The sequence below is a fragment of the Microbacterium sp. K27 genome, assembly GCF_004794435.1.
Classification (GTDB): domain Bacteria; phylum Actinomycetota; class Actinomycetes; order Actinomycetales; family Microbacteriaceae; genus Microbacterium; species Microbacterium maritypicum_A.
In genome coordinates this window covers 1-56,177 of record NZ_SSDK01000042.1, presented here as the reverse complement: position 1 = coordinate 56,177, position 56,177 = coordinate 1, and the positions used below count along the sequence as shown (strand labels likewise).

General features: G+C 68.4%; 54 protein-coding genes and 2 tRNA genes (1 of these 56 running past the window's edge). 11 read left to right on the top strand and 45 right to left on the bottom strand.

Translation table 11 applies throughout. The features are described from left to right. Both mpaB (DW307_RS13295) and mpaB (DW307_RS13290) read right to left on the bottom strand, forming a co-directional pair. A protein-coding gene (mpaB, locus tag DW307_RS13295) for a daptide biosynthesis RiPP recognition protein (RefSeq protein WP_136024949.1) crosses the window boundary here: on the bottom strand, positions 1 to 972 show its 5' portion. 78 nt of this gene lie to the left of the window's left edge; the window shows 972 of its 1,050 coding nt (coding positions 1-972); its start codon is at positions 970 to 972; the stop codon falls past the left edge of the window. Continuing rightward, the gene (gene mpaB, locus DW307_RS13290) at positions 972 to 2,048 is read right to left on the bottom strand and encodes a daptide biosynthesis RiPP recognition protein (RefSeq protein ID WP_136024948.1); all 1,077 of its coding nucleotides are present in this window, start codon (positions 2,046 to 2,048) and stop codon (positions 972 to 974) included. Before mpaB (DW307_RS13290) ends, mpaB (DW307_RS13295) begins: the two co-directional genes overlap by 1 nt. A 171-nt stretch (positions 2,049 to 2,219) precedes the next feature. On the opposite strand from mpaB (DW307_RS13290), the gene DW307_RS13285 reads away from it, so the two are divergent. Further along, a tRNA-Ser gene (locus DW307_RS13285) sits at positions 2,220 to 2,307 on the top strand. A gap of 172 nt (positions 2,308 to 2,479) precedes the next feature. Here DW307_RS13285 and DW307_RS13280 read toward each other — a convergent pair. From DW307_RS13280 to DW307_RS13245, 8 genes are all read right to left on the bottom strand, one after another. Continuing rightward, positions 2,480 to 3,082 carry a GNAT family N-acetyltransferase gene (locus tag DW307_RS13280; protein WP_136024947.1) on the bottom strand — a complete coding sequence of 201 codons (603 nt, stop codon included), beginning with the start codon at positions 3,080 to 3,082 and terminating at the stop codon, positions 2,480 to 2,482. 26 nt (positions 3,083 to 3,108) lie between these two features. Further along, positions 3,109 to 3,738, bottom strand: coding sequence for a phosphatase PAP2 family protein (locus DW307_RS13275; RefSeq protein ID WP_029258737.1), 630 nt, complete (start codon positions 3,736 to 3,738; stop codon positions 3,109 to 3,111). A 31-nt stretch (positions 3,739 to 3,769) separates the two neighbouring features. Beyond that, complete coding sequence (locus tag DW307_RS13270) at positions 3,770 to 5,170, bottom strand: multidrug effflux MFS transporter (RefSeq protein WP_205810497.1); 1,401 nt, start codon at positions 5,168 to 5,170, stop codon at positions 3,770 to 3,772. Positions 5,171 to 5,328: 158 nt separating this feature from the next. Further along, on the bottom strand, positions 5,329 to 6,483 hold the full coding sequence (locus DW307_RS13265; protein WP_029267308.1) for a cystathionine gamma-synthase: 1,155 nt from the start codon (positions 6,481 to 6,483) through the stop codon (positions 5,329 to 5,331). Positions 6,484 to 6,559: 76 nt separating this feature from the next. Beyond that, positions 6,560 to 7,936 (bottom strand): cystathionine beta-synthase, encoded by a 1,377-nt coding sequence (locus DW307_RS13260; RefSeq protein WP_029267310.1) that lies wholly within the window; start codon positions 7,934 to 7,936, stop codon positions 6,560 to 6,562. 97 nt (positions 7,937 to 8,033) lie between these two features. Beyond that, positions 8,034 to 8,996 carry a carbohydrate ABC transporter permease gene (locus DW307_RS13255; protein WP_021199170.1) on the bottom strand — a complete coding sequence of 321 codons (963 nt, stop codon included), beginning with the start codon at positions 8,994 to 8,996 and terminating at the stop codon, positions 8,034 to 8,036. Continuing rightward, positions 8,993 to 10,132 (bottom strand): carbohydrate ABC transporter permease, encoded by a 1,140-nt coding sequence (locus DW307_RS13250; RefSeq protein ID WP_029267312.1) that lies wholly within the window; start codon positions 10,130 to 10,132, stop codon positions 8,993 to 8,995. The genes DW307_RS13255 and DW307_RS13250 overlap by 4 nt, the downstream gene beginning before the upstream one ends. 103 nt (positions 10,133 to 10,235) lie before the next feature. Continuing rightward, positions 10,236 to 11,552, bottom strand: a complete 1,317-nt coding sequence (locus tag DW307_RS13245) for an ABC transporter substrate-binding protein (protein ID WP_021199172.1) — start codon at positions 11,550 to 11,552, stop codon at positions 10,236 to 10,238. 287 nt (positions 11,553 to 11,839) lie between these two features. On the opposite strand from DW307_RS13245, the gene DW307_RS13240 reads away from it, so the two are divergent. Beyond that, positions 11,840 to 12,844 carry a LacI family DNA-binding transcriptional regulator gene (locus tag DW307_RS13240; RefSeq protein WP_021199173.1) on the top strand — a complete coding sequence of 335 codons (1,005 nt, stop codon included), beginning with the start codon at positions 11,840 to 11,842 and terminating at the stop codon, positions 12,842 to 12,844. Between the two features lie 178 nt (positions 12,845 to 13,022). On the opposite strand, the gene rplL is transcribed toward DW307_RS13240, so the two are convergent. The 3 genes from rplL to DW307_RS13225 form a co-directional block, all read right to left on the bottom strand. Further along, complete coding sequence (gene rplL, locus DW307_RS13235) at positions 13,023 to 13,406, bottom strand: 50S ribosomal protein L7/L12 (RefSeq protein ID WP_017829128.1); 384 nt, start codon at positions 13,404 to 13,406, stop codon at positions 13,023 to 13,025. 48 nt (positions 13,407 to 13,454) lie between these two features. Further along, on the bottom strand, positions 13,455 to 13,943 hold the full coding sequence (gene rplJ / locus DW307_RS13230) for a 50S ribosomal protein L10 (RefSeq protein WP_017829129.1): 489 nt from the start codon (positions 13,941 to 13,943) through the stop codon (positions 13,455 to 13,457). 436 nt (positions 13,944 to 14,379) lie between these two features. Continuing rightward, complete coding sequence (locus DW307_RS13225) at positions 14,380 to 15,219, bottom strand: hypothetical protein (protein ID WP_051670949.1); 840 nt, start codon at positions 15,217 to 15,219, stop codon at positions 14,380 to 14,382. Between the two features lie 445 nt (positions 15,220 to 15,664). On the opposite strand from DW307_RS13225, the gene DW307_RS13220 reads away from it, so the two are divergent. Continuing rightward, the gene (locus DW307_RS13220; protein ID WP_029267314.1) at positions 15,665 to 16,345 is read left to right on the top strand and encodes a YqaJ viral recombinase family protein; all 681 of its coding nucleotides are present in this window, start codon (positions 15,665 to 15,667) and stop codon (positions 16,343 to 16,345) included. Between the two features lie 28 nt (positions 16,346 to 16,373). Here the strand turns inward: DW307_RS13220 and DW307_RS13215 are convergent, their stop codons facing one another. Genes DW307_RS13215 through DW307_RS13195 form a run of 5 tightly spaced genes read right to left on the bottom strand, consistent with a single transcriptional unit; the run spans position 16,374 to position 19,404 of the window. Then, positions 16,374 to 16,871, bottom strand: a complete 498-nt coding sequence (locus DW307_RS13215; protein ID WP_029267316.1) for a hypothetical protein — start codon at positions 16,869 to 16,871, stop codon at positions 16,374 to 16,376. Further along, a complete protein-coding gene (locus tag DW307_RS13210; protein ID WP_029267318.1) occupies positions 16,868 to 17,518 on the bottom strand; it encodes an LPXTG cell wall anchor domain-containing protein in 651 nt (216 codons plus the stop codon). Before DW307_RS13210 ends, DW307_RS13215 begins: the two co-directional genes overlap by 4 nt. Further along, on the bottom strand, positions 17,515 to 18,132 hold the full coding sequence (locus tag DW307_RS13205) for a signal peptidase I (RefSeq protein ID WP_029267320.1): 618 nt from the start codon (positions 18,130 to 18,132) through the stop codon (positions 17,515 to 17,517). Before DW307_RS13205 ends, DW307_RS13210 begins: the two co-directional genes overlap by 4 nt. Before the next feature lie 26 nt (positions 18,133 to 18,158). Then, on the bottom strand, positions 18,159 to 18,776 hold the full coding sequence (locus DW307_RS13200) for a SipW-dependent-type signal peptide-containing protein (RefSeq protein ID WP_029267322.1): 618 nt from the start codon (positions 18,774 to 18,776) through the stop codon (positions 18,159 to 18,161). Between the two features lie 7 nt (positions 18,777 to 18,783). After that, positions 18,784 to 19,404 carry a SipW-dependent-type signal peptide-containing protein gene (locus tag DW307_RS13195; RefSeq protein WP_029258901.1) on the bottom strand — a complete coding sequence of 207 codons (621 nt, stop codon included), beginning with the start codon at positions 19,402 to 19,404 and terminating at the stop codon, positions 18,784 to 18,786. A 279-nt stretch (positions 19,405 to 19,683) separates the two neighbouring features. Here DW307_RS13195 and DW307_RS13190 point away from each other — a divergent pair, with 279 nt between their 5' ends. Both DW307_RS13190 and DW307_RS13185 read left to right on the top strand, forming a co-directional pair. Then, on the top strand, positions 19,684 to 21,405 hold the full coding sequence (locus tag DW307_RS13190) for an MDR family MFS transporter (RefSeq protein ID WP_029267324.1): 1,722 nt from the start codon (positions 19,684 to 19,686) through the stop codon (positions 21,403 to 21,405). Further along, positions 21,392 to 21,880 (top strand): MarR family winged helix-turn-helix transcriptional regulator, encoded by a 489-nt coding sequence (locus DW307_RS13185; protein WP_029258903.1) that lies wholly within the window; start codon positions 21,392 to 21,394, stop codon positions 21,878 to 21,880. The genes DW307_RS13190 and DW307_RS13185 overlap by 14 nt, the downstream gene beginning before the upstream one ends. On the opposite strand, the gene DW307_RS13180 is transcribed toward DW307_RS13185, so the two are convergent. Then, entirely contained in the window at positions 21,819 to 22,763 is a 945-nt protein-coding gene (locus DW307_RS13180) for a LysR family transcriptional regulator ArgP (protein ID WP_029267326.1), read from the bottom strand. The genes DW307_RS13185 and DW307_RS13180 overlap by 62 nt on opposite strands. A 70-nt stretch (positions 22,764 to 22,833) precedes the next feature. Here DW307_RS13180 and DW307_RS13175 point away from each other — a divergent pair, with 70 nt between their 5' ends. Continuing rightward, on the top strand, positions 22,834 to 23,496 hold the full coding sequence (locus DW307_RS13175) for a LysE/ArgO family amino acid transporter (protein ID WP_029267329.1): 663 nt from the start codon (positions 22,834 to 22,836) through the stop codon (positions 23,494 to 23,496). 6 nt (positions 23,497 to 23,502) lie between these two features. On the opposite strand, the gene DW307_RS13170 is transcribed toward DW307_RS13175, so the two are convergent. The 9 genes from DW307_RS13170 to DW307_RS13130 all read right to left on the bottom strand — a co-directional run bounded on the left by DW307_RS13170 (position 23,503) and on the right by DW307_RS13130 (position 29,246). Next, entirely contained in the window at positions 23,503 to 23,859 is a 357-nt protein-coding gene (locus DW307_RS13170; RefSeq protein ID WP_029267331.1) for an iron chaperone, read from the bottom strand. A gap of 48 nt (positions 23,860 to 23,907) precedes the next feature. Further along, entirely contained in the window at positions 23,908 to 24,711 is an 804-nt protein-coding gene (locus DW307_RS13165) for an amino acid ABC transporter ATP-binding protein (protein ID WP_029258907.1), read from the bottom strand. Further along, a complete protein-coding gene (locus DW307_RS13160; RefSeq protein ID WP_029258908.1) occupies positions 24,698 to 25,363 on the bottom strand; it encodes an amino acid ABC transporter permease in 666 nt (221 codons plus the stop codon). The genes DW307_RS13165 and DW307_RS13160 overlap by 14 nt, the downstream gene beginning before the upstream one ends. A gap of 3 nt (positions 25,364 to 25,366) precedes the next feature. Beyond that, positions 25,367 to 26,188, bottom strand: coding sequence for an amino acid ABC transporter substrate-binding protein (locus DW307_RS13155; RefSeq protein ID WP_029258909.1), 822 nt, complete (start codon positions 26,186 to 26,188; stop codon positions 25,367 to 25,369). Between the two features lie 207 nt (positions 26,189 to 26,395). Next, entirely contained in the window at positions 26,396 to 27,085 is a 690-nt protein-coding gene (gene rplA / locus DW307_RS13150) for a 50S ribosomal protein L1 (RefSeq protein ID WP_021201063.1), read from the bottom strand. 11 nt (positions 27,086 to 27,096) lie between these two features. Beyond that, entirely contained in the window at positions 27,097 to 27,528 is a 432-nt protein-coding gene (rplK, locus tag DW307_RS13145) for a 50S ribosomal protein L11 (RefSeq protein ID WP_017829145.1), read from the bottom strand. A 248-nt stretch (positions 27,529 to 27,776) separates the two neighbouring features. Next, positions 27,777 to 28,820: a transcription termination/antitermination protein NusG gene (nusG, locus tag DW307_RS13140; protein WP_029267332.1), complete on the bottom strand. Its 1,044-nt coding sequence runs from the start codon at positions 28,818 to 28,820 to the stop codon at positions 27,777 to 27,779. 40 nt (positions 28,821 to 28,860) lie between these two features. Next, positions 28,861 to 29,133 carry a preprotein translocase subunit SecE gene (gene secE, locus DW307_RS13135; protein ID WP_021201065.1) on the bottom strand — a complete coding sequence of 91 codons (273 nt, stop codon included), beginning with the start codon at positions 29,131 to 29,133 and terminating at the stop codon, positions 28,861 to 28,863. Positions 29,134 to 29,173: 40 nt separating this feature from the next. Beyond that, positions 29,174 to 29,246: transfer RNA gene (locus DW307_RS13130), tRNA-Trp, on the bottom strand. 195 nt (positions 29,247 to 29,441) lie between these two features. Between DW307_RS13130 and DW307_RS13125 the strand changes: the two genes are divergently transcribed. Next, positions 29,442 to 31,265 (top strand): HSP90 family protein, encoded by a 1,824-nt coding sequence (locus DW307_RS13125; protein WP_168441036.1) that lies wholly within the window; start codon positions 29,442 to 29,444, stop codon positions 31,263 to 31,265. A gap of 23 nt (positions 31,266 to 31,288) precedes the next feature. Continuing rightward, positions 31,289 to 34,087: a hypothetical protein gene (locus DW307_RS13120; RefSeq protein WP_136024945.1), complete on the top strand. Its 2,799-nt coding sequence runs from the start codon at positions 31,289 to 31,291 to the stop codon at positions 34,085 to 34,087. 42 nt (positions 34,088 to 34,129) lie between these two features. Here the strand turns inward: DW307_RS13120 and poxB are convergent, their stop codons facing one another. Next, entirely contained in the window at positions 34,130 to 35,854 is a 1,725-nt protein-coding gene (gene poxB / locus DW307_RS13115) for a ubiquinone-dependent pyruvate dehydrogenase (protein WP_021201068.1), read from the bottom strand. A gap of 160 nt (positions 35,855 to 36,014) precedes the next feature. Between poxB and DW307_RS18140 the strand changes: the two genes are divergently transcribed. Continuing rightward, complete coding sequence (locus tag DW307_RS18140) at positions 36,015 to 36,185, top strand: hypothetical protein (protein WP_021201069.1); 171 nt, start codon at positions 36,015 to 36,017, stop codon at positions 36,183 to 36,185. A gap of 16 nt (positions 36,186 to 36,201) precedes the next feature. Here the strand turns inward: DW307_RS18140 and DW307_RS13110 are convergent, their stop codons facing one another. The 7 genes from DW307_RS13110 to gabT form a co-directional block, all read right to left on the bottom strand. Further along, positions 36,202 to 36,639, bottom strand: coding sequence for a pyridoxamine 5'-phosphate oxidase family protein (locus DW307_RS13110; RefSeq protein WP_136024944.1), 438 nt, complete (start codon positions 36,637 to 36,639; stop codon positions 36,202 to 36,204). A gap of 111 nt (positions 36,640 to 36,750) precedes the next feature. Then, positions 36,751 to 38,115, bottom strand: coding sequence for an NAD-dependent succinate-semialdehyde dehydrogenase (locus DW307_RS13105; RefSeq protein WP_029267339.1), 1,365 nt, complete (start codon positions 38,113 to 38,115; stop codon positions 36,751 to 36,753). 56 nt (positions 38,116 to 38,171) lie between these two features. After that, positions 38,172 to 39,638, bottom strand: coding sequence for an NAD-dependent succinate-semialdehyde dehydrogenase (locus DW307_RS13100; RefSeq protein ID WP_021201072.1), 1,467 nt, complete (start codon positions 39,636 to 39,638; stop codon positions 38,172 to 38,174). Between the two features lie 22 nt (positions 39,639 to 39,660). Continuing rightward, positions 39,661 to 41,208, bottom strand: a complete 1,548-nt coding sequence (locus DW307_RS13095; protein WP_029258915.1) for an APC family permease — start codon at positions 41,206 to 41,208, stop codon at positions 39,661 to 39,663. Continuing rightward, positions 41,208 to 42,092 carry a universal stress protein gene (locus DW307_RS13090; RefSeq protein WP_136024943.1) on the bottom strand — a complete coding sequence of 295 codons (885 nt, stop codon included), beginning with the start codon at positions 42,090 to 42,092 and terminating at the stop codon, positions 41,208 to 41,210. Before DW307_RS13090 ends, DW307_RS13095 begins: the two co-directional genes overlap by 1 nt. After that, positions 42,092 to 43,474 (bottom strand): flavin monoamine oxidase family protein, encoded by a 1,383-nt coding sequence (locus tag DW307_RS13085; protein ID WP_021201075.1) that lies wholly within the window; start codon positions 43,472 to 43,474, stop codon positions 42,092 to 42,094. Before DW307_RS13085 ends, DW307_RS13090 begins: the two co-directional genes overlap by 1 nt. A 107-nt stretch (positions 43,475 to 43,581) precedes the next feature. Further along, positions 43,582 to 44,946, bottom strand: coding sequence for a 4-aminobutyrate--2-oxoglutarate transaminase (gene gabT, locus DW307_RS13080; protein WP_136024942.1), 1,365 nt, complete (start codon positions 44,944 to 44,946; stop codon positions 43,582 to 43,584). 99 nt (positions 44,947 to 45,045) lie between these two features. Between gabT and DW307_RS13075 the strand changes: the two genes are divergently transcribed. Then, entirely contained in the window at positions 45,046 to 46,554 is a 1,509-nt protein-coding gene (locus DW307_RS13075; protein WP_136024941.1) for a PucR family transcriptional regulator, read from the top strand. A gap of 154 nt (positions 46,555 to 46,708) precedes the next feature. Here DW307_RS13075 and DW307_RS13070 read toward each other — a convergent pair whose 3' ends face one another. Together DW307_RS13070 and DW307_RS13065 are read right to left on the bottom strand one after the other, a co-directional pair. Then, positions 46,709 to 47,116, bottom strand: a complete 408-nt coding sequence (locus DW307_RS13070) for a riboflavin kinase (RefSeq protein ID WP_021201078.1) — start codon at positions 47,114 to 47,116, stop codon at positions 46,709 to 46,711. Then, the gene (locus tag DW307_RS13065; protein ID WP_021201079.1) at positions 47,113 to 47,637 is read right to left on the bottom strand and encodes a flavin reductase family protein; all 525 of its coding nucleotides are present in this window, start codon (positions 47,635 to 47,637) and stop codon (positions 47,113 to 47,115) included. The genes DW307_RS13070 and DW307_RS13065 overlap by 4 nt, the downstream gene beginning before the upstream one ends. Positions 47,638 to 47,740: 103 nt before the next feature. On the opposite strand from DW307_RS13065, the gene DW307_RS13060 reads away from it, so the two are divergent. Beyond that, entirely contained in the window at positions 47,741 to 48,346 is a 606-nt protein-coding gene (locus DW307_RS13060) for a PadR family transcriptional regulator (RefSeq protein ID WP_136024940.1), read from the top strand. Positions 48,347 to 48,348: 2 nt separating this feature from the next. Here the strand turns inward: DW307_RS13060 and DW307_RS13055 are convergent, their stop codons facing one another. From DW307_RS13055 to DW307_RS13025, 7 genes are all read right to left on the bottom strand, one after another. Further along, complete coding sequence (locus DW307_RS13055; RefSeq protein ID WP_136024939.1) at positions 48,349 to 49,233, bottom strand: ribokinase; 885 nt, start codon at positions 49,231 to 49,233, stop codon at positions 48,349 to 48,351. Next, positions 49,226 to 50,605, bottom strand: coding sequence for an NtaA/DmoA family FMN-dependent monooxygenase (locus tag DW307_RS13050; protein ID WP_021201082.1), 1,380 nt, complete (start codon positions 50,603 to 50,605; stop codon positions 49,226 to 49,228). Before DW307_RS13050 ends, DW307_RS13055 begins: the two co-directional genes overlap by 8 nt. Before the next feature lie 168 nt (positions 50,606 to 50,773). Beyond that, on the bottom strand, positions 50,774 to 51,622 hold the full coding sequence (locus tag DW307_RS13045) for an ABC transporter permease (protein ID WP_021201083.1): 849 nt from the start codon (positions 51,620 to 51,622) through the stop codon (positions 50,774 to 50,776). Further along, positions 51,615 to 52,412 carry an ABC transporter ATP-binding protein gene (locus DW307_RS13040; RefSeq protein WP_136024938.1) on the bottom strand — a complete coding sequence of 266 codons (798 nt, stop codon included), beginning with the start codon at positions 52,410 to 52,412 and terminating at the stop codon, positions 51,615 to 51,617. The genes DW307_RS13045 and DW307_RS13040 overlap by 8 nt, the downstream gene beginning before the upstream one ends. Beyond that, the gene (locus tag DW307_RS13035) at positions 52,412 to 53,515 is read right to left on the bottom strand and encodes an ABC transporter substrate-binding protein (RefSeq protein ID WP_029258922.1); all 1,104 of its coding nucleotides are present in this window, start codon (positions 53,513 to 53,515) and stop codon (positions 52,412 to 52,414) included. Before DW307_RS13035 ends, DW307_RS13040 begins: the two co-directional genes overlap by 1 nt. Positions 53,516 to 53,754: 239 nt before the next feature. Next, positions 53,755 to 54,381: a TetR/AcrR family transcriptional regulator gene (locus tag DW307_RS13030; RefSeq protein ID WP_136024937.1), complete on the bottom strand. Its 627-nt coding sequence runs from the start codon at positions 54,379 to 54,381 to the stop codon at positions 53,755 to 53,757. Between the two features lie 36 nt (positions 54,382 to 54,417). Further along, entirely contained in the window at positions 54,418 to 55,962 is a 1,545-nt protein-coding gene (locus DW307_RS13025; protein WP_446723838.1) for a glucoamylase family protein, read from the bottom strand. Positions 55,963 to 56,177 lie beyond the last annotated feature (215 nt).

Below are 56,177 nucleotides of genomic sequence, written 5' to 3'. Positions count from 1 at the left end.
CAGGCACAGGTCACGCGCGTCCGGTGACGATGTGCCCCGCAGCCGAGCCACGCGCTCGGTGGCGATCTCGATCGTGCTCGACGTCTGTATCACCGCGATGACCCGGGCCGTCGATGGCGTGAGCAGCTGGCGGCGCAGGGTCCCGGTGTCTGCGAGCATGAAACCGGCGGCGGTCTCGAGCAGGAACGGATCCGCAGTCAACGGTTCGGCATCCGAGAGGTCGTCGTCGATCGGGAACCAGCCGAATCCCGAGACCCGGGCGGCGCCGTTCTCTGCGCGGAGCATCTTCATGAGGTCCGTCGCCTTGAGGTAGCGTCCGATCCACTCCCGGCTCGCGAGGTCGGCCGCGAACCCATCGCCCGCCGCGACCTCTCCCAGTGCCGCGGCCCGGGGCAGCGGGATGGCGAGAACGGACGGCAGGTCGTCGACGGTGCCGATGATCCGCCCCTGCACGCCGATGCCGACGCTGCCGTCCGCACCCACCCGCAGCGCCTTCGGAGTCTTCATCTCCCTCGGGCAGTCCAGGGCGTCGCGGTCCGCGAGCAGCACCCGTGGGTCGATCATCGCCGAGGGAAAGACCCCGGTTCGGCGAGCGAGCTCGGCATCCTCGAGGAAGGCCTGCCCGCTGGATGCGTCGAAGAAGCGCACCACGGTGGGGCCGACGATCTGGACGAACGCAGCAGCGACATAGTCCTGGAGTTCGACGCCGTGTTCGCCGAGGAACAGCTCGTCACCCGCTTCTCGCAGTGCGCCTCGGTAGCGCACCACGCTGCCGAGACCGTCGTACATCCCACTCTCCACCGGCAGGAGGACCACGTCGTCGCCGCGCGCCACCTTCGCGACATCGGCTGCCGGAGCCCCGCTCTCGAGGAGGAACACTCGCGAGTGCCCCTCCCCCTGCCCGGTGATCCATGCGCGGAGTGCCCGCGCTCCGCTGACTTCCCCTGTTTCCACCCGCTCACCGTCGTGCATCACAGTCCCGCCTGCCCGCCCGCGGCGGGATCGAGGCCGACCACCGCCAATCGGCATCGGACCTCCTGCACCAGGGAGGCGACGCTGCTCGTCCCCCTGCCGAGCTCGGCCGCCAGCAATCCGACCGCCGCGGACTCGTCCGCCGTCGCGATCAGGCATTCCGCCGCGCGTGCGCTGTCGATGCCGAGCCGGATCCCGCGCCGGCTCACGGGATCGATCAGCATCCACTCCTCGCCGTCGCCCGTCAGCAGGTACGGGACGCGTGGTGAGACGACTCCCGGAAGCGCGGCGAGTTCGTCGAGAGCCCGCACGAGGTGTCCGCCGAAGCCGGAGATGGCGGGGCGACTCGGAACTCCCTCCCATCGACGCAGCAGGTCGATCGCGCCGATGTACCGTGCGAACCACGGCCGGTCGTCGAGATCGGCCTCCAGCATCCCGCGGTCGACGACGCGCGCGAACGCCCGCCCTCGGCCGGCGCCTTCTCCTGCGCGGGCCTCGATGTCTGCCCGCCCGTCGCCCACCTCGCCGAGCAGGAGCCCGTCTGGCCCGTCCCTGTACTCGCCTTCCGCGGTGACGTGCACGCGGGGCAGGGCCTCTCCCTCGCGGCCGGAGCCGAGGAATGACGGCAGGGAGTCGAGCAGAACCGTGCTGCTGAGCAGCGGATCGATGAAGATCCCGGAGTCCTTCGCCGTATCGGCATCGCTCAGGAACGCGGCCACGCCCGCGGCGTTGCACTGCCGGAAGAGAGTGGGCCCGACGATCGGAAGGAAGGGAGCCGCCACGTACTCCCGGAGTTCGAACGTCTGCCCGCCGTCGAACATGATCCGATCGCCGGGCTCGCGCAGAGCACCGTCGTAGGGGATCACCCGGGAGCCGCTGCTCATGACGACACCGCCCGCGGGAGCGAACACGATGTCGTCGAGGCGGGTCTGGCTCAGCACCGCACCGACGTGGTCACCCGCCTCGACGAAGAACACGGCGCCCGTGACGAGGTTCCGTCTTCCGCTGACGCACTGTTCGAAAGCCGTCGTGGTGCGGTGGCGGTCTCTCGCCGTCATGATCGAGCTCGCGTCCATGCTCCCCCTCTGGACGCCGCACCCCCAGCGAATGCGATACGTCCTCACATGAGGCTATACAGGTGACGTGTGACGTGCAATATTTCACATCGGTGGACGTTCAGGTCGCGGACCCCAGAGGCCTGTCACGTCGTCGTCCTCGCATCGGATAGGATGGACAGGTTGTTCCCTGGTGACGTGTCCGAGCGGCCGAAGGAGCACGCTTGGAAAGCGTGTGTTGTGCAAGCAACCGCGGGTTCGAATCCCGCCGTCACCGCCAAAAGTGAAAGAGCCTCCGCGCCAGCGGGGGCTCTTTCACTTTTTATCGAGCACCGGGGATTCGGGGAGGAGCGAGCGCAGCGAGCACCGGAGTCCCGCCGTCACCGCCAAAAGTGAAAGAGCCTCCGCGTCAGCGGGGGCTCTTTCGCTTCGCCCACGCGATCGTTCGGCGTTCAGTCGTCGAAGCGCACGCCGTAGATCTGTCCGCCGGGCTCGGCCGGGAGACGCGTCATCCCGAGCCGTTCGTAGAAGGCGGCGGCTCCGGTGTTGTTCGGATCGATGCCCAGGTGCAGCCCGCGCACTCCGCGTCGGGTCAGCTCGGCGAACAGCGTTTCGATGAGCTGGCGACCGAGCCCCTGACCCTGGGTCTCGGGAAGCAGGTCGATGTGCAGATGGGCCGGGTGATCCGCGACGTTCGGCTCGATGCCGGCGGCGCGGCTGTAGCCGTAGTCGATCATCCGATCCTCCCGCGTGACCACCTCCGCCGGCCGGGGGTGGCGACCCTCGCGCGTCGGCCACCACTCCTCGCGGAACCAGGTGTAGAAGGCGTCGGTGTCGTCGGTCGCGACGATGTAGCCGATCGTGCGCTCGTCATCGCTCTCGACCACCCAGGCGAGGTCGGGATGACGCTCGGCATAGGGGACGGCGAAGAGGTCGCCCCACAGCGAGTCGTCGGAGAGGACGCCGGTCGCATCCGCCCCGGCGTCGGCCGTCTTCACGCAGATCTCATACAGTGCGGCACGATCGGTGGGGCGGTACGGACGGATGCGAGACACGACGACTCCTCTGGGGACGGGTCTTCTCAGCCTATCGGCGCCTCGACCGCCGACTTCTTCTGCTGCACCCACGGGAGCAACCAGGCGGCGAGCACCAGCACCACGCCGGCGCCGACCAGGGCGCCGCCGAGGGTGTCGCTGGCCCAGTGCACCGAGAGGAAGGTGCGCGAGAGCGCCATCGCGAGCACCCACGCCGCGCCGACGATCGCGACCCAGACGCGCGGGAACAGCACCCAGAGCACGAGGGCGATCGTCGCGGCGTTCGCCGTGTGCCCGGAGGGGAACGAGCCGTAGTCGCTCACCACGAGCATGTCGTCGGGCCGCGCCCGCCCGAAGAGCTGCTTGAGCAGTTGCACGCCGGCGGCACTGGCGGCGAAGCAGAGTGCCGCGAACAGCGCGCCACGCCAGCGCCGTGCGAGCACGAGCGCCAGGATCGCCAGCAGCGGCACCCCGAGGATCGCGACCCAGCCGCCGCCGATCCAGTTCAGAACGAGGGCGAAGTCGACCATCCAGTCCGCGCGGACCCCGGCGATCGTCTCGTTCCACCAGTGGTCGAAGCCCGGAGTCTGCGGGTAGGCGAACACGACCACGGCGCCCAGGACCGTTGCGAGCGCGAGGAGGCCCACTCCCCACCACAGCAGCATGCGCCTGTTCATCGTCCTATTCTGTCGGACGACACCTGAAGACTCAGGGAGCGAGCATCCCGACGGTGCGCGGGCGCACGACGAACCACAGCGACAGGATGCCGATCGCGGCACAGCCGACCATGACGGACGCCATGGTGGTCGCGGTGATCCCGGCGTCGTGCGAGAGCCAGCCGACGACGGGCGAGATGAGCCCGGCGACGCCGAAGTTCGTCGCGCCGATGATGGATGCCGCGGTTCCCGCGGCCTTCCCGTGGCGGTCGAGCGCCAGCACCTGCACGTTCGGGAACGTGAAGCCACAAGCAGTCATGAAGACGAACAGCGGGATCACCGTGCCCCACAGGCCGAGGCCGAGCTGGTCGGTGACGATGATCGCGACGCCGGCGAGCAGCAACACTGCGGTCGAGTAGGCCATGACCCACTGCGGTCCGAAGCGTGCGGCCAAGCGGGAGGCGGTCTGCACGCCGACGACCACGCCGAGCGAGTTCACGGCGAAGAGCAGACCGTACTGCTGTGCATCGAGCCCGTGAGTCACCTGGAACAGGAAGGGCGACGCCGACAAGTAGGAGAACAGTCCGGAGAACGTCATGCCGCCGATGACGAGCACGCCGAGGAACACCCGGTCCGAGAGCACCGAGCGGTAGCGCTGCAGCATGGTCGCACCGCCGCGACCCTGGCGCCGGGCGACGGGCAGCGTCTCCGGGATGAACAGGATCGTCGACAGCAGCATGACCACGCCGTAGGCCGCGAGCACGCCGAAGATCCCGCGCCACGGCATGAGCGTGAGCAGCCACGAGCCGATAAGGGGCGCGATGACCGGTGCCACGCCCGAGACCAGAGCGAGGCGGGAGAGCATGACGACCAGTCGACGCCCGCCGAACAGGTCGCGCACGATCGCCATGGCCACCACGCCGCCGGCCGCGGCACCCACTCCCATCAGCACGCGGGCGACGCTGAGCAGCCCGAGGTCCGGTGCGAAGGCCGCCCCGACGCTCGCGAGCACGTGCAGCGCGGTGACGGCGATCAGCGGCACGCGACGACCGACCTTGTCACTGAGCGGTCCGACCACGAGCTGGCCGAGCGCGAACCCGATCATGGTTCCGGTCAGGGTCAGCTGGATCGCGGCGGCCGTGGTCTGGAAGTCCTGCTCCAGCACCGGGAACGCCGGGAGGTAAAGGTCGATCGTGAAGGGGCCGAGGGCGGTGAGCGCGCCGAGCAGGATGATGTACAGCGTGCGGCGGCCCAGGGAGATGGCATCGCCCGGGTGCAGCATGATCGGCGCGGTGGCGGGGTTCGCGCCGAGGGTGCGAATCGCGCCGGTCGCGGTGGGGATGCGGATGCTCCCCGTCGCGGTGCGCTCGGGCTGCGGGATCCGCGATTCGTCGGCGGCAGAATCCCCCGCCTTCACGACGGGGAGGGAATCAGTGCGGGGAGCGTCGGACACGACGTCCTTCCAGAGTTCAGGGGGTGCAAGGGTCGAATCGATTCGACCGGGGAAGCCCCCATGTTACCGCCGCCACGGCCTCGTCCGCCCGCCCACGCGCAGAGCAGAGATGCACCCCCGCGGATGCGAAGGTGCGTCTCTCACGGCCCGGTGCGACGTCAGCGCGAGATGCGGTCGAGTCCCTGCTCGAGGTCGGCGATCAGGTCGCCCGCGTCTTCGATCCCGACGGAGAGGCGCACGATGTTCTCCGGGACCGCGAGCTCGGTGCCGCGCACGGAGGCGTGCGTCATGTCCGGCGGGTATCCGATGAGCGACTCGACGCCACCGAGCGACTCGGCGAGCTGGAACACCGAGGTGCTCTCGACGAAGGCCCGTGCCGCGTCGGCGCCGGCGGCGAGACCGAGCGACAGCATCCCGCCGAAACCGCTCATCTGCTTCGCGGCGATCTCGTGGCCGGGATGCGAGGCCAGTCCCGGGAAGTAGACCTGCGCGAACTCCGGCCGATCCTGCGCCCACTCGGCGATGGCCTGCGCGTTCTCGGAGTGCTGCCGCATCCGCAGCGCCAGGGTCTTGATGCCGCGGGTCGTCAGCCAGGCGTCCAGCGGGGCGGAGACCGCTCCGACCGCGAACTGCTGGAACTTGACCTGATCGAAGAACCGATCATCGCCGAACACGACCGCGCCGCCGAGCACATCCGAGTGCCCGCCCAGGTACTTGGTCGTGGAGTGCACCACCAGGTCGGCGCCGAGCGCGAGCGGCTGCTGCAGCGCCGGCGAGGCGAAGGTGTTGTCCACGACCACGATCAGGCCGGCCGCGTGCGCGATCTCGGCGATCAGAGCGATGTCGACGATCTTCAGGAGCGGATTGCTGGGCGTCTCCAGCCACACGATCTTCGTCTCGGGACGGATCGCCGCGCGGAGCGCATCCACGTCGGAGAGCTCGACCGTCGTGGTCTCGATCCCCCACGGTGCGAGGACCCGGGTGAGCAGCCGGTAGGTGCCGCCGTACACGTCGTTGCCGAGCAGGATGTGGTCGCCGGGCTTGAGGATGCCACGCAGCAGCGCATCCTCCGCGGCGAGTCCCGACGCGAACGAGAGCGCGCTCGCGCCCCCTTCGAGGGCCGCGAGCTGGGTCTCGAGCGAGGACCGCGTGGGGTTGCCCGCACGGTTGTACTCGTAGCCCGCACGCAGGCCGCCGACGCTGTCCTGCACATGCGTCGAGGACTGGTAGATCGGCGGGATGATCGCTCCCGTGACGGGGTCGGGCGCTTGTCCTGCGTGGATGGCTCGGGTGGCGAAAGCGTGATCGGACATGTGTCTCAGCCTACGTCCGCGCCTGCGGGGAGGGCCTCCTGGTTACGCCCCGGGTCGGCCGAGCTCTCGGTGTCTCTCAGCGCGACAGATACGCCAGCAGGTCCTGACGGGTGAGCACGGTGTGCGGCTTGCCGTCTTCGGTCACCAGCAGCGCGTCGGCATCGGCGAGCGCGGCCTTGGCCTGTGCGACGGAGGTGTGGATGCCGACGAGCGGGAGCCTCTCCCCCACGTGCGCGCCCACGGCATCGGTCGCGTTCGCCTCACCGCGGAACAGCAGGTCGAGCAGCCCCTTCTCGTCGACCGTGCCGACCACCTCGCCCATCATGACCGGCGGCTCGGCGCTGAGCACGACCAGCTGCGAGACGTCGTACTCGGTCATCATGCCGATGGCCTCGAGCACGGTGTCGGTCGGGTGGGCGTGCACCAGGTCGGGGATGCCGGCGCCCTGCCGCGACGGACGAGCCGCGAGCACGTCGGCGACGGTCTCCCCGTCCTCCAGCTCGCTGAACCCGTAGGAGCGCATCCATCCGTCGTTGAAGATCTTGCCCAGGTAGCCGCGTCCGCCGTCGGGCAGCAGCACGACCATCACGGCGTCCGCCGGCAGGTCACGCGCGACGCGCAGCGCACCGACGACGGCCATGCCACTCGATCCCCCGACGAGGATGCCCTCCTCGCGGGCGAGGCGCCGGGTCATCGCGAACGCCTCGGCATCGCCGACAGCGACGATCTCGTGCGGCACCGTGGGATCGTACGCACCGGGCCAGATGTCCTCGCCCACACCCTCAACGAGATACGGACGACCGGTGCCGCCGCTGTACACGCTGCCCTCGGGGTCGACCCCGACGATCCGCACCCGCCCTTCCGAGACCTCGCGCAGATACCGCCCCGTCCCCGTGATCGTTCCGCCCGTGCCCACGCCGGCCACGAAATGCGTGACCTCGCCGTCGGTGTCGCGCCAGATCTCGGGCCCCGTGGTCTCGTAGTGGCTGCGCGGACCGTTCGGGTTCTCGTACTGGTTCGGCTTGAAGGCTCCGGGGATCTCGCGGGTCAACCGGTCGCTCACGCTGTAGTACGACTCCGGGCTGTCGGGGGCGACCGATGTGGGGGTCACCACGACCTCGGCACCGTAGGCCCGCAGCACGTCGATCTTGTCTTCGCCGACCTTGTCCGGCAGCACGAACACGCACTTGTAGCCCCGCTGCTGGGCGACCAGGGCCAGGCCGACTCCGGTGTTGCCGCTGGTGGGTTCGACGATCGTCCCCCCGGGCTTCAGATCGCCGGATGCCTCCGCGGCGTCGATGATCCGCGCGGCGATGCGATCCTTCGAGGAACCGCCGGGGTTCAGGTACTCGAGCTTCACGAGCACCGTGCACGCGACGCCCTCGGTGACGTGCTGCAGCTTCACGAGGGGCGTGTCGCCGACGAGGTCGACGATCGAGTCTGCGTACTTCATGCCTTCAGGGTAGACGCGCGGATGCCGCAGACGGGGATGTGTTTCACCCGACCGCGGCATCCGTTCGTCCGAAATGCCCCCTGTGTCTTCCGAAGCGTCAGCCCTTCGTCGATCCCGCCAGCAGGCCGCGGACGAAGTAGCGCTGCAGTGCGAAGAAGACGATCAGCGGCACGATGATCGACACGAAGGCGCCCGCCGTGAGCAGGTACCAGTCGTTTCCTCTCGTGCCCGTGATCTCGGCCAACAGCTTCGTGATCGGCGCCGCGGCGCCGTCGGCGAACACCAGCGCCACGAGCAGATCGTTCCACACCCACAAGAACTGGAAGATCGCGACAGAAGCGATCGCCGGCATCGTGAGAGGCAGCACCACGCGGAAGAAGATCTGCCCACGGGACGCACCGTCGACGCGCGCGGCCTCGATGATCTCTCCGGGGATCTCCGACATGAAGTTGTGCAGCAGGTAGATCGCCAGGGGGAGAGCGAACATCGAGTGAGCGATCCACACCTGGGCGTAGCCCGAGGAGGCACCGAGCGGGGTCGTGACCTGCAGCCCGAAGAGGTTGATCCCTCGGGAGAACGAGCTCAGCAGTGGCACCAGCGCCATCTGGATCGGCACGATCTGCAGCGCGAACACGAAGATGAACAGCGCGTTGCGCCCCTTGAAGTCGATCCACGCGAACGCATAGGCCGCCATGGACGCGATCATCAGCGGCACGATGGTGGCGGGGATCGTGATCGCGATCGAGTTGACGAACGACTCCAGGATCGTGAGCTGCGTCGTGCCGGACTGGAGCACGTCGACGTAGTTCTCGAGCGTCACCTGCGGGTCGGCGAAGAAGGTCCACCAGCCGGTCGTCTGGATCTGGTCCCTCGGCCGGAACGACGAGATGAACAGCCCGAGCGTCGGAATCGTCCACAAAAACGCGATGACGATGGACGCCACCGACGCCCACGGACGGGACAGGCGCTTGCGGGTGCGACCGGCGGCGCCGTCGAACCCGCCGCCGGTGGTGATCGCGCGCGTGCTGACGGCGGCGTCTGACTTCACGGTGTCGGTCATCGGATCTCCCGCTGCTTCTTGATCTGGCGCGCGTTGTAGATCACGATCGGCAACACCAGGATGAACAGGATGACGGAGAGCGCGGCACTGCGTCCCGCCTCGAACTTCGAGAACTGCGTGTACATCTCGTTCGCGAGGGTCGACGTGCCGTAGTTGCCGGCGGTCATCGTGCGCACGATGTCGAACACCTTCAGCGAGGCGATCGAGATGGTCGTGAGCACCACGATGAGCGCCGGGCGGATCGCAGGGACCGTCACCGAGATGAACCGCTGCCACGCGTTCGCGCCGTCCAGCTCGGCCGCTTCCAGCAGCTCCGCCGGTACGCCCTTGATCGATGCGGACAGCACCACCATCGCGAAACCGGTCTGCACCCAGATCAGCACGACGATCAGGAACAGGTTGTTCCACGGCTCATTGAGCAGCCACTGCTGCGGCGTGCCACCGAACCACACGAGGAGCTGGTTGAGCAGACCGATCTGCTCGTACTGCGGGCCACGGTACTCGTAGATGAATCGCCAGATGATGCTCGCCCCGACGAAGGAGATGGCCATCGGCATGAAGACCAGCACCTTGTAGATCTTCTCGCCCCGGGTGCGATCGATGAACACGGCGTACGCGAGGCCGACGATCGTGGAGACCGTCGGAACCAGGAGCACCCAGATGATCGTGTTGATGACGGCGGTGATGCCGTCGGATTGCGTGAAGATCCAGAGGTAGTTCGACAGGCCGACGAACTCCTTCCCCGAGGAGTTCATGAACGACGAGAACATCGTCTGGATCGACGGCAGGACGAGACCGATGATCAGCAACAGCAGCGCCGGAGCCATGAAGGCCACGAGCTGGATCAGATATCCCGCGCCATCGCGGGAACGGTAGTCGAGCCAGAAGAACAAGGCGCCGACGGCGACGGCGACTCCCATCGCCCAGTAATAGGAGTTGAAGAAGAACATCACCGCGAGCGGGATGAGCAGGCACATCGCCAATCGGACGAACGTGTAGACCTTCCCCCTACGGGGAGCGATGTCCACCAGGAGCAGGATGATCGCCACGACCACCGCGAAGGCGATGACCACGGCGACGGCCTGCAGGACCGGCGGGAGCGAGCCGATCCATTTGAAGAAATTAGTCGCGTTCACGGATTCCCCTTCATCACGCGGACCGGATCATCGACGCACACGTCGGAGTGCGCGCCGTGGGGTCAGAGGGGCCGCCCCGGTGCGGGGCGGCCCCTCTGCTGGATCAGCTGCTCGGCCAGCCGGTCTCGATCTGCGTGAGCACCTCATCGGTCGAGGTGCCGTTGACCCATGCGACCATGCCCTTCCAGAACGTTCCGGCACCGACGGCACCGGGCATCAGGTCGGACGCGTCGAATCGGAAGGTGGTGTCCGGGTCCTGCAGGATCTTGATGGTCTCCTGGAGGATCGGGTCCTTCGCGTTCGCGGGGTCGAGGCCGTTGTTCGCGGAGGTCACGCCGCCGAGGCTGACGCGGCTGTTCGCCCACTCAGGGCTGGACAGGTACGCGAGCACCTTCTGCGTCGCCTCGGAGTCGCTGAACCCGCCGACGATCTCACCGGCACCCGTCACGGCCGTGTCGCCCTCGGTCTCGCCCGGCAGCATGAATGCCCAGACGTCGCCGTCCTCCGCGACCTTCGTGCCGTCGGGGAAGAAGCCCGACAGGAACGAGGCCTGGTGGGTCAGCGCGCACTCGCCGCCGGCGAGCTTCGGAGCGACATCTCCGAACGCGGTGGAGTTGATGGAGCGCACGTCACCGAAGCCGGCGTTGACGTTGGCCGGGTTGAGCAGGATGCCGCCGACCGAGTCGAACGCCTGCTTGATCTGCGGGTCGGTGAACTTGACCTCGTTCGTGACCCACTGGTCGTAGACGTCCGGTCCGGACTGACGCAGCACGTAGTCCTCGATCCAGTCCGTTCCCGGCCAGCCGGTCGCGGTGCCCGATTCGAAGCCGGCGCACCATGCGGGGGTTCCGGTGGTCGCCTGGATCTTCTCGGTGAGGGCGGTCATCTCGTCGAGCGTCTTGGGAACCTCGACGCCCCACTCCTTGAACTTCGCCGGCGAGTACCAGATCCAGCCCTTGACGTTCGCCATCAGCGGGGCGCCGTAGAAGGTGCCGTCGACGGTGCCGTAGTTCACCCAGTCTTCGGTCCAGTACTCGTTGGCGTTCTTCTCGACCTCTTCGGGTGCGGGCTTCAGGTAGTCGCGGTCCGCGAAGTCCTTGAACAGTCCCGGCTGCGGGAAGATCGCGATGTCCGGCGGGTTGCCGCCCTGGGCGCGCGTGCCGAGCTGGGTCTCGAAGTCCTGGCTGCCCTCGTACTTGATCGTGATGCCGTTCTCGTCGGCCCAGTCCTTCCAGGACTCCTGGAGGAGCTTCGCCTCGTCATCGACGATCGTTCCGTAGATGGTGACGGTGGCATCGCCCCCATCGCCGCCGTCGGTGCCCGGTGCCCCTCCGGGAGCCCCGCATCCGGCGAGCGCGATGCCCGCGACCCCCAGCAGGGCGAGCGGCGCGTAACGCCGGGAACGCTGTGACAGAGCCATGTGAATTCTCCTCTTCGAGTACAGGTTCCCGACTGGTGCGACGCCACCCCGGGGCATCGTTAGGGAACCGATTCCAGGCCAACCTACTGGCCATGCGCACCCCCGCACAACACGCTAGGGTCACAAGCTCGCAACCATTCGACGTGCTCGCGCCCCCGACGTGGGAGCGCTCCCTCGCTTCCGCTCTGGAACCGGTTTCTTTTTCGTATGCCGGCGACTACGATTTGACGCGGCGCGCACCCCCGCGTCGGGGCCACGCAGCTGCGTGATCAGGTCGAGGAGGACCGATGAGCACGATCGCGGACGTCGCGTCGCGTGCCGGCGTATCGAAGGCCACCGCCAGTCGCGCCCTGAGCGGCCGCGGGTACGTGTCGGAGACCACCCGGCAGCGCGTCGAGGACGCCGCTCGCGATCTCTCCTATGTCGCCCACTCCTCCGCGACGAGCCTGGCCACCGGGCGCACGCAGACAGTGGGCGTCGTGATGCCGCCCGTGGACCGATGGTTCTTCGCCGAGCTGCTCGCCGGCGTTCAGGAATCGCTGTTCGCCCTCGACTACGACCTGTCGCTCTACGGCGTGCCGGAAGGGTCGCAGACCAGGGAGCGGTTGTTCGAGAGCGTGCTTCCCGGCCGGCGGTTCGACGGGATCATCGCGGTCGGCATCCAGCCGAGCGCCCGGGAGCTCGAGCGCCTGCAGCAGACCGGGCGGCCGCTCGTGAGCGTCGGCCCGTACAGCGAGGGTTCCAGCGCGGTGTCGATCGACGACACGGCCGCCGCGCGCATCGCGACCGAGCACCTCATCGAGCTCGGGCACACCGACATCGCCTTCGTCGGCGGATCGACGGACGCGGCCACGCTGAGCTACGGTGACGCGCAGCGGCTGGAGGGTTATCGCGGCGCATTGCAGGCGGCCGGAATCGCGGCTCATGCGCGCGTCGCCGGCGGGGCTCCGACGATGCCCGGCGGGTACACCGCGGCAGCGGGACTGCTGGGAGACCGACGGCGGAGGCCGACGGCGATCGTGGGAGTGTGCGATGAAGCCGCGATCGGGGCGATCATCGCCGCGCGGCGACTCGGAATCGCCGTGCCGACCGAGCTCAGCGTCGTCGGCATCGATGATCACGAACACGCCGACATGTTCGCGCTGACCACGATCGGACAGTCACCGCGCGACCAGGGCCATGAGGCGGTGCGCCTCCTGACGCAGCGGATGGAGCACCCCGACGCACCGCTGGAGCGCATCTACGCGGCGTCGGCCCTCGTCGTGCGCAGCTCGACGGCTCCTCCGCGCTGACTTCGCAGCATGCCGGGATGCAGGCCGGGCTCGTGGTGCCACGCGACCCCGGCCCGGGCTCCTGGTGCACCGGGAGGACAGCCCCGGGAAGCGTCGGCAACGGCGGAAACCACCCGGAACGCACGAAGGCCCCGGGGCGAACCCGGGGCCTTCGACGAGAAACGCGTGAGCGTCGCGATTACTTGAGGGTAACCGTGGCGCCTGCCTCTTCGAGAGCAGCCTTGGCCTTCTCGGCGGTCTCCTTGTTGGCGCCCTCAAGGACGGCCTTCGGGGCACCGTCGACGACAGCCTTGGCCTCGCCGAGACCCAGCGAGGTGAGCTCGCGGACGGTCTTGATGACCTGGATCTTCTTGTCGCCAGCAGCCTCGAGGATGACGTCGAAGGAGTCCTTCTCTTCCTCAGCCTCAGCAGCGCCTGCGCCACCCGCGGCACCGGCGACGGCGACGGGAGCAGCAGCGGTGACCTCGAACTTCTCCTCGAACGCCTTCACGAACTCGTTGAGCTCGATGAGGGTCAGGCCGGCGAACTGCTCGAGCAGTTCCTCGGTGGAAAGCTTCGCCATGATGTATCTCCTAGATAGATGGGGTTTGTAGACGAGATCGCAGGTCGCTTACGCGGCCTCTGCGGTCTCCAGCTTTTCGCGAAGAGCATCGATGGTGGCGGCAGCCTTGCCCATCGTCGCCTTCATCATGCCCGCAGCCTTCGCCAGCAGAACCTCACGGCTCTCGAGCGCGGCGTACTTGTTGACCTCGTCCGCGGTGAGGGCGTTGCCCTCGAAGATGCCGGACTTGATCACGAGAAGCGGGTTGGCCTTGGCGAAGTCACGCAGAGCCTTGGCGGTGGCGACGAAGTCACCGTGCACGAACGCGACAGCCGACGGACCCTTGAGGTCGTCGTCCAGCGCGGAGATGCCAGCCTTGTTGGCGGCGATCTTGGTCAGCGTGTTCTTCACCACGGCGTACTCAGCGTCCTGACGGATGCTGTTGCGCAGCTCCTTGAGCTGGGCAACCGTCAGACCGCGGTACTCGGTCAGCAGAACGGCAGTCGAGTTCTCGAATGACTTCGTGAGCTCGGCGACCGATGCATCCTTCTGCGCCATGGTCACTCCTTGGTGTGTACGAGGCGCCGCACGGTGGTGAGGCGCCGACCTGGACCACCTGCAAGAAAAAAAGCTCCGGCGCAAGCGCACGGAGCTTTGAGAGTTCGTGGCCTGCGCGGGCCCCTGCTATGCAGAGCTTCGATCGCTGCGTGCTTGCGCACACGACGATGACCAGCGGTCTTCGGTTCGAGATAACTGTACCCCACCCGCCCCGCTCCCCCAAATCCCCACCCCTCCGCCACCGTCCGTCCTCCGTCCTCCCTCCTCCGCCTCTCCGCCCCTCCGCCCTCCCTCCACCCTCCGCCCTCCGCCCTCCGCCCTCCGCCCTCCGCCGAGCGCACCGGATCTCAACGAGTGCACGGGTTCCCAGCACGAAGTTGCCGTGCGCTCGGCGAGATCCCGTGCACTCGACGCGACAGCCTGGCAGCGGGGCGACTCAGGGTGGGGTGATGTGGAAGGAAGAGAGGCGTGTAGCCAAGGCGGCGGGGGTTGCGATGTGCTCAGACCCCCACCGCGCGAAGCCCCAACGGGTTCGACCCCGGATCCAGTCCTCTCGCTGCTTCTCTGCCAACAGCACCTGCTCGAGCGTGCGCTCCGAGCGCAGCGCTTCATCGAGGTATTTGGTCTTTCCATCGAACTCGCCGAAGCTGCGGACATCGGTAAGCCCGAAGTCGACGAAGTACTGCGTGCCGTCCGGTCCGTCGACCGGAACCTGCAGCTCGGGATCGGCGAAGCCGAGTCTGCGCAGTTGCAGTCGGCTCACGCTCTCGCCGGGAAGCTGCGCCCGCCCATCGGCGAACTCCGCCACCCACCGTGCCTGACGGATCCCCCGGGCACCTCCGGCCTCGCTCAGCCTCTCGCCGAGTCCACGACGCCACGCGACGACAGCATCCAGGTCCCACTCCCATTGCCGCTCGGCAATCTGCCGCTCCGCCGCATCAGCCGCTGCGACGGCCGCGGCCACCGGCAGCGAGCGGATGAGATCGAAGACCGTTCGCGACAACGACGTGCATCGGATCCCGCCGCGCACTGTGACGTCGGCGGCCGGCAGAGGAGCGACATGACGGAACACATCCGGTGCACTCGAGATGCGCCTCGGCGTCGCCGTCGTCATGTGCACCCGGGCGGGCCGCATCGCGTAGAGCGGCAAACCCCAGAGCACGGCGGCGGACGCGTGCGACATCACGGCTGGCCCCCGTGCGTCGCGCGCCACCGCGATGACATGGGCGTGGTGCCTCTGCTCCGGCCACAGATTCTCCCGAGCAGTCGAAGACATGAACCATCCACGGCGGAAGGCGAAAAGCTCTCCTTCCCGCACCGCAGCGGTGATCCTCCGATCCGTCCATCCGTGTTGGAGGAGGTCTGTGCGCGAGCGGACGAGCTGAGTAAGAGCGGGTGATACGTGCGGCATGCCCCATGGTTGCCTCTCGCCACCCCTCACTTTCCCTCTTTCCCCACCCTCCCCCGCCGTCCCTCCGTTTCCTCGTCCGTTCTGCGAATGTGCAGGAGCACTGGCACGCTCGTCGCGTGCACGGGATGTCGCCGAATGGACGGCGTACTCACGTACAGGTCCCGTGCGCTCGACGAGATGCCGTGCACTCGACGGCGAAACGAGGCAGGGAGCGGCAGGGAGCGGGAGGGGCGGGGCGGGGCGAGGGCGGGGGGGCGGGAGGGCGGCGTGTACGGGAGGGAGGGTCGGCGCGCGGGGTTAGGGTCGAAGGGTGACCCCGGAACTCTCTGCACGCATCGTCGCGGACTCCCGCGACCGCGTGGCATGGTTGCGAGCCCGCTCGCGGGGCATCACGGCCACCGACGTGGCAGGTCTCACCTCGGAGAAGTCGATCGCCCGCGCGGCCGACTCCAAGCTCGGCGGCGGACCCCGCTTCGGCGGCAACGCCTACACCGATCATGGTCGACGACGCGAGCCCGAGATCGCGGCATGGGTCGCGGCCACCCATGGCATCCTTCCCTCCTCCGCACTGTTCCGCGCCGAGGTCGAGCACCGGCACCTGGCCACCCCCGACGGCATCGCGGTCGACGCCGACGGACGCGTGAAGCTCGCCGAGATCAAGACCACGAACAAGGCGTTCCGGGGTATCCCGCGCACCTACCTCCGTCAGGTGTGGTGGCAGCAGCACGTGCTCGGTGCCGAGCGGACCCTGTTCGTCTGGGAAGAGCACGTCGACTTCGCCCCGATCCACGATGAGCCGCGCTGCGTGTGGATCGACCGCGATGACCGCGAGATCGCGAAGCTCGTCGGCCTCGCCACGGATCTCATCGATGAGCTCTACCGACGCACCACCGGCCAGCAGGTTCCGAGCCGGGTGATGGATGCCGCCGCGAGCCGGCGCGAACAGCTCCGTGAACGCGACGCGTTCCGCGCGCTGGCCCTCGCCGACTGATCCGACCCCGCCGAGGCCGAGCCCGGCCTCACGTGCAGGTGTTGTTGCCACCGAGACCGAGCAGACCTCCGACCGAGAGCGTGCGTGTCGCGGCCGGTGAGACCCACGACGTTCCCGCGTAGATCGTCTCGACCTTCACCGCGTTGGACGATCCAAGAAGACTCCCCAGCAGCGTGTTCAGCAATCCGGAGCTGATCGTGGACGAGTAGGTGTAGGGGCCGGATCCGCTCTGCGTGACGTTGCTGTTGTCGACGACGACGTTGTTGATCGACAGCCGCTGCTGCACGGTCAGGTAGGGCGATGTCCACGTGATCGTGAAGCCGGTGAACGTGCCGAGGAAGCTCGTCACCGTGCACGAGGTGACCACGGGGGCGGCCAGGGTCGCCGCGGTGAACGTGCGCGTCGCATACTCGCTGTCGGTGAATGCGGCGTCGGTGACCTGCACAGCGGGCGTCGAGGCGACGCCGACGAGCACGACGAGGCCGAGGGCTCCTGCCAGGATGCGTGCGCGCGTCGGCCGCCTCATCGTCGACTCCGCGTCTCTGACGTCGCGCGTCGACGCCGACCCGCGAGTGCGATGCCCGACGCCACCAGCGCCGAGCCGGCCATGACCGCCCACGGCATGCCCTGTGGCAGCCCCGTCGTCGCGAGGCCGCCGTCCGACCCCACGATCACCGTCTCGCCCGCCCCCTGCGCGTGCACGCGCACATCGGTGCTGCCCGCACCCGCACCCCCGGAGGGATCCAGGAAGATCGCGAGGCGAAGATGCGCCGTCTCGGTGTCGGCGACCTGTGCGAGCGGGATCTCGACCCCGTCGCGCGGGATGCTCCACGCCGTACGAAGCGTGGCGGCACCATGGGGACATCCGGCGTCGGTCCATTCCTGCAGGCACAGGGAGACGTCGAGGAGCAGCTGCGCATCACCCGTCGCGCTGACCGCGATCCGCACGACCCCCGGATCCGGGGCATCGGCACTCACCGCGATGTCCCATTCCACCGGCTGTCCCGGCAGCAGACTGCTGGCTGCCGTCCAGTCCGCGACGGAGACGAGGCGCAGGACCGACCCCTGGATGATCTGCGTCGTCGGCGCACCCCATGCGGCCGTCGGCATCGTGACCACCGGCATCGTGACCGCGAGGACGGAGAGCAGGACGACGGCGAGCGCGCGCCTCATGGCCCGTTCCCGTCGGGATCGCGCCCGGACCGGCGCTGCCCGCGCGGCCAGAACGCCCAGACGACCAGCGACGTCGCCGCAACTGTCAGGGCTCCCAGCACGATCGGGTTCCCCATACCCGCGACGACGAGCGCGATACCGGGAACGGAGAACAGCACCTTCCGCACCGATGTCACCGAGTAGGGGAAGGGATCGTCTGCGGCGTTCGCGTCGCCACGCATCGTGATCACCCGTTCATCCGCGCTCGCACCCCGGACGATCGTGGTGACGCGGTGGGTCACCGGCAGCTCCCCTTCGCGGTCGACGGTCACGACGTCGCCGACCTCGATCTCGGTCGCCGGGACGCGCTGCACCACCGCGACGGAGCCCGCGGGGATCGTTGGGGACATCGACCCTGTGCGGAACATGATGAGCGTGATCTGCGCCGTGAAAGCGAGCACGACGAGCAGGATGCAGATCGCCCCGGCGACCGCGGCCATCCAGAGCAGCGCGTCGCCGATCACACGCCCCGGCCGCATGCCGGTATGTACCCTCGCCGCGGTCGCGTGGGGTTCGACCGCGGCGAGGGACGTCTCTTTCTCGCGCAGGCTCCTTCGCGTCATGGGGGTCGTCATCTCGTCCTCCTCCCTGCCATCCGCGCCTACGACGACGTTCCGAGGAACTGCCAGGTCTGCGTCATCGAGAGTCCCTGCGCGGCGTTCGGGGCCGTCGTCGGGAGGGTGACCGCGAAGCAGTAGTTGACCTGAGCCGCACCGTTCGCCGTCACCGCCTGCGTCCCCGACCCCCCGGCGGTGAGCGCCGACCCGTCCGCGACGACGGCCGTCCCCGCCGCGTACGTGGTCGCGTTGCAGGTGGTGCCCGCGATCGTGCGCACACCGTAGGTGAGATACGTCGCGAGCCCCGTGCCGCCGGGTGTTCCCGCGGTCAGCTGGAGGGTTCCCGCCACCGAGGGGTTCGCCGTCTTCACGCTGAACAGCGCATACGTCGCGTTCCCCGGCGCCATCGCGGTGGGTGCGAGCTGGAAGTTCAGGGTCGCCGCCGCGCCCGTGGTGGCGTGACTCGAGAACGTGGAACCGTCGACCGCTCCGACGATGTCGAATCTCCCGGCCGTGAAGCTGGCGGATCCGTACTCGGAGTCATTCCAGGCGGCGAGGGTGGCGGCGACGCCGATGCCGAGCACGAGCCCGCCCGCGAGGACGGCTCTCAGCCGACGGGAGCGCAGCCGCCGCCTCTCCCGCACATCTCTGCGGGTGACCATCACATGCTCAGTTCGTCGACGTGGCCGTGAACTTCCAGGTGGCGTTGGTCACCAGGCTCGGCGTGAGCGACGCATCCGCCGTCACCTTGAAACACAACTGCACCGCCGTGCCGGGCACGGCCGATGTGCCGCCGGCCGTGAGCGGAACCTGCGTCACGCCGGTCTGCACATCGAGCGTCGCTCCGGTCGCGATGGGCGTGCCCGTGGCACTCGCCGCGTTGCACGTGGCGCCCGGCGCGAGCTGGTAGATCGAGTACGACAGATGACCGGTGTTCGAACTCGCGGCGGGGTCGGCCGTCGTGCCGTCGGCGACGAGGTTCGCTCCGCTCGTGGTGCCGGCTGCGAGGCGCACCCAGAATCCGGCGTAGACCGAACTCGTCGGCGACATGTTGCCCACGAGCCCCGCCGGCAGGGTGAAGGCGAGAGTCGCCGCGGTGCCGGCGGAGTTGTGGTCGGCGTACGCGGTGCCGTCGGTGGACCCCTGCAGATTGAATGCGCCCGCGGTGAACGTGCCGTTCGCGAACTCGGAGTCGTTCCAGACCGCGAGCGTCACTGCGGTGCCGATGCCGAGCACGAGTCCACCGGCCAGTACCGCCAGGACCTTGCGCTGGGTTGCCTTGGTTGCCATGTCGCTTCCCCCTCAGGAATTCGTGAACCACGCGAATGCCTGTCGTCCGGTCGCCCCTCAACGACCCCGCATCCGCGCGTTTGCGCCATCCTCTCCCCGCCTCATCCGCAGAACAAGGCGATTTCGCGCACGACATTCGCTCATCCCGCGCAGATCCGAATCCCTCTCGAAGATCGTTGACGTATATCAACGATCGGCGTATAGTTGACGCAGTTCAACCATCTCGTGCGCGCCAGAGCTGTCGCAGCATCTCCACCACCCTTCTGCGAAAGGTCACGCATGACCACGGATTCCCCCGTCAAGATGACGCATCGCCAGGTGCTCGAAGCCCTCACCGGCCTCCTCCTCGGCATGTTCGTCTCGATGATCGCGACCACGGTGGTCTCCACCTCGATGCCGGTCATCGTGCACGACCTCGGCGGCGACCAGGCCGCCTACACCTGGGTCATCACGGCGACGCTCCTCACCACCGCGATCTCGACCCCGATCTGGGGCAAGCTCGCCGACCTGTTCAATCGCAAGCTGTTGATCCAGATCGCGATCATCGTCTTCGTCGGAGCGACCGCTGCGGCCGGATTCGCGCAGGACACCAACACCCTCATCGCCTTCCGCGCCATCCAGGGCATCGGCGGCGGTGGGCTCGCCGCCCTCAGCCAGGTCATCATGGCCGACATCATCAGCCCGCGCGAGCGCGGCCGCTACATGGGTCTGTTCGGTGCCGTGATGGCTGTCGCCACCGTGGGCGGCCCGCTGCTCGGCGGATGGATCACCGACGTCGCCAACTGGCGCTGGAACTTCTTCGTCGCCCTCCCCTTCGCCGTGGCCGCACTGATCATCCTGCAGAAGACTCTGCACATCAGCACCGAGCGCACCCGCAAGGTGTCGATCGACTACGTCGGCATCGTGCTGCTGTCGGCCGCCGTCTCGCTGATCCTCATCTGGATCACCAACGCCGGCTCGACGTTCGACTGGTGGAGCACAGAGACCGTGCTCATGGTCGGCGGCGCCATCGTCTCGGCCATCGCCTTCATCATCGTCGAGCTCAAGGTGCGCGAGCCGCTCATCCCGCTCACGCTGTTCCGCGGCCGCACCTTCACCCTCTCGGTGCTCGCGTCGATCTCGATCGGCGTCGCGATGTTCGGCACCTCGGTGTACCTCGCGCAGTACATGCAGCTCTCCCGCGGTGCGACGCCGACCGAGGCCGGGCTCATGACCCTGCCGATGATGGCCGGCCTCCTGATCTCGTCGATGGTCATCGGCCAGCTCGTCACCCGTTTCGGCAAGTGGAAGGGCTACCTGATCCTCGGGTCCGTGCTGCTGATCGCGGGCTCCGTGATGCTGTCCACGTTGCACTACGACACGAACTTCGTCCTCGTCTCGATCTACATGTTCGTGATGGGCGCGGGCGTCGGCATGACCATGCAGAATCTCGTGCTCATCGTGCAGAACGTCGCGAAGCCCAGCGAGATGGGCGTCGCGAGCTCGGGCGTGACCTTCTTCCGCAGCCTCGGCGGCACGATCGGCGTCTCCGTCATGGGCGCCGTGCTCGCGAACAGCCTCACCGGTCTGTTCAGCGACGGCAAGGAGCGCATCGGGGCAGCGATCGCCCAGCTCGGCGACAAGGGCGCCGAAGTCGCCGCACAGCTCTCCAGCGGAACACTGCCGGAGGTCCGACTCCTCCCGGAACCGGTGCGCTCGATCATCGAGGACTTCTACGCCCAGGCCATCTCGCACGCGTTCCTGATCGGCATCCCGCTCGCGGTGATCAGCCTCATCGCGATCCTGTTCCTGCCGAACCGACCGCTGACGACGATGACCACGACGGAGCGCGCCCAGGCGGACGCCGCGAAGAAGAAGCCCGTCGACGGCAGCGTCGACGGCGCGGTCGACGTGGCGATCGCCGACGCGACTGCGCTCTCCGGTGCCCCGACGACCGGTACCGTGACGGTCGTCGACCGCGCAGGTGACCGTGGGGACGGCGCCTCCGATGCCCGACGCTGAGAAAGACATCGACACCCCGGAGGCGCGGGCCGAAGCGGTCCGCGCCCTCGAGGCGGAGTTCAGTGAGCTGATCACGCACTTCCGCCGCGTCATCACCGAGAACGCCCATCGGGTGAGCCCCGGTCTGCTGCCCGGCGCCTACAAGATCTTCACGACGATCGCCCGATGCGAACGGGTGACCGTGTCGACGCTGTCCGAGCGGATGCTCATGGACAAGGGACAGGTCAGCCGCACGGTGCGCGAGCTGGAGGAACTCGGTCTGATCGAGCGCACCGCCGACCCCGCCGACGGCCGTTCGTCCCTCCTGGAGCTCACGCCCCTCGGCACGGAGCGGTTGTCAGCGGCTCGACTGCCGCAGGAGGGCCTGCTGCTGCGCACGCTCGAGCAGTGGAGCCTCACCGACATCGGCAACCTCACCCGGCTGCTGCACGCCCTCGGTTCGGGCGTGACGCCGGGTTCGTCCGCCGCCGAGTGATCGGGGCGCCGCCGAGCACGCGCCGGGCCTCGGTGGCGACCTCCGCGGCGATCGTGTCGAGCAACTCCGAGCGCAGGTTCCACTGCTGCCAATAGAGCTGCACGCGCAGGGTCGGTCCCCCCAACGGCACGAGCCCAGCCGACTCCTGCAACAACGGCACCATCCCCCAACCGAGCCCCAGGGTGACGGCGAGGGCGTAGTCATGGGATGCCGGGACGTAGTGCCGCGGCACGCCCTCCTGCGCGACCGACATCGCCCTGAGCCATTCGTGCTGCAGCGTATCTCGACGGTCGAAGTCGACGAACGGCGCGGCCGTCAACGCGGTCGATGTCACTCCCTTCGGGAACCATCGGGCGGCGAACCCCGGCTCTGCCATCGCCCGATACTCGAGCACTCCGAGCGGCGACACCGAGCAGCCGGAGACCGGAGTCTCCTCGCTCGTGACGGCCGCCATCACCGTCCCCGATTCCAGCAGACGGGCGGTGAAGTTCTGGTCGTCTCGATGCAGGTCGAAGTCGATGTCGTGCGCGGCGGACAGGCGCGCGAGCGGAGCGAGGAACCACGTCGCCATCGAGTCGGCGTTGACCGCGAGGGGGATGCTGATCCTGCGCGCCCCGCCGGCCTCGTCGATACCCACGCCGGCCAGCGCATCATGCTCCAGCAGAGCGACCTGCCGCGCCAGACGGACGACCGCCTCCCCCGCCTGCGTCAGCCGTGCGGGCTTGGTGCGCACGACCAGGATGCGCCCCAGCTGCTGCTCGAGAGTCTTCAACCGCTGACTCACCGCGGAAGGAGTGATCTGCAGTCGCCTCGAGGCGGCATCCAGTGTCCCTTCGTCGACGATGGCGGCGAGGGTGGCCGCGAGTTCGGGATCGATTCGCACATCAGTGATGCTAATGGTTCGGTAGAAATCTTCGCTTCTCTTGATGTCCTGCCGTTCCTAGGCTGTATCCATGCTCACGGTTCTCGCCGGCCTCGGCCTCGGTCTCTCCCTCATCGTCGCCATCGGCGCGCAGAACGTCTTCGTGCTGCGTCAGGGGATCCGCCGCGAGCACGTCCTCGCCGTTGTGGCCATCTGCGCGCTCTCCGACGCAGCGCTGATCGCGGCGGGCGTCGCCGGGCTCGGCTTCGTGATCTCTGCCGCGCCGTGGCTGGTGGTCGTCGCACGATGGGCGGGGGCGCTGTTCCTGCTGACCTATGGCATCCTGGCCGCACGCCGGGCCTGGCGTGGAGGTGAGGAGCTGGTCGTCGAGACCTCCGACTCCTCGCCCTCCGCATCGCTCGCATCGAGCGGCGTGACGGCGACGCTCACTCGCACGCGGTTGACACCCGTGATCCTGACGACGCTCGCCCTCACGTGGCTCAACCCGCACGTGTACCTCGACACCGTGCTGATGCTCGGATCGATCGCCGCCACCCACGGCGACGAGCGCTGGCTGTTCGCGGGCGGGGCGATCGCCGCCAGCATCCTGTGGTTCACGGTGCTGGGGTTCGGCGCCCGCTATCTGGGGCGCTGGTTGCGCACCCCGCGGTCGTGGCGCATCCTCGACGCCGTGATCGCGGTGGTCATGATCGCGATCGCGATCAGCCTCGTGCTGCCGGTGCTAGGAATCTGAGCGGAGTCAGACGCTGTCGATCTGCGCGAGCCGGGCGCGGACGAGCGTCTCGAGCACCTCGCCCGGGATCGGATGCTCGGGCTGGAACCGGATGGTGCCCTTGTCGACGCTGACTCCCGGATGCCCGTCGAGCATGTCGGCGACGGCGGCGACGGCATCCGGGCTGAACGGGTAGATGCCGATGTGCTTCTTGGCGCGCATCACCGAGAGCAGCGGCTTGCCGCCGTGCACGAGCGCGGGCATGCCGTAGCCCTTGCCCTGCTCGGACTCCGGCGCCTCCTGACGCGCGACCGCGTAGACCCGATCGATCGCCTCACGATCCGCCGTGGTGAGCTCTGCCAGGTAGTCGTCGATGGTTCCCACGAGGGCATCCTGCCACCGATCGACGCGCAGGGCGAGGACCGTGCGCGATCAGACGCCGTCGAGCGGACGCATGATGCGGGTGAGGAAACGCTTCGTGCGCTCGTGCTTCGGCGCGCTGAAGATCTCGGCCGGCGGCCCCTGCTCCACGACGACGCCGCCGTCCATGAACAGCACGTGATCGGCGGCTTCGCGCGCGAAGCTCAGCTCGTGGGTGACGACCGCCATGGTCCAGTTCTCGTCCGCGAGCTCCTTGATCACGAGCAGCACTTCGCCGACGAGCTCCGGATCGAGCGCACTGGTCGGCTCGTCGAACAGCAGCAGGTCGGGCTTGAGCGCGAGCGCGCGCACGATTCCCACGCGCTGCTGCTGCCCTCCGGAGAGTTGGTGCGGGCGGGCATCCGCCTTGTCGGCCAAGCCGACCCGGTCGAGCAGCGCGAGCGCCTCGGCCACCACCTCGGCCTTCGGACGCCCCTGCACCCGCCACGGCCCCTCGATGACGTTCTCGAGAACCGTCAGGTGCGGGAAGAGGTTGTGGTGCTGGAACACCATCGCGGAACGGTCGCGCAGCGCGAGTCGCTTCTGCTTCTGCACGCGGGGCTTCGGCTGCACGGCGGGCGCGAAGTCGATCTCCGGCCCGCCCGCGACCACGATCGTGCCGGCGTCCGGTGTCTCGAGCCCGTTGAGCGCACGGAGCACGGTCGTCTTACCCGAGCCGCTGGGGCCGATGAGCACGACGACCTCGCCACGGTGCAGAGTCAGATCGATGCCGCGGAGCACCTCGTTGTCACCGAAGCTCTTGTGCAGGCCACGGGCGGTGAGCAGAGCCTCTGAAGTGTTGTCAGTGCGCGACACGACTGTCGAGCCTCCTCTCGAGGGCGCTCTGTCCGAATGACAGCACCAGGCAGAACACCCAGTAGACCAGCGCCGCGGCGAGGTAGAGCACCATGAACTCGTAGGTCGTCGACGCGATCTGCTGGGCCACCTTGAACAGCTCGGTCACGAGGATCAGCGACGCGAGCGAGGTGTCCTTCACGAGGGAGATGAACGTGTTCGACAGCGGCGGCACCGACACCCGCGCCGCCTGCGGCAGGATGATGCGCGTGAGCGTGCGCGTGCGGTTCATCCCCACGGTGTACGCGGCCTCCCACTGCCCCTGCGGGACGGAGAGGATGGCCGCACGCACCACCTCGGCGCCGTAGCCGCCGACATTGAGCGACAGCGCGATGATCGCGCTCGGCCATGGATCGATCGTGATCCCGATCGACGGCATGCCGTAGAAGATCACGAACAGCTGCACCAGCAGCGGCGTCCCCCGGATCACCGAGATGTAGAACCGCGCGACGCCAGAGAGGATCGGGTTCACGGAGATCCGCATCAGCGCGATGCCGATGGCGATGACGAGTCCCAGCGTGAACGATGCCAGTGCGAGCGGCACCGTCGCCGTCAGCCCCGCCCAGGCGATCGGCCCGAGCGAGTCGAGGAACAGCTGCCAGGGGTTCTCCATCGATTACTGCGAGACGTCTTCGCCGAAGTACTTCTTGCTGATCTCGGCCAGAGTTCCGTCCGCACGCAGCTCGTCGAGCGCCCCGTCGACCGCCGTGACGAGCGCTTCCTTGTCCTTGGTGAACGCGAAGGCCTGCTCGCCGGCATCTTCGGTCTCGGCGGCGATCTTCAGACCGGTCGGGCTGTTGGTCGTCTCGTAGTCGAGGAACGTCAGCTTGTCGTTGATGGTCGCATCGACGCGGCCCTGACGCAGGAGCTCGACGGCCTGCGCCCAGCCCTCGACGCCCTCGACCTTGGCACCCGATTCGGTGGCGAGGTCGTTCCAGTTGCTCGTGAGCGACTGTGCGGTGGTCTTGCCCTCGAGGTCGGCGAACGACGAGATCGAGTCGTCGTCCTCGTTCACGACGATCACGCCGGGCGAGACCGTGTAGGGCGTGCTGAAGAGGTATTTCGCCTCGCGCTCGTCATTGATCGTGACCTGGTTGGCGATCACGTCGAAGCGTCCGGCGTCGAGGCCCGCGAAGATCGCATCCCACTGGGTCTCTTCGAACTTCACCTCGAGGCCGAGCTTGTCGGCGACGGCTTCGATGATCTCCACGTCGTATCCGGTCAGGTCGCCGGCGCCGTTGTCGCCGTGGAAGCTGAACGGGCGATACGTGCCCTCAGTTCCGACGGTGAGCGTGCCGTCCTTCGCGAGACCGTACTCCGAACTCGCGGAGCTCTCGCCACTGCCCGAGGTGCTCGCGGGCGTGCTCGACCCGCTGCAGGCGGTCAGGGCTGCAGCGGCGACGACGAGTGCGGTGACGGCGATGAGACGACGGGACATGAACCCTCCTGGGGTGTGAAGCGCGGTGCGAGTTTACGCGACCGACGCGGGAACTCCCCTACAGTACGTGGCGCTCGGCGGTTCGCCGCATCCGATGACGTTGCGTTTCGCGGGCTGGCCGGCCCTCTCGGGGCCCTGCCCCGTTCGAGCGCCAGCAGGACGCAGAAACGCCCCGGGCGAACCCGGGGGCGTTTCAGAGAGTCAGACTCAGATGGAGTTGACGTCCAGCGGGATGCCGGGGCCGAACGTGGTCGACACCGCACCCTTCTGGATGTAACGGCCCTTCGAGCTCGACGGCTTGAGGCGGACGATCTCCTCGAGCGCTGCGCCGATGTTCTCGTTCAGCTGCTCTGCGGTGAAGGATGCCTTGCCGACGACGAAGTGCACGTTGGCGTGCTTGTCGACGCGGAACTCGATCTTTCCGCCCTTGATCTCCTCGACGGCCTTGGCCGGGTTCGGAGTCACGGTACCGGTCTTCGGGTTCGGCATCAGACCACGCGGTCCGAGCACCTTTCCGAGACGACCGACCTGGCCCATGAGCTCCGGGGTGGAGACAGCGGCGTCGAAGTTGGTCCAGCCATCGGCGACCTTCTGGATGAGCTCGGCGCCGCCGACCTCATCGGCACCTGCGGCGATCGCAGCCTCGGCCGCGGGGCCGGTGGCGAAGACGATGACGCGGGCGGTCTTACCGGTGCCGTGGGGCAGGATGACGGTGCCGCGCACCATCTGGTCTGCCTTGCGGGGGTCGACGGCGAGCTTCAGCGCGACCTCGACGGTCGAGTCGAACTTCGTCGAGCCGGTCTCCTTCGCGAGGGCGACAGCCTCGGTGGGGGTGTAGAAACGGTCTGCCTCGATCTTCTCGGCGGCAGCCTTGTAAGCCTTGGACTTGGTAGCCATGATTATTCTCCTCAGCCCTCGACCGTGATGCCCATGGAACGGGCGGTCCCGGCGATGATCGAGATCGCGGCCTCGATGTCGTTCGCGTTCAGGTCGGCCTGCTTGGTCTCGGCGATCTGACGGACCTGGTCCTTGGTGATCTTCGCGACCTTGACGGTGTGCGGGGTCGCGGAGCCCTTGGGGACGCCGGCGGCCTTCTTGATGAGCTCCGCAGCAGGCGGGGTCTTCAGGACGAAGGTGAAGCTGCGGTCCTCGTAGACGGTGATCTCGACGGGGATGACGTTGCCGCGCTGCGACTCGGTCGCGGCGTTGTACGCCTTGCAGAACTCCATGATGTTGACGCCATGCTGACCGAGCGCGGGGCCGATCGGCGGCGCCGGGTTGGCTGCACCGGCGTTGATCTGAAGCTTGATCAGGCCGGTCACCTTCTTCTTCGGTGCCATTCTCTTTCCTTTCATCGAATCGGATGCCGGAGCATCCGCTTCTCCCACAGATCCGGCGGTTCCGGAACGTGGTCGTCTCCGCGCACGCCGAAGCGTCGCACAAACCACACAAGTCTACCCGATCAGAAGGAGTCCTGCGGGCCACGGCCGCTCAGCGGCGCAACGGACGCCTGCCCGACGCAAGAGGCGCCTGCACGACGCGAGAACGGCCGCCCCGAGAGGGACGGCCGTTCTCGTGTGAATGTGTGTCAGACCATCTTGGTGACCTGGTCGAACGACAGCTCCACCGGCGTCTCGCGCTCGAAGAGGGAGACGAGGACCGTGAGCTTGCCGCTCTCGGGCTTGATCTCGCTGATCGAACCGGGAAGACCCGCGAACGAGCCCTCCTTGATCGTGATGGTCTCGCCGACCTCGAAGTCGACCTCGGCCGGCAGGGGACGAGCGACGGCGACGCCGCCCTTCGACGCGATGTTCTTGGCCGTGGGGACGTCCTTGACCTCGACGAGCGACTTCAGCATGTTGAAGGCCTCTTCGAAGCGCAGCGGCGTCGGGTTATGGGCGTTGCCCACGAAGCCGGTGACACCCGGGGTGTGCCGCACGACCGACCAGGTGTCTTCCGTGAGCTCCATGCGCACCAGCACGTAGCCGGGGATGCGCACGCGGGTGACCATCTTGCGCTGGCCGTTCTTGATCTCGACCACGTCTTCCATCGGGACCTCGACCTGGTAGATCTCGTCCTCGACCTCGAGCGTCGACTTGCGCTGCTCGATGTTGGCCTTCACCTTGCGCTCGAAACCGGCGTAGGAGTGGATGACGTACCACTTGCCCGGGAGCATGCGGAGGTCCATGCGGAAGGCCTCGTACGGGTCTTCCTCGGCGTCCTCGTCGTCGTCGTCCGTCGAGGAGTCCTCGTCGGCCTGCGCGTCGTCGGCGCCGAGCTCGGGACCGTCGTAGGGAGTGACCTCGTCGGCCGCCTCCGCCTCCTGCTCGGCGACCTCTTCGGCCACTGATTCGTTGAGGACCTCAGCGGCAGCCTCAGACTCAGCCGCTTCGTCCAGGTTGAGAGCGTCGTTCACGATCGCGTCCGCCTCCGGGTCGTCGATGTCGATGTCGATGTCAGCCGTGTCATCCTCTTCGCCGTCCTCATCTTCGACGTGGACCGCGACGTGTTCGGCCGAGGTGACCGAGAGCTCTTCCTCAGCGAGGACGTTGCCCTCCTGGGCCTCGTCTTCCTCGCTGGACTGCTCTGCGGCGGTCGCCCAGTCGGCGTCGTCGGAATATCGTTCAGACACGTTGTTTTCTCCATAGCTGCGGCGCGAGCCGCGGGGGTCATCAGCCAGGGATTCCGAACACCCAGTGCGCCAAGAGCCCGAAGGCGAAGTCCAAGCCGTAGACGATGCCCATGACGATGATCACGAAGACGAGCACCACCCCGGTGAACTTGAACAGCTCCTTGCGAGTCGGGGTGACGACCTTGCGGAGCTCGGCGATGACCTGGCGGATGAACAGGGCGATGCTCCCGAAGAACCGGGAGAAGGGGTTGCCCTTCTTCTCGCGGGTGGCGCCGGCCGCGACGACCTCGCCGCGCGGTTCGTCCTGATCCATCCTGAATGTACCTTTCGTGTGTCAGCGTTGCGCTGACGCGCAGGGCGGACAGGAATCGAACCTGCAACCTGCGGTTTTGGAGACCGCTGCTCTGCCAATTGAGCTACCGCCCTAGAGACCGGGAGGTCTCGGGGTGTTCTCCCCACTCTGCCACCGTAGCCGCGATCGGAAGACCCCAGGCATGGCGAAAGAATGCAGACAACAACTGCCCCACAAGCATACGGCATCGATCCGGTCGCGCCGAACCGGGATCGCGATGGCGTGTTCTTGTTAGGCTCAGCGAGCGTATGCAGGAGGAGGGAGCGCCGGTGAGCGCTGAAGTGCAGCAGTTCCAGGTGGATCTGCGCGGAGTCGTCGATCTGCTCAGCCGGCACATCTACTCCAGTCCTCGCGTGTACCTGCGAGAGCTCTTGCAGAACGCCCGCGACGCGATCACCGCCCGCCGCGAGGTCGACGGTGGCGGCGGCCGCATCCGGATCACTCCGCTGACCGCCGAGACCGGCGAGTTCGTGCTGCGCGACGACGGCGTGGGGCTGACCGCCACGGAGGTCGCCGATCTGCTGGCGACGGTCGGCCGCAGCTCCAAGCGGGACATCTTCGACCTCCCCCGCAGCGACTACCTCGGGCAGTTCGGCATCGGTCTGCTCAGCTGCTTCATGGTCGCCGACACGATCGTCATCCGCTCGCGCAGCGCCCGCGGCGGCGCCTCGGTCGAGTGGACCGGTAGTGCCGACGGCACGTTCCAGGTGGCCGAGATCGACGAGGAGCTGCCGATCGGCACCAGTGTGCACCTCGTCCCGCGCTTCGACGCCGACGAGCTGCTGCGCCCCGCCGCAGTGCACGAGCTGGCGACGACGTTCGGGGAGTTCCTGCCGGTGCGCGTCACGATCGACGCCGCCGCCGGCGACATCGACATCACCCGAGACGCTCCGTTCCTCGACGCCGCGCAGGACCCCGAAGCGGCGGTCGGCTACGGTCGGGATCTCCTCGGCGCGAGTCCGCTCGACGTCATCGAGCTGAGCGAGCCCGCGACGGGCACGCGCGGCCTCGCGTACGTGCTGCCGTTCGCCCCTCCTCCCGGTGCACGCCAGGCCACGCGCATGTACCTGGGACGGATGCTGCTCTCCGAGCGCGTCGACGACGTGCTCCCCGACTGGGCCTTCTTCGTGCGCGCCGTGATCGATTCCACCGGCCTCGCTCCCACCGCGAGCAGGGAATCGCTCGTCGAGGACGCGGCGCTCGAACGCGTGCGCGAGCAGCTGGGCGCCGGCATCCGCCGCTGGGTGCTCGAGCTGGGGCTGCGCGAACCCCATCGTCTCGCGCAGTTCGTCGCCGTGCACGAGGTCGGCCTCAAATCCCTGGTGCGCCACGACGAGGAGCTCGCCCACTTCATCTCCCGCTGGTTGACGGTCGAGACGACGCACGGCACGGTGCGGATCGGCGACCTCGTCGAGAGATACCCGCACATCCGCTACGCGCAGAGCGTGGACGAATTCCGCCAGGTGGCCGGCATCTCCCCCTCCGATGAGGTGCTCGTCAACGGCGGCTACCTCTACGACGCCGATCTGATCCGGATGCTGCCCGACCTCTACCCGCACGTCTCCGTCGAAAAGGTGGATGTCACGGGCGAACTCGATCGTCTCGATCCGCCACCCCTCGACGACCGCGATGCGGCCGTCGCCCTCGAAGCGCGCGCCGGTGCCGTGCTCGCCGCATCCGACTGCTCCGTGGTCGTCCGGTCGATCGACCGCCCCGATCTGGCCGCGCTCTACGTGGCCGACCCCGAGGTGCTGCGGGCGATCGACCGCGGACGCACCAAGGGCGTCACCGGGGCCCTCTGGGGCGGTGTGCTGGATCGCATCGACCAGACCCTGTCATCCGCCCGCGACGACGATCTGCGCGCGCGCCTGTGCCTGAACTGGTCCAATCGGGTCGTGCGCGCCCTGGTGCGCGTGCAGGACGACGCCGTCTTCGCGCGCACCGTGCAGCTCCTCTACATCCAGGCGCTTCTCGCCGGGCACCATCCGCTCGCGGACGCCGACCGGACGCTGATGACCAGCGCCCTCGCCGACCTCGTCTCGCTCTCGGCCGGTCTGGAGGGCGACACCATCCCCTTCGGCGACGCCCGCTGACTCTCCACCGAAAGGTCCCCTCCATGGCACGTCCGAAGAAGCGCTTCCAGCAGCTGATCGAGGAGATCGATCGCACCCCCTGGGGGCCCGCAGAGCAGGCGCTGGTCTCCGAGGCCGTCGCCCTGGCGATCGAGATCGGCGACGAGCGGCTCGAGTACGAGGCTCGGATGCGTCAGACCGCGTCGGCGAACATGAACGGCGCCACCGACGTGATGCTCAACTCGTTCGCGTGGTGCCTCGCCCATCATGATGCCGACCCGCAGCGCTTCCCGGCCGATCTCGACAACGGCGGCGCCGATCTGATGTGGCAGTTCAAGTGGATGGCCTCGTCGCTGCGGTCCTCCCCCGCGTTCTCGCAGGAGCAGATCGCCGCCGTGCTCGACGACATGGAGTCGCACTACCGCGCCGCGGGGCTCGGCGTCAGCGGCGTGCTCACCGCGCGCTTCGAGGACGCCTGGGACGCCGGTCGCATGGACGAGGCCGAGGCGCTGCGCGTGCAGCTGGAGGCGACGCCGCGCGACGACCACAGCCACTGCGACGCCTGCGGACGCAGTCAGATCGCGGGTTTCTTCGCCGACACCGACCGCGACGCCGAGGCGATCGTGCTCGTCGAGGAGATGATCGAGGGCGGATTCTCCTGTGGAGAGGAGCCCGAGCACGCCCTCTCGCGCGTGCTCCTGCCCTACCTGCGTGCCGGACACCTCGACGAGGCGAAGACCGCGCATCTGCGCAGCTACCGACTGGCTAAGGACAACCCCGACAACCTGCGCATCGTCGCCAACAACATCGTGTTCGCAGCCCTCACCGGCAACGAGGCGCGCGCGCTCGCACTGGTCGAGAAGCACATCTCCTGGCTCGCGCACGACGGTCTGAACGTCGACGCCCATTTCGCGGCGCTCGCGGCCCTCGCCGTGGCACTGGACCGGGTGACGGCCGTCGGACACGGCGACACTCCCGTGCGCGGCGCGGAGTCGGCCGCCCTCGTCCCGTTCTTCGGCGAGCACGACGGCACCTGGAGCGCCGCCGAGCTCGCGGCAGCCGCGTGGACCGCTGCGGAGCGGATCGGAGCGGGCTTCGACGAGCGTGACGGGACGGACGGGCACGCCCGCAGCCTGGAACGGATGCGGGCGCTGGCGGACGAGCGGTACGACGTTCCGATCCGCTCCGACGCGTTCGTCGCCGCGGCCCCCACCACCACACCGGTCGACGCGGACGGATGGTTCGAACGGGCGATGCAGCTCGCCCAGTTCGGCGCCGAGCACGAGACGCTCGAGGCCCTGCCCCGTGCCCTCGAGGTCGAGGACCCCGCCAAGCGCGCCCAGCTGCTCTCGATGCGCCTGGGCATCCTGATCGCCCTCGATCGCGCCGACGAGGCCCTGCAGCTTCTGCCGGAACGCATCGCTGCGCTGCGGGGGGCCGGCCGCGACGTGCAGGCCGACCTCGAGGAGCGCATCGGCCTCGCGACGTTCGGCCTGAACACCCCGGAGACGACCGCCGCGCTCGAAGAGGAGATCGGCGCATCGGACGACCTGCCCGCCTGGACGCGCGGTGACCTCGCGATCAGCCGCGCCGCCCTGCACCTGCAGTCCGGCGAACCCGACGCCGCGCTCGATCACGCCGAGGTGGCGGCGCGGTCGTTCGCCGAGGCCGAGGACACCCGTCTGACGAACACCACGACGCTGCTGGCCATCTCGGCCGTGCTGAGCAAGGGCGACCTCGAAGCGGGGAACGCGCTGCTCGACCGCTTCCTCGCTCAGGACGACCTCAGCGCGGGCCACCGGGCCCAGGCGCTGCAGACCCGCGCACGCGTGCGCGGCGGCGGGAACACATACCTGGAGGGCGCGGCCGATGCCGACGAGGCCTGCCGCCTGCTCGCCGAACTGGGAGCGACCCGCGCGCTCGGTGACGCGCACCTGCTCGCCGGAGCCCTCTGGGAGGACGCGGACGAGCCGGAGAAAGCCGTCTCGCGCTACCGCCTCGCCGCGCGCCTGGGAGGCGAAGCCGGAGCGGACACGACCGGACTCGACTTCCGTCTCGCGCGCGCGATGCTGCGTGTCGGCGATGCAGAAGAAGCCGCAGAGCTGTTCGGCGACGTGCTGCAGCGCGAGGAGGAGGCCGACGTCCCCGCCGGCTCGCGCGCCATGACCGTGTCGATGCTCGCGCGCGCCCTGAGCGCCGCGGGCGAGTTCGGTCAGTCGGTCGGTGCGCACGGCTATGCCTCCGAACTGTTCGGGCAGGCCGAGGAGCACGCGGACCAGGCGATGTCGATGACGGAGCAGGCCAAGATCCTCGCGCGCTTCGACGAGCACGACGATGCGATCGCCCTGCTCGAGTCCGCCGCCGAGATCGTGCGGCGCGCGCCCGAAGCCGTCGGCGCGCTCACCGAGGTTCTGCACAGTCTCGGCCAGGCCTACGGCGGACGCGGCGATGAGCGGGCGTTCGGGCTCTTCGACGAGGTCGCCGCCCTCGCGCAGCAGCACGAGGCCGAGTGGCTGCTCGCGGATGTGACCGACTCGCGCGCACGGGCGCTGGCCGAGCTCGGCCGTGTCGATGAAGCCGTCTCGGCTGCTCTCACCGCGGCCGACGGCTTCGCAGCGCTCGGAGACCTGGGCTCGGCCGGAGGCTCGGAGCTGTTCGCGGCACGGGTGCTCGCCGGCAACGAGCGCTCAGCCGACGCGGTCCCGGTCTACCGCAGCGCCATCGAGCACGCGGCCGGACACCCGCCGCTGTTGCAGGTGTCGGCCCTCGAGCTCGGCAACGTGCTCGAGGCACTCGGCCGTCACGGCGAAGCCGCCGAGATCCGCGCGCACCTGGAGAGCTGAGCGCAGGGCCGGCGAGACGGCGCCGTCGCTGGGGGCGCCGTCTCAGAAGAGCTGGCGCCAGTTGGCCTTCGCGAGATCGAGGAGTTCGTCGCCGCGCCCGGACATGACCGTGCGGATCGCGTAGAGCGCGAAGCCCTTGACCTGCGCCGCCTCGATCGCGGGCGGCATGGAGAGCTCCTGCCGTTCGGTGACCACGTCGAGCAGAGCGGGACCGTCATGGGCCAGCACTTCGCGGACGGCGTCGGGGAGGTCCTCGCTCCGCTCCACCCGGCGTGCGAAGATCCCCATCGCCTCGGCGATCGCAGCGAAGCTGGGGTTGTCCAGCCCCGTCCCGTACGTCACGAAACCGGCGGCCTTCATCTCGAGCTCGACGAAGTTCAGCGACGAGTTGTTGACCACGACGGTCTTCACGGGCAGCTTGTTCTGCGTCAGGGTCAGCAGCTCGCCGAGCATCATCGAGAGGCCGCCGTCACCCGCGAGCGCCACGACCTGACGGTCGGGGTGTGCGACCTGGGCCCCGATGCCGTGCATCAGCGCATTGGCCATGGAGCCGTGCGTGAACGAGCCGATCAGTCGCCGGTTCTCGGTCATCGAGAGGTATCGGGCCGCCCACACGGTCGGCGACCCCACGTCGGCCGTGAAGATCGCATCGTCGGCCGCGTATTCGTCCAGGAGACGAGCGAGGTACTGCGGGTGGATGGGACGCTTGCCCTTGGCCGGCACCGCCAGCTCGTCGAGCTTCTTGCGAGTCTTGCGGTAGTGCGCGGTGGCATCGTCGAGGTGCGTGCGGTCGTCCTTGCGCGCCAGTCGAGGCAGCAGTGCGTCCGCCGTGGCACGCACATCGCCGACCAGCCCCAGATCGAGCGGATGCCGCTTGCCGAGCTGGGCGCCACGGATGTCGACCTGGATCGTCGTCGCGTTGTCGGGGTAGAACTGCTCGTACGGGAAGTCGCTGCCCAGCACCAGCAGCGCGTCGGCGGCCTCCATGGCCCGGAAGCCCGAAGCGAAGCCGAGAAGCCCCGTCATCCCCACGTCGAAGGGGTTGTCGTACTCGATGAACTCCTTGCCGCGGAGCGCATGCACGATGGGAGCACCCAGTGTGTCGGCGAGGGCGATGACCTCGTCGTGCGCGCCCTCGACGCCGGCTCCGGCGAGGATCGTGACCTTCTTCGCGGCGTTCAACAGCGTCGCCGCCTTCTCGAGCTCCGCCGGATTGGGCACGACCACCGGGCGGGTGCGCTCGATCACGACGGCACGGTCGTCGGCGATGTCTGCCAGGGCGACGTCACCGGGGATCACGAGCACCGCGACCCCGCGCTCTTCGATGGCAGCACGCATGGCGATCTCCATCAGGCGCGGCATCTGCTTCGGATCGGCGACGTACTCGACGTAGACGCTGCACTCGCGGAAGAGCTCCTGCGGATGTGTCTCCTGGAAGTATCCGGTTCCGATCTCGGTGGTGGGGATGTGGGCGGCGATCGCGAGCACGGGAACACGTGAGCGGTTGGCGTCGTAGAGGCCGTTGATCAGATGCAGGTTCCCGGGCCCGCAGGATCCGGCGACGACGGCGAGCTCGCCGGTGGTTGCGGCATCGGCGGCGGCGGCGAACGCGGCGGATTCCTCGTGCCGCACATGCACCCATCGGATCGTGCCGTCTTTGCGCAGCGCATCCGTGAAGCCGTTCAGCGAGTCCCCGGGAATGCCGTAGACACGGTCGATCCCGTTGGCGTGCAGAGTCTTGACGATGTTCTCAGCGACGTTTGCCATGCTTCGACCCTACGCCCGAGGCAGGGGGCTGAGGCTCGTCGGACGACCGTGACAGATGTCACTCTCGCCGCTTCGACGCGCGATCTAGCCTCGAAGCATCAGAAGAAGCCGAGACGCTCGCCGGCGCATCCGGGGTCACGGCACGACGAGAGGATGCAGAATGAGCGACTTCGCCATCGGAGACACCGTGCAGATCACCGGACCGACGATGACCGGCAATGTCGGAACCGTCGTCTCGATCGACGGGAAGCGGGGAAAGTACCTCGTGCGCATCACGGACGTGACCCAGAACTACTTCACTTCCGAGGAGTTGAAGCTCTTCTCCGCCTGAGGGCGACGAGCGGCGCTCAGTACTCCTGAGCACCATCCCGGTCCGGCTCTGCACTGCGACGGAACGCCCGCCCGGAGACCGACGTCGGGTCGATGCGCACGTAGACGCGCTTGAGGGTGGGGATCCAGGGGCGAAGGCCCGCGGCATCCGCGCGGTGCACGTCCGCATCCGCCTCCAGAGCGGTCGCGTGCCCGCGAACGATGACGCTCCAGGCGTCCGTGTGGGTATGATCGTCGACCTCGAACAGCACGTCGGTGTTCACCGTCAGCTCGAACAGCTTGCTGCCCGGCGCCGTGCGGAACAGGATGCCGTCGCCGTCGACCACGTAGTTCACCGGGAAGATGTCGATCGTGTCCCCGACGTGGGTGACGAGTCTTCCCAGTTCCTGCGTGCCGAGCAGCTCCCGGCTCCGGTCGGTGGTCAGCATCTCGATGGGGTCGGTGTGCGCGCTCATGCCGCCATTGTCTCGCACTCGATGTCCCCACCGACAGGGCATCCGTCCCGCATTCGGTGGTGGATGCGACAACGGCCCCCCGCGTTCTGCGAGGGGCCGTTCATCGTGCGCTCAGCCGATGCGGATGAGCTTCTTGTTGACGAACTCGTCCGCGGCCAGGTGACCCAGTTCGCGGGCCGTGCCGCTGCGCTTGACGCCGCCGAACGGCAGCTCGGGGCTGTCGGCGAGCACGAGGTTGACGTAGACCATGCCCGCCTCGATCTTGTCGGCGACGCGCTCGGCCTGCGCGGCATCCGTCGTGAAGACGTAGGAGCCGAGACCGAAGGTGGTGTCGTTCGCGAGCTCGACCGCCGCGTCCTCATCCGCCACGCGGTAGACGACGGCGGCGGGGCCGAAGAGCTCCTCGCGGTAGACGTTCATCTCGGGCGTGACGTCAGCCAGCACGGTCGGAGCGAAGAACGCGCCGTCACGGGTGCCGCCGGTGAGGAGCGTCGCTCCCTGCTCGACCGCCTGGTCGATCTGCTTCTGCAGGTTGACCGCAGCCGTCTCGGACGACACCGGACCGAGGACCGTGTCGTCGAGCATGGGATCGGTCGCCTCGATGGCCGCCATCGCCGCCGTGAACTTCTCGACGAAGGCGTCGTACAGGCTGTCGACGATGATGAAGCGCTTCGCGCCGTTGCAGGCCTGCCCGTTGTTGTCGAGGCGCGCATCGACGCCGGCCTGCACCGTGGCGTCGAGGTCGTCGGTGGAGAGCACGATGAACGGGTCGGAGCCGCCGAGCTCGAGTGCGACCTTCTTGAGGTTGCGTCCGGCGATCTCGGCGACCGCGGCACCGGCGCGCTCGGATCCGGTGAGCGAGACGCCCTGCACGCGCGGGTCGGCGATCATCGTCGCGATCTGCTCGTTCGTCGCGAGGACGTTCTGGTAGGCGCCCTTCGGGAATCCGGCATCGTGATAGATCTTCTCGATCGCGGTCGACGACTCCGGGCACTGCGGGGCGGGCTTGAGCAGGATCGTGTTGCCCACGATCAGGTTGGGAGCGGCGAAGCGCACGATCTGGTACGCCGGGAAGTTCCACGGCATGATGCCGACGAGCGGGCCGAGCGAGGAACGGCGGATGATGGCCGACCCCTCCCCCAGGATCGCGATCGGCTGGTCGGCCATGATCGACTCCGCCTGGTCGGCGTAGTACTCGGCGATGTCGGCGGCGAAGTCGACCTCGCCGAGGGCGGCCTCGCGGGGCTTGCCCATCTCACGCACGAAGATGTCGGCGAGCTCTTCGCGGCGTTCGCGGTGCAGCTCGGCGGCACGCCGGACGAGGGCCGCGCGCTCGGCGACCGTCGACGAGCGCGACCACTCGCGGTGGGCCTCGTCGGCGGCGGCGACCGCCTCATCGATCTGGGCATCCGTGAACGTGTCGAAGGACGCCAGCGTCTCTCCGGTGGCGGGGTTGGTGACGGCGTAGTCGGTCATGACATGTCCTCTCGTGTGGTGGTGCGGGGCCCGACGCGCGGGCCCCGCATCGGAAATCAGGAGACCGGGATCAGCGTGTACTTGGTGGACAGGTACTCGTGGATGCCCTCGAAGCCGCCCTCGCGGCCGACGCCGGACTGCTTGACGCCGCCGAAGGGTGCGGCCGCGTTCGAGACAACGCCCACGTTGAGACCCATCATGCCGGTCTCGAGCCCGTCGATCATCCGCTGGCCGCGCTGCAGGTTCTCGGTGAAGACGTACGACACGAGTCCGTACTCGGTGTCGTTCGCCAGGCGCACGGCCTCTTCCTCGGTCTCGAAGGTCGCGATCGCGAGCACCGGTCCGAAGATCTCCTCGCGCAGGATCGCGCTTCCCGCGACGACATCGGTCAGCACGGTCGGCTCGTAGAACGTGCCCGTGCCCTCCACAGCCTTGCCACCTGCGAGCAGCGTCGCACCGCGACCGACCGCATCGTCGACGAGTTCGCCGGCCTTCGCGACGGCATCCGCGTCGATGAGCGGTCCGATCGCCACGCCCTCTTCGGTGCCACGGCCGATCTTCATGCCGTTGACGCGCTCGGTGACACGCTTGGCGAACTCGCCCGCGACGTCCTTGTGCACGATGAAACGGTTCGCCGCCGTGCAGGCCTGTCCGATGTTGCGGAACTTCGCGGCCAGCGCACCGTCCACGGCCTTGTCGAGGTCGGCGTCGTCGAACACCACGAACGGGGCGTTGCCGCCGAGTTCCATCGACACGCGCAGCACGCCCTCCGCCGCCTGGGCGATGAGCTTGCGTCCGACCTCGGTCGAGCCCGTGAAGGAGAGCTTGCGCAGACGCGGGTCGGCGATGATCGGCGCCGACAGCGCGCTCGACTTCGAGGTCTGCACGACGTTGACGACACCGGCGGGAAGGCCGGCCTCTTCGAGCAGCTTCGTGAAGTAGATCGTCGTCAGCGGCGTGAGTGCCGGGGGCTTGATCACCACGGTGCAGCCGGCCGCGAGTGCCGGAGCGATCTTGCGCGTCGCCATCGCGAACGGGAAGTTCCACGGCGTCACGAAGAACGACGGTCCGACCGGGCGCTGCGACACGACCATGTGACCGGTGCCCTCGGGGTTGATGCCGTAGCGGCCGCTGATGCGCACGGCCTCCTCGCTGAACCAGCGCAGGAACTCGCCGCCGTAGCCGACCTCGCCACGCGCTTCGGCGAGCGGCTTGCCCATCTCGAGCGTCATGAGCAGCGCCAGGTCCTCCTTGTGCTCCTGCACGAGGTCGAATGCCCGGCGGAGGATCTCACTGCGCACGCGCGGAGCCGTCGCGGCCCACGCGTCCTGCGCGGCGACGGCCGCATCGAGGGCGCGGATGCCGTCTGCGGGCGTCGCGTCGGCGATCGTGCGGATCACGGCACCGGTCGCGGGATCCTGCACGTCGAACGTGCCGCCGGTCTCGCCGTCGATCCACTCACCGCCGATGAAGAGGCCGGTGGGGATGCTGTCCAGGAGCGCCTGTTCGGTCTGAGTGCTCATGATTCTCTTTCTGTGAGGAGGGCTAGGAGCGCGTGCGTCGGCTGGGAGGTGCGTCGATGCTCAGCGTCTGACCGCGGAAGAACGCCGGCCGTCTGATGGCGTTCCAGACCATGACGACGATGCCGACGCCGATGATCAGCATTCCAAGGATGAAGACGATGCCGACGCCGCCGATCTGAGAACCCGAGCCGTAGGCCGGGTCCATCGAGTCGATCAGCGTCGTGAAGAACAGCACCGCGAGGATCGCACCGCCGACGAGCGGGAAGAGGAACGTGAAGAAGAAGTTCCTCGTCGAGTCGAACCACTGCTTGCGGAAGTACCAGACGCACGCGAAGGCGGTGATCCCGTAGTAGAAGCAGATCATCATGCCGAGCGTGAGGATGGTGTCCCACAGCGTGTCCTCGCTCACGACGCGCATCACGGCGTAGAAGGCCGACGCGACGATGGCGGAGATGATGGTCGCGTACCCCGGGGTGAAGAAGCGGGGGCTGACCTTCGCGAACGACTTGGGCAGGGCGCCGTAGTGCCCCATCGCCAGCAGCGTGCGCGCCGGTCCCACGAACGTGGACTGCAGCGACGACGCCGAGCTGGTCAGCACCGCGAGCGACACCAGGAAGGCGAGCGGGCCGAGGATCGGGCCGGAGAGGTGGAAGAACACGTTCTCCTGGATGTCCTCGTTGCCGAGACCCAGCGCACCGGTGCCGACACCGGCGAACATGATCATCGCCACCGCGAGCAGCAGGTAGAGCGAGACGATCATCAGCACCGTGACGGTGGCCGCGCGACCCGGGGTCTTCTCCGGGTCCTTGGTCTCCTCGTTCATGGTGAGGGTCACGTCCCAGCCCCAGAAGATGAAGATCGACAGCGAGAGTCCGGCGGCGACGGCGCTGAACGACGAGATCGCGAACGGGTTGAACCAGTTCAGATCGAAGGGCTGGTAGTCGAAGCCGTTGCCGTTGACGGCCTGCACGATCGCCGCACCGGCGAAGAAGAGCAGGACGAGGATCTGGAAGCTGACGAGCCAGTACTGCAGCTTCTGGGTCGTCTGCATGTCGCGGTACGAGATCCAGGTCGCCCCGAGCATGAACAGCAGGCACACGCCGATGTTGATCCAGGTGACGCTCGCGAGGGAGGCGATGTCGGGGTTGCCCGTGATCTGCGAGATCAGCAGGAAGAGGAAGTCGACGGCGATGCCCGCGAGGTTGGACAGCACGAGGATCGTGGCGACGACCAGGCCCCAGCCCGCCATCCAGCCCACCCACGGACCGAAAGCGCGGGCCGCCCAGGTGAACGAGGTGCCGGAGTCGGGCATCCGGTTGTTGAGCTCGCGGTACCCGAAGGCGACCAGGAGCATCGGGATGAAGCCGACCAGGATGATCGCGGGGATCTGCGACCCCACCGTGGAGGCCACAGGGCCGACGGCGGCGGTGAAGGTGTAGGCGGGTGCGATGCACGAGATGCCGATCACGACCGCGCCGATCAGGCCGACCGTTCCGGCGCTCAGGCCCTTGGTGGAGATCCCGGTCGTGACACCGGATTCGGGCTCCGTCGCCCGGTTGGTGCTGCTCATCAGCGTTCTCCTGCTTCGTTGCGGGTGCGCGGGACGACGATCATGGGGACGGGCAGTTCGTGCAGCATCTTCGCCGCCGTGGAGCCCAGGAAGAGGCGACGGGGCTGCGCCAGCCGGCTGGAGCCGACCAGCACGACCTCGCCGGGAAGCCAGGTGAGATTCGCGACCGCATCTTCGACGGTGTCGCCCGGAGCCTTCTCGACGGCGGCGGTGCGCCCGTCGGGGAGCAGCTCGGTCGCCATCGCGAGGACTTCCTGTCCGTGGGTGTCGCCGACCGTGCGGATCGCACCGGTGTCGAGCCCCGGCGGCACGTCGAACGGCACGAGGGACACGAGGCGCAGGTCGACGCCGCTGTCGCCGGCGAGGGCGACAGCCTCGTCGAGCAGCGCATCGGCGCCCGGCCTCGATCCGACGGCGACCGTGACGCGCGGGATGACGTGGTCGTCCTGCTGGGCGGTGCCCACCGGAGCCAGTGCGACCGGGATGGTCGACGAGTGCAACAGCTCCGAGGCGACGCTCCCGAGCCGGTGGCGTCCGAAGATGCCCCCGCCCGCCGCACCGATCACGATCAGGCGGGCACCGAACTCCTCACCGGCGGCGATGAGCCCCTCGGCGAACGATTCGGAGAAGCGGACGTGACCGCTGCGGGTCAGCTCCTGCGGCAGCCGGACGACGGCGTCGGCGAGCCACTTCCTGGCCTGCGACCGGATGTGCTCCTCATAGGCGCGCTCCGGCGGCACCGCGGCGTTGCGTGTTCCTTCGTTCGGCAGGACGATCACCAGGTGCAGGGTCGCGCCCAGGCTGCGGGCGATGCGCGCGCCCAGCGCCGCAGCATCCGCTCCCGCATCCGTCGCCGTGTACCCCACGACGACCGAGCCGGTCATCAGCTGCTGCTCTCGACAGCGCCGGACTCGCGGCTCGCATCGACGATGTTGGATGCGACGAGGTGTCCCATCCGGATCGCTCCGTCGACGTGCTGGTACCCGGCCCCGGCCATGTCGCTGCAGGCGAAGTGGATCGGGCCGACCGCCGTGCGCAGGTCCGCGCCGTAACGGTGCAGGCCACCCATGTCGAAGCTCGCGGCATAGGCACCACGCGTCCACTCCTCGCTGCCCCAGTCGCTCTCGTAGTAGACGACCGGGTTCTTGGCCTCGGGGCCGTAATAGTGCGAGAGCGACTCGAGGATGCGCTCCTTGCGCTCCTCGGCAGAGAGCTCGAACACGCCGTCGGCGTTGGCGTCGGAGACGAAGCCCACCAGGGTGCCGCGCTCGTCGCCGTGGTTCGTGTTGTCGTACGCCTCGTGCGACAGCTCGTACGGGCTGAACGCGGTGCCGCTGAGACCCTGCTCGCGCCAGAACGGACGATCGTAGACCGCGTGCACCTTGATGACGAAGCCCATGGAGAGATGCTGATGCAGCTGGTGCTGACGACGCGGCAGCGGCGGATCGAAGGAGATACGGCTGTACAGCACCGGCGCGTGCGCGAGGATCGCGTGGCGGGCGCGGACCGTGAGCTCGTCGGTGGTGGCGACGACCCCCGCGTCCGACCACTCGAGGCTGCGGACCGGCTGGTTCAGCAGCACGTCGTCGCCCAGGCGCTCGGCGAGACGCAGCGGCACCTGCTGCAGACCGCCGACCACGCGCTTGTCGAGGATGAAGTCGGCGTCGACGAGGTTCGAGTACGAACCGGCGGATGCGGCCATCAGCAGCGACTGCAGCAGCGAGAACGAGTGCGTGGGCTTGGTGAGCATCGCCGATCCCGTGGCGAAGGCCAGGTTGCGCACGGCCTCGTCGTCATCGGTCTGCGAGCGCAGCCAGGCGTCCCAGGTGATCGAATCCCACTCCTCGGCGTTCGGGTGCGCCCACGGCTGATCGGGGTCGATCTCGGCGACCAGGGCGTCGAGGATGCCCGTGATCCGGGCGATCACGGCCTCGGTCTCCGGCGACACGGGGAACATCTCCCCCGTGAAACGGTGCGTCTTCCCGTCGGGGCCGACGTAGACGCTGTCGCCTTCGCGGTAGCGGCTGTAGGTCTCGAGGCCCAGCTCTTCGATGGCGTCCTTGAGCGCATCCTGATCGGGCGAGACCCACTGACCGCCGATCTCGAGCATGGCGCCGTCGATGACGTCGGTCCACAGGCGTCCGCCCACGCGGTCGCGGGCCTCCAGCACGGCGACCGACAGGCCGGCCTTGCGCAGGTCGTTCGCGGCGGTGAGCCCTGCGGCTCCGGCGCCGATGATGAGTACGTCGCGGGTGATCTCAGACATCTGCAACTCCTTCGTTGGGGGAAGTAGTGCCGGTCGCGACCCGAAATCCCCCGATTGGGGTCGCGACCGGACAGGGGGTCGGGCCGCACGGGAGTGCGGCCCGGATGCTATTCGGCGGCGGCCAGGGCGGCGGCGACGATGTCGAGTCCCTCGTTCAGCAGGTCGTCGCCGATCGAGAGCGGAGGGAGGAAGCGGATGACGTTGCCGTAGGTTCCACAGGTGAGGACGATGACGCCCTGCGCGATGCACGCCTTGGCGACGGCGGCCGTGAGAGCGGCGTTCGGCGCCTTGGTCTCGGGGTCGACGAACTCGGCGGCGATCATCGCACCGTGGCCGCGGACGTCGCCGACGCGCGGGTCGTTCTGCTGGATCGCGGTGAGGCGGTCGATGAGGATCGTGCCGATCTCGCGCGCCCGCTCGATCACGCCGTCGTTCTCGAACACGTCGATCGAGGCGAGGGCTGCGGCGCAGGCGATGGGGTTGCCCCCGTAGGTGCCACCGAGGCCGCCCGAGTGCGAGGCGTCCATGATCTCGGAGCGACCGGTGACCGCAGCGAGCGGGAGGCCGCCGGCGATGCCCTTGGCCGTGGTGATCAGATCGGGCTCGATGCCGAAGATCTCGCTCGCGAACATGTGCCCGGTGCGGGCGAAGCCGGTCTGCACCTCGTCGGCGATGAACACGACGCCGTTCGCGCGGCACCACTCGACGATCGCGGGGAGGAACCCGTCGGCGGGGACGATGAAGCCGCCCTCGCCCTGGATGGGCTCGATGATGACCGCGGCCAGGTTGTCGGCGCCGATCTGCTTCTCGAGCTGGAGGATGACGCGGGCCGCGGCCTCACGTCCATCGAGTCCGTCGCGGAACGGGTACGACGTCGGCGCCCGATAGACCTCGGGCGCGAAGGGGCCGAAACCGCTCTTGTAGGGCATCGACTTGGCGGTGAGCGCCATGGTCAGGTTGGTGCGGCCGTGGTAGCCGTGGTCGAAGGCCACGACCGCCTGGCGACCGGTGTGCTTGCGGGCGATCTTGATCGCGTTCTCGACGGCCTCGGCGCCCGAGTTGAACAGGGCGCTCTTCTTGGCGAAGTCACCGGGGGTCACGCGGTTGAGCGCCTCGGCGACGCCGACGTACGACTCGTAGGGCGAGATCATGAAACAGGTGTGGGTGAACTGCGCGGCCTGAGCGGCGACGGCCGCGGCGACCTTGGGGTGCGCGTTGCCGACGGTGGTCACGGCGATGCCGGAGCCGAGGTCGATGAGCGAGTTCCCGTCGGCGTCCACGACGACGCCGCCACCGGCGGCGACAGCGGCGACCGGAACGGTGTGTCCGACGCCCGCTGCCACGGCATCCGCCTTGCGCGCGAGGATCTCGGCGGAACGGGGGCCGGGAAGATCCGTGACCAGACGACGCTCTTGGGGGAGGTCGGGTCCGCCGAGAGGGACTGCGGGGGCTGCGGTGTCGAGGAGTGCCATGTTCGCGAGCGTACGGCGGCCACCGAGCCGGCTGCACTCACCGGTCTGTACAATCTGGAGAAGCAAATCGCCCGCTCGTACAACTCGCCGGAGGTCACCGTGGTCGTCACCGCCCAGCCGACCCTGCGCGCCCTGTTGCAGCGTCGCGACCTCGGGCTCTCTCTGATCCCCCGCGAAGGCGACATCCCCGATGGGGCACTCGACCGCCCGCTGCGTTGGGTGCACAGCTCCGATCTCGCCGACCCCACCCCGTTCCTGTCCGAAGACCTGGCGCTGCTGACCACCGGAACCCAGTTCGACGAAGCCGTCAGCATCGACACGTACGTCGGGCGACTCGCGGACCGCGGGGTGATCGGTCTGGGATTCGGAACCGAGGTGCACCGGTCCGGCATCCCCGAAGAGCTCGTCGACGCGTGCGCCGCGCACGGGATGCCGCTGTTCGCCGTCCCGTACCGCACCCCGTTCATCGCCGTCGCCCGCGCGCACTCCGAGGCGATCGCGGCTCAGGCGTATGCCCGACGGTCCTGGGCCCTCGACACGCAGCGTGCCCTCGCTCTCGCCGCCCTCCGACCGCACGGCCTCGATGCGACGATCGCCGAACTCGGGCGGCGAATCGGCGTCTGGGCCGGGATGTTCGACGCCGCCGGAGCGCTCACCCTCTCCCACCCTCGCGAAACGGTGGAGGCCCGTGTGCTCGACGAGCTCGGGAATCGCGCGGTGGAGATCCTGACCCGTGGACTCGAGGCGGGGCAGTCGCTCAGCATCGAAGACCATTCGTTCATGCTGTTCACGGTCGGCCGCGGCGGCCATCTGCGGGGCGTCATCGCCCTCGCCGTCGATACGCTCGATCCCGAAGCCCGGTCGGTCGTGACCTCGGTGATCGCCATGGCAGGACTCGCGATGGAGCAGAGCGAGCAGCTCGCCCGCAGCCGTCGTCGCCTGCACGCGCAGCTCCTCAGATCGCTCCTCGCCGACGACCCCACCTTGGCCAGGAGGGTGCTGGGCGGCCTGCCCACCGCACCCGTGCTCGTGGCCGTCGCCGCCGACGCGCCGGCAGGGCCGCTCGCCGACTGGTGGGAGCGGCACCGCGCCGAGCACGGGACCTCGATCTTCCTCGCCGAATCCGAGGACGGGGTGACGATGTGCGTCTCAGCCGGAGACGAGGCCCTGCTCGACGAGGTCGCCGCCCGCTTCGGCATCCGCATCGGCGTCTCCGATCCCGAAGGGTACGACTCGTTCGCCCGGGCACACGCGCAGGCGCTCACGGCGCTGCGTCAGCAGGGCACCCACGGGGTCGCCCGCTACTCCGACACCGTCGGGTCGAGCATCCTCACGGCCCTCGCGACCGACGAGGCGCGCCTCGTCGCCGAATCGCGCCTGGCCCCGGTGCGCGAGCACGACGCCCGTACCGGCGCCGAGCTCGAACGCTCGCTGCGCACCTGGCTGGAGCATGACGCGAAAGCGGAATCCGCCGCGGTCGCGCTCGGAGTGCATCGGCACACCCTGCGCTCCCGCATCGCCCACGCGGGAGCGCTGCTCGACGTCGATCTGTCGACCTTCCCCGCCCGCGCCGAGCTCTGGACGATCCTGCAGACCGCCCGCGACTGAGCCGGGGCGGCAGCACCCTCCCGATCATCCACGTGCTTCCTGCTCGCACCCCGCGCGGCGAGAACGCGCCGGTCGCACTTCGCGCCGCCCCCGCGACGTCTGAGCGGCAGGAACTGCAACCGGAGCAGCGGTCCAACATCGGGCCAGGAGCGGGTCAGGAGTGGATGCGCGCTCCCGCAGCCAGCACCGCCCGGCACCGCGTGACGTCATCGGCAGTCTGGGCGATCAACGCCTCGACGCCGTCGAACCGCAGCGTCGGGCGAAGGCGCGCGACGAGGGTCACGCACAGGCGCCGACCGTAGAGGTCGATGTCGGCATCATGCAGGTGCACCTCGACGCGTCGCTCGCGATCGCCGTCGAAGGTCGGGTTCATCCCGACACTGACACTCGCCGCCCACGACAGCAGGTCGTCGTCGATCCGCACCCACGCCGCGTAGATCCCGTCGTCGGGCAGATCTTCGTGGTCGAGCGCCAGGTTCGCCGTCGGGAAGCCGAGCTCGCGACCCCGACCGTCGCCGGGGACGACCAGTCCGACGATCGTCCCGGGCGGCGACGCGCTCACGCGTTCTCGGGGGCGGCGATCGAGCGGTAGCGGCTCTGATGGAAGACCAGGGGCTCGACGTCGTCGAACAGCGTGATGTCGGCGATCTCGTACAGCGCGATCTCGTGGTCGCCGCCGTCGAACGTGCTGTGCAGGCGACACGTGAGCCAGAGCGCTGCGTCCGCGATCAGCACGGCTCCGCCATCGGTGCGGCGCCACTCATGGCCGCCGAACCGGTCGCCTTCCCTCGCCGAGAGCGAGCGGCTGAGCGGCTCGTGGTGCGCGGCGAGCACACTCATGCCGAGCTCGGGCACGGTGCGCAGCACCGGCCAGGTCTTCGACGTACGGGCGGCGCTGATCGCCACCAGCGCCGGTTCGAGCGAGATCGAGGTGAAGGAGTTGACCGCCATTCCCACGGCACGGTCGTCGACGTGCGCGGCCAGGGCCACGACGCCGGTCGGGTACACCGAGAAGGCCCGGCGGAGGGCGAGGTCGCGCGGGACCGTATCGTTCGTCAGCGCGTCGGTCACGACAGTCGTCATTTCGGCTTCCTTTCGTTAGTCAACTTTGACTAGTTTTGATAATAGGCAACTTTGATCATGCAAACAACAGGAAAGGCGAAGGCCAGCCGTTAGCATGAGGGGCATGTCGACCACCCGCCTCGTCGTCCTCGGCGCCGTGAAGCAGTTCCAGCCCGTGCACGGGTACTTCCTCCGTCGCGAACTCATGACCTGGCACGTCGACGAGTGGGCGCATATCCAACCCGGATCGATCTACAACGCCCTGCGCGCCCTCGAGGTCGACGGCTACATCGCCGAAAGCGGCACCGAGGCCGAGGGCAAGCGCCCGGCGCGGACCACCTACCGCATCACCCCGGCCGGCGAGGTCGAACTGCAGCGCATGCTGCGCGAGAACCTCTGGAACGTCGCAGCCTTCGACACCCAGGCCATCATGACCGTCGCCTCGTTCATGTTCGTTCTGAGTCGGCAGGAGGTGATCGCCGGCCTCGAGCACCGCCTCATCAAGAGCGACGCGATCATCACGCAGAACGGCTTCGACGTGCAGGACACGCTGCGCTCCGAGACGACGCCCAAGTACGTGCGGGAGATCTTCGACCTCTCCACAGCCCGCCTCACGGCCGAGAAGCAGTGGCTGCTCGACCTGCTGGAACGTCTGCGCGGTGGGGAGTACACATTCGCCGGCGAGACGACCGAGGGCGCAGCGTCGGCCGACGCGGGCACCTCGGCCTGAGGTCAGCGCGACGAGACGAGCGCGTCGATCGACTCGCGCGACAGGGCCGACGTCGTCGCACCCCGATGCTGCGCCACCACGGCGCCGGCCGCACAGGCGCGGATCAGCGCCGTCTCGATTGCTCCTCCCTGGGCGAGCGCGGCGGCCAGGGCTCCGCAGAACGCATCGCCGGCGCCGGTCGTATCCACCGGATCGATCCGGAACGCGTCGACCTGCAGAGGATCGCTCCCCGCGCGATGCAGCACCACTCCCCCGGCACCCCGGGTGAGAACCACGACCGGGGCTCCGGCGGCGTGCAGCCGGTCGATGCCGCCGAGCGCGGCGCACTCGGTCTCGTTGACCACCAGCACGTCGACGTCGCCGAGCATCTCGACCGCCCCGGCGTGTGCGGGCGCGGCGTTCAGAATCGTCAGGGCTCCGGCCGTCCGGCCCGCGCGCAGGGCGGCCGCCACGCTCGCGAGCGGAACCTCCAGCTGCGCGAGCACGACCGCCGCGCCCGCGATCCCGGCGACCGCGTCGTCGACATCGAGCTCGGCGTTCGCACCGGCCGCGACGATGATGCTGTTGTCGCCGTCGTCGAAGGCCAGCACGTGGGCGACGCCGGTCGGAACGGCGGCACTCCGGCGCAGGGCCGCCGCGACTCCGGCATCCGCCAGCGTCTGCTGCAGCACGTCGGCGGCCTCGTCCGTTCCGACCACCGCACAGAACCGGGTCGGAGCCCCGCTGCGTGCGGAGGCGACGGCCTGATTCAGCCCCTTGCCCCCGGCGAAGCGGCCGCCGGCCCGACCGAGCAGGGTCTCGCCGACGCGGGGAGGGCGCGAAACCTCGACCACGAGATCGAGATTCGCGCTCCCCACGACGGCGACACCGGTGAGGGTGTCAGACACGCGACATCGTCCGTCGGTACTGGGAGCCGGTGTGCGAGTCGGCGAGCGCCGGCGTCGGCGTGCCGATCAGACGCTCACGCAGCGACTGCGGCTCGGCCGAGGGTTCGGCGATCGCACCGCGCTCCTTGAGGATCGGCAGCACGTGCTCGATGAAGTCGACCGTCGACGCCGGCGGGATGACGGGAGCGAACAGGAATCCGTCCAGGTCGGCGCCGTCGGCGAGCTCGATCATCCGGTCTGCCACCTGCTCGGGGGTGCCGACGATCGGGCGGGCGCCGACGCCGTGCGCGTGCCAGTCTCCGAGAACGTCGCCGACCGTCTTGTCGGCGAAGCGGGCGACCTGGGTCTGCGACAGCTCGGTGCTCAGCTCCGACATCGGCGTGTTCGGCGCATAGGCCGAGAGGTCGAGGCCGGTGAACCATGCGTAGGAGGCGACGGTGACGTCGGGGTTCTGCGCGTCGGCGACCTCGGCGTACTTGCGCTGCGCCTCTTCCTCGGTGCTGCCGACGATCGCGGCGAATGCCGACATGATCTTCACCTCGTCCGCCCCGCGGCCGTTCTTGACGGCCTCTTCGCGGATCGCCGACGAGTGCGCACGCAGCTGCTCGACCGAGCCGCTGCCGACGAAGATCGCCTCGCCGTGCTTGCCCCCGAACTCCCGGCCCGCGGGGGAAGCCCCGGCCTGGAACAGCACCGGGGTACCCTGCGGCGAGCGCGAGGTGTTGCCGTAGCCGTGCGATCGGAAGTACGGGCCGTCGTGGGCGATGCGGTGCACTTTCGACGGGTCGGCGAAGCGCCCGGACTTGTCGCGCTCCAGGGCCCCTTCCTCCCACGCCTGCTCCCACAGCTTGTAGACGACCTGCATGAAGTCGTCGGCCATGAGGTAGCGCTCGTCGTGGCCGACCATCGGCACGCCGAAGCCCTGCACAGCCGTGTCGGCCGTGCCGGTGGTGACCACGTTCCAGCCGATCCGGCCGCCGGAGAGGATGTCGAGCGTCGCCATCCGTCGCGCGAACGAATAGGGCGGTTCGAGCAGCGTCGAGCCGGTGGCGACGAGCCCCAGGCGCGTCGTCTCGGGGATGAGAGCGGCGAGGATGATCGCCGGGTCCAGACGCGGCAGATCGAGGCCTTCGAGGGAGCAGATGTCGGGACGCTCGCCGGCGACGTCGGCCCACCCCCAGGCATCCGCGAGGAACAGGAAGTCGAACCCGGCGTCCTCGACCATGCGCGCGGTGTCGCGCCAGTACTCGAGCTTGTCGAACAGGTAGCGCCCGTTGTCGGGGTGCCGCCACGTGGCGGTGCCGGAGTCGTTCGCCTGGGCGTTCTCGAAGAGGCCGAGACGCAACTGCTTGACGGTGTTCTGATCGGTCATGTGCGGGTGCCTTCCTTGTGGGTGGTTCGTTCTGCTGGTTCCGGAGTCGTTCTGCTGGTTCCGGAGTCGTTCTGCTGGTTCCGGAGCGGTTCTGGAGTGGTTCCGGGCACGCCGGAGGAACCCCGGGACGGGTTGGGGGGGCACCCGTCCCGGGATGAGGGTGCCGCGTCAGCCCTTGGCCGTGACCTCGCCGTCGCTCCACCAGAGCACGCGCTTGCGCACCAGGGCGAGGACGATGATCAGGAGCACACCGAGCAGGCAGAGCAGAGCGATGCTGGCCCAGGTGACCGCGAGGTTCGCCTGCGCCGCAGACGTGGTGACGAGCGAGCCGAGACCGGCCTGCTGTCCCGCCGCGACGAACTCGGCGACCGCCGCGCCGACCACCGCGAGCGGCAGGGCGATGCGGAGCCCTGCGAACACGTAGGGCATGCTGCCGGGAAAGCGCAGCTCGCGGAAGATCTCCCACCGCGAGGCGTGCAGCGTCTTGAAGACGTCGAGCGCCTTCTGATCGACGTCGCGCAGACCCGCGAGCGAGTTCACGAGCATCGGGAAGAACACCACGAGCCCCGTCACGATGAACTTCGGCACCATGCCGAAGCCGAAGGCCACGACCAGTGCGGGGGCGATCGCCACGATCGGGGTCACCATCACGATGATGACCAGCGGCATGACCGCCCGCTCGATGATCTGGAACTCCGCCATGACGACCGCCAGGAGGAATCCGGCGAGGATGCCGGCGGCGGCGCCGACCACCACCTCGAGGAGCGTGACGAGGAAGTTCGACCAGTACATGCCGGCGTCATCGACGAGGCTGGCGCCGATCGCCTCCAGCGTCGGCAGCACGTACGGGTTGGTCCAGGCCACGACCTGCCAGAGGAGAGCGGCGATCACGAAGGTGATCAACGTGGGTCCCCACGCTCCCCAGCGCAGCCAGGAAGGAACTCCCCGGCGTGGCTGGGCCTTCAGGCGGGCGGTCGCGAGGGTCGCGGTCGTGTCTCTCATCGTCAGCTCAGACATGGGCCTTCTCCGTCTGCGCGCGCAGCGCACCGCGCACGACTGCTTCCAGTTCGCGGAACTCGTCCGTCGCGTAGGCCTCTTCGGTGCGCGGCCGCGGCAGGTTCACATCGATCACCTGGGCGATGCGCCCCGGGTGCGCGGCCATCACCACGATGCGGTCGGAGAGCATGATCGCCTCCGGCACCGAGTGCGTGACGAACATGACGGCCTTGCGGTTGGACTGCCAGAACTCCAGCAGCGCGATCCGCTGCAGGTCGCGGTTCATCTCGTCCAGCGCCGAGAACGGCTCGTCCATCAGCATGATGGCCGGGTCGAACACGAAGGCCCTCGCGATCGCGGCGCGCTGCTGCATGCCGCCCGAGAGCTGACCGGGGTACTTCTTCATCGCCTGTCCGAGCCCGAACGTCGACAACAGCTCCTCCGGGTCGCGCAGCGCTCGCCCGGTGTTGGCCTTGGCGTTGATCCGCACCGGCAGCTCGACGTTCTCGCGCACCGTCTTCCACGGCAGCAGTGCGGGCGACTGCGGCACGAGACCGATCTTCTTGTCGCGCGAAGCCGCCGTGACGCTCTCGCCGTCGATCGTGACGCTTCCGGAGTCGGCGTCGAGAAGGCCGGCGACGACCTTGAGCAGTGTGGACTTGCCGCAGCCGCTCGGGCCGATCACCGACACGAACTCGCCCATGCCGATCGTCAGGCTCACATCATCGAGCACGGTGACCTTCGCGCCGTCGACGCCGAACGACTTCGAGACGTTCCTGACCTCGACGCCGGCGCCGTGTGCGACCGTCATCACTTCTCCTGCCAGATCAGGGCGTCGCCGTCGTAGAGGTCGGCGACCAGGTCGGCGTCCATCATGTCGGCGATCGCGGGCAGCTCCTTGACATCGCCGTACTTCTTCACGAGGGCGTACTCGGGCTCCCACATCGACTCGTTCTGCACGCCGGGGTTCCCGCCGGCGCTCTCGCGCACCCACGCGGACTCCACCTCCCACGTGCGGGCGAGCTGGTCGCGGGGGAACGCTGCGCCCTGACCGCTGTCCTCGGCCAGCTTCGCGAGCTTGTCGATGCAGGCATCCGACTCGTCCAGGCAGTACTGCAGCGCCTTGAGGCTCGCCCGCATGAAGTCGGCGGCGACCTCGCGGTGCTCGTCGAGGAATCGGGAATTCACCTCCATCACGTTGTATGTACCCTCGACGCCGAGATCGGCGGGGAGGAACTCGCTGAACGGCAGGCCCTGAGCCTTGAGCGACTGCGGCTGGTTGGAGGCGTAGCCGACGATCGCGTCGACCTGCTCGCGGACGACGACCGTGGGGTCGTAGTTGGTCATCTTGACCATCTCGACCTTCGAGACGTCGACGCCGGCCTCGTCGAGCATGGCCGAGGCGATCGGCGTCAGGTTGATGAAGTATCCGAGCGATCCGCCCTCGAGGTCCTTCAGGCTCTCGAGCTTCTCGTTGCCGAAGATCGAGAACGGCGGGGTCGTGCCGTAGGTGGCGACCGCCGTGAGGTTCTTGCTGTTCGCCGCCGCCAGCATCACGTCGGATGCAGAACCGAGAGCGGTGAACTGGGCCTGACCGGATGCCACGAGCTGCTGCCCGTTCGCCCCGGAGGCGTTGATCTCGACATCGAGGCACAGGTCGTCGAAGTAGCCCAGCTCCTCGGCGAGGAACACGTCGAGCTGGCCGGCGCTGGCGGAGTAGCCGTAGCCGGAGATGTAGGTGATGGTGCCGGCATCCTGATTCCGCTTGCAGGCGTCGGTGTCGCTCGCACTCGTGGGGGCGGTATCGCCGCCTGGCGTCTGCGCGGAGCATGCTCCGAGCGTCAGCGTGGCGGCGAGAACGCACGTCAGGGTGGCAGTGATGCGGAATCGGGTTTCCGCAGAGGAAGTAGCCATGAGGGTCCCTTCTCGGCCGTTCGTCGTTGATGGCTCGATGAAAGTAACATAGTCAAGATTGACTAAGCAAGATCAAACTAACTTTTGACGACAGGCACGACACGGACGGGGGCTGGACGGGCGTCGAGTGCACGCGAACTCGCCGAGTGCACGACTTGTCGACGTCGAGAAGCCGTGCACTCGGCAGGAAGCCGTGCACTCGGCGACACAGAGCGGGAGCGCGGGCGGAGCGGGAGCCGTCAGGGCCGGGGAGGAGCGGCAGGGTAGAGGTAGCGGCGCACGAACTCGTCGAAGAGCGGGACCATGTCGACGGTTTCGTCCAGGAGCCACTGCAGCTGGATCCCGTCCATGACGGCGCTGATCAGGCGCGCGGCGAGCGCGGGGTCGATGTCGTCGCGCACCTCACCGGCTTCCTGCCCACGGCGGAGGATCTCCACGGCTTCGTCGGCTCGGGCCCGGTAGCGGGCGGCGAACTCGGCGTGCGACGGATGCTCCGGATCGGTCGCCTCGGCCGAGACGATCGCGTACAACGACGTGAGGCCGCGCGAGGTCTGATTGTGGGCGACGACTCTCTTCGCCTGCTCGAGGAGGGTGTGCTCCGCGGGATCGCCCGCGGCCGCTCGTACCTTCTCGTCGCGCTGGTGCAGCACCTCGGCGAACAGCTCCTCCTTGTCGGCGAAGTGATGCAGGAGGCCGGCAGGCGTCACGCCGACGCGCTTCGCGATCTCCCGCAGCGACCCGCCGTGGAATCCGGTCCGGGAGAACACGACCAGCGCTTCGTCGACGATCGCCTGCCGTCGCGCCTGCCCTGTGGCGTAGGAGCCACGGGGGCCACGACCCGCTGTCGGCTGGCCGTCCGTTCCCACTGCCCACTCCCATCCCTCGTCGAGGGAAGCGGCGGTTCAGCCCTGGTGGCCGTTGCCGCCCGCACCCCACGACGAGCTGAATTCCTGCTGCCGCATCGCGGGACGCAGAAGCTTCTCCATCTCGCGATCCACGAAGTAGTCCTTGAGCTTATCCTTCGTGAGTTCGTTGCCGATCGCCGCCATGATCATCGACTGGTCGAGCGAGAGATAGCGCTCGGCGATCGTGCCGCTCTTCACGGCGACCGCGTCGTAGAACCCACCGGGGCCATAGGCGCCGAGGTCATCCTCGATGCCTTCGAGGTTGCGCAGCACGCCCTTGCGGTCATAGGGCAGCGCGAGGAAGGCCGCATGCGGCGTGACCACGCCGTCGCCGAACTCGGGAGCGGGGTTCGTGCCTGCCGCACAGCCCGGACGATCCACATCGACGTCGGTCTTCTCGGCGTCGGACGTGTAGCCGTCGGAGCGCATGCCCGCGATGTCGACGCCGTACTCCGCGTATCCGCCGAAGGGATCACTCGCGGGCGAGAAGCCCCAGTACCCGTATCCGGCCTCGTCGAGTCCATGCTGCTTCTGCACGGCGACCGTGATCGGATGATTGAGCTTCCACGACTTCGGCCCCCACTTCGTCTCGGGGACGAGCAGATCGGGCATCAGCGACTCGAACATGCTGCCGCCCCAGCTGGGGACGAACGACATACCGTCATAGCTGTACGCGCCTTCCCAGACCTCGACGCCGTCGTAGGTGCGGTACTCCCCCTCGGGAAGCTGCTCCTGCCAAGCCCAGTCGCAGCCGGGCGGCATCGTGCGATGCGTGCCGTACAACGCCGCCGCCGGGATCTGGCCGTTGGCGATGCCGAGATAGGTCGCGATGCGGCTCTCGCTCACGGTCGTGTCGTAGTGGTGGCAGGTGTAGTAGGCGGTCTCGCCCGATCCGTTGTACATCGGGGCCGCGACGCTGCAGTCCGGCGGCACCTCGTCCCAGAAACCGCCGCGGTTGGTGCCGGCGGGGAGACCGGCGGCACCCGCGGGATCGAAGAACGAGGCGAAGTCCATGGAGTCGTAGAGGGCGTCCGCCTGCACCGCGAGGGCAGGATCCGCCTCGCGGACGATACGCAGGGCGGCGGCCAGCCACCCGTTGTCGACCGTGCTGAGGAACGGGTGCACCGGATCGCCGGAGTCGGGCCAGGTCGTCAGCTTCTCCCCCGTCGTGGGCGAGTACCAGTTGTAGAACATGCCGCTCGCGTCATTGCGCTCGAGCCCTTCGAGGGTGTCGAGCGTGGCGGACATGCGGCTGCGCGCCTCGTCGGCGCCGATGATGCCGAGGTCTCGCGCCGTGACGGTCGACCACAGGTATCCGCCGATGTTCGTCGGAGAAGTGTATGCGCTGGGGGTCTGCAGGTCGCCGGTGATGTTGTCGGCCGGAAGGCCCGTCTCCTCATCGGTCATCGCCGCGAGGGAGCCCCAGGTGTCCTGTGCCCAGCGCGTGAGCTCGGCGTCGCCCTGACGGCCGCCTCCCGCCGCCGCCGGTCCGGCCAGGGCCAGGCCTGAGACGACCAGTCCGACCGTGGCCAGTGTGCTCATCCATCGCTTCATCACGTCTCCTCATCGAGAACGGGCGCCGCTGACCGGAGCCACTCCACACGCGAAAACCTAACAGGTGTTCAGTGTTGGCTCAACCCCCGCTTCCGTCCGCTCCGTAGCCTGCGCAGGATGCCCGCTCGAGTCGATCCATCCGCTCCGGTCGCACTTCCTGTCGCCTTCGCCGCTCCCGGGCGGCAGCAACTGCGACCGGAACG

Excerpts from the sequence above, each read along its gene's own strand:
- mpaB (WP_136024948.1), bottom strand. The coding sequence starts at position 2,048 with ATGGACGCGAGCTCGATCATGACGGCGAGAGACCGCCACCGCACCACG.
- DW307_RS13275 (WP_029258737.1), bottom strand. The coding sequence starts at position 3,738 with ATGAACAGGCGCATGCTGCTGTGGTGGGGAGTGGGCCTCCTCGCGCTC.
- DW307_RS13265 (WP_029267308.1), bottom strand. The coding sequence starts at position 6,483 with ATGTCCGATCACGCTTTCGCCACCCGAGCCATCCACGCAGGACAAGCG.
- DW307_RS13260 (WP_029267310.1), bottom strand. The coding sequence starts at position 7,936 with ATGAAGTACGCAGACTCGATCGTCGACCTCGTCGGCGACACGCCCCTC.
- DW307_RS13255 (WP_021199170.1), bottom strand. The coding sequence starts at position 8,996 with ATGACCGACACCGTGAAGTCAGACGCCGCCGTCAGCACGCGCGCGATC.
- DW307_RS13245 (WP_021199172.1), bottom strand. The coding sequence starts at position 11,552 with ATGGCTCTGTCACAGCGTTCCCGGCGTTACGCGCCGCTCGCCCTGCTG.
- DW307_RS13240 (WP_021199173.1), top strand. The coding sequence starts at position 11,840 with ATGAGCACGATCGCGGACGTCGCGTCGCGTGCCGGCGTATCGAAGGCC.
- rplL (WP_017829128.1), bottom strand. The coding sequence starts at position 13,406 with ATGGCGAAGCTTTCCACCGAGGAACTGCTCGAGCAGTTCGCCGGCCTG.
- rplJ (WP_017829129.1), bottom strand. The coding sequence starts at position 13,943 with ATGGCGCAGAAGGATGCATCGGTCGCCGAGCTCACGAAGTCATTCGAG.
- DW307_RS13225 (WP_051670949.1), bottom strand. The coding sequence starts at position 15,219 with ATGTCTTCGACTGCTCGGGAGAATCTGTGGCCGGAGCAGAGGCACCAC.
- DW307_RS13215 (WP_029267316.1), bottom strand. The coding sequence starts at position 16,871 with ATGAGGCGGCCGACGCGCGCACGCATCCTGGCAGGAGCCCTCGGCCTC.
- DW307_RS13210 (WP_029267318.1), bottom strand. The coding sequence starts at position 17,518 with ATGAGGCGCGCGCTCGCCGTCGTCCTGCTCTCCGTCCTCGCGGTCACG.
- DW307_RS13205 (WP_029267320.1), bottom strand. The coding sequence starts at position 18,132 with ATGACGACCCCCATGACGCGAAGGAGCCTGCGCGAGAAAGAGACGTCC.
- DW307_RS13200 (WP_029267322.1), bottom strand. The coding sequence starts at position 18,776 with ATGGTCACCCGCAGAGATGTGCGGGAGAGGCGGCGGCTGCGCTCCCGT.
- DW307_RS13195 (WP_029258901.1), bottom strand. The coding sequence starts at position 19,404 with ATGGCAACCAAGGCAACCCAGCGCAAGGTCCTGGCGGTACTGGCCGGT.
- DW307_RS13190 (WP_029267324.1), top strand. The coding sequence starts at position 19,684 with ATGACCACGGATTCCCCCGTCAAGATGACGCATCGCCAGGTGCTCGAA.
- DW307_RS13185 (WP_029258903.1), top strand. The coding sequence starts at position 21,392 with ATGCCCGACGCTGAGAAAGACATCGACACCCCGGAGGCGCGGGCCGAA.
- DW307_RS13175 (WP_029267329.1), top strand. The coding sequence starts at position 22,834 with ATGCTCACGGTTCTCGCCGGCCTCGGCCTCGGTCTCTCCCTCATCGTC.
- DW307_RS13160 (WP_029258908.1), bottom strand. The coding sequence starts at position 25,363 with ATGGAGAACCCCTGGCAGCTGTTCCTCGACTCGCTCGGGCCGATCGCC.
- DW307_RS13155 (WP_029258909.1), bottom strand. The coding sequence starts at position 26,188 with ATGTCCCGTCGTCTCATCGCCGTCACCGCACTCGTCGTCGCCGCTGCA.
- rplA (WP_021201063.1), bottom strand. The coding sequence starts at position 27,085 with ATGGCTACCAAGTCCAAGGCTTACAAGGCTGCCGCCGAGAAGATCGAG.
- rplK (WP_017829145.1), bottom strand. The coding sequence starts at position 27,528 with ATGGCACCGAAGAAGAAGGTGACCGGCCTGATCAAGCTTCAGATCAAC.
- secE (WP_021201065.1), bottom strand. The coding sequence starts at position 29,133 with ATGGATCAGGACGAACCGCGCGGCGAGGTCGTCGCGGCCGGCGCCACC.
- DW307_RS13120 (WP_136024945.1), top strand. The coding sequence starts at position 31,289 with ATGGCACGTCCGAAGAAGCGCTTCCAGCAGCTGATCGAGGAGATCGAT.
- poxB (WP_021201068.1), bottom strand. The coding sequence starts at position 35,854 with ATGGCAAACGTCGCTGAGAACATCGTCAAGACTCTGCACGCCAACGGG.
- DW307_RS18140 (WP_021201069.1), top strand. The coding sequence starts at position 36,015 with ATGAGCGACTTCGCCATCGGAGACACCGTGCAGATCACCGGACCGACG.
- DW307_RS13110 (WP_136024944.1), bottom strand. The coding sequence starts at position 36,639 with ATGAGCGCGCACACCGACCCCATCGAGATGCTGACCACCGACCGGAGC.
- DW307_RS13105 (WP_029267339.1), bottom strand. The coding sequence starts at position 38,115 with ATGACCGACTACGCCGTCACCAACCCCGCCACCGGAGAGACGCTGGCG.
- DW307_RS13100 (WP_021201072.1), bottom strand. The coding sequence starts at position 39,638 with ATGAGCACTCAGACCGAACAGGCGCTCCTGGACAGCATCCCCACCGGC.
- DW307_RS13095 (WP_029258915.1), bottom strand. The coding sequence starts at position 41,208 with ATGAGCAGCACCAACCGGGCGACGGAGCCCGAATCCGGTGTCACGACC.
- DW307_RS13090 (WP_136024943.1), bottom strand. The coding sequence starts at position 42,092 with ATGACCGGCTCGGTCGTCGTGGGGTACACGGCGACGGATGCGGGAGCG.
- DW307_RS13085 (WP_021201075.1), bottom strand. The coding sequence starts at position 43,474 with ATGTCTGAGATCACCCGCGACGTACTCATCATCGGCGCCGGAGCCGCA.
- gabT (WP_136024942.1), bottom strand. The coding sequence starts at position 44,946 with ATGGCACTCCTCGACACCGCAGCCCCCGCAGTCCCTCTCGGCGGACCC.
- DW307_RS13065 (WP_021201079.1), bottom strand. The coding sequence starts at position 47,637 with ATGACGACTGTCGTGACCGACGCGCTGACGAACGATACGGTCCCGCGC.
- DW307_RS13060 (WP_136024940.1), top strand. The coding sequence starts at position 47,741 with ATGTCGACCACCCGCCTCGTCGTCCTCGGCGCCGTGAAGCAGTTCCAG.
- DW307_RS13050 (WP_021201082.1), bottom strand. The coding sequence starts at position 50,605 with ATGACCGATCAGAACACCGTCAAGCAGTTGCGTCTCGGCCTCTTCGAG.
- DW307_RS13045 (WP_021201083.1), bottom strand. The coding sequence starts at position 51,622 with ATGTCTGAGCTGACGATGAGAGACACGACCGCGACCCTCGCGACCGCC.
- DW307_RS13040 (WP_136024938.1), bottom strand. The coding sequence starts at position 52,412 with ATGACGGTCGCACACGGCGCCGGCGTCGAGGTCAGGAACGTCTCGAAG.
- DW307_RS13035 (WP_029258922.1), bottom strand. The coding sequence starts at position 53,515 with ATGGCTACTTCCTCTGCGGAAACCCGATTCCGCATCACTGCCACCCTG.
- DW307_RS13025 (WP_446723838.1), bottom strand. The coding sequence starts at position 55,962 with ATGAGCACACTGGCCACGGTCGGACTGGTCGTCTCAGGCCTGGCCCTG.